General features: G+C 63.2%; 49 protein-coding genes (1 of these 49 running past the window's edge). 29 read left to right on the forward strand and 20 right to left on the reverse strand.

Annotation, left to right across the window (positions count from 1 at the left end):
* Positions 1-79: 79 nt before the first annotated feature.
* Genes QD208_RS13640 through QD208_RS13650 form a run of 3 tightly spaced genes read right to left on the reverse strand, consistent with a single transcriptional unit; the run spans position 80 to position 1,600 of the window.
* Positions 80-715 (reverse strand): hypothetical protein, encoded by a 636-nt coding sequence (locus QD208_RS13640; protein WP_279837129.1) that lies wholly within the window; start codon positions 713-715, stop codon positions 80-82.
* A 26-nt stretch (positions 716-741) separates the two neighbouring features.
* A complete protein-coding gene (locus QD208_RS13645) occupies positions 742-1,110 on the reverse strand; it encodes a hypothetical protein (protein WP_279837168.1) in 369 nt (122 codons plus the stop codon).
* Entirely contained in the window at positions 1,085-1,600 is a 516-nt protein-coding gene (locus QD208_RS13650; RefSeq protein ID WP_279837130.1) for an HIT family protein, read from the reverse strand. The genes QD208_RS13645 and QD208_RS13650 overlap by 26 nt, the downstream gene beginning before the upstream one ends.
* 336 nt (positions 1,601-1,936) lie before the next feature.
* Here QD208_RS13650 and QD208_RS13655 point away from each other — a divergent pair, with 336 nt between their 5' ends.
* Positions 1,937-2,575, forward strand: a complete 639-nt coding sequence (locus tag QD208_RS13655; protein ID WP_279837132.1) for a LysE family transporter — start codon at positions 1,937-1,939, stop codon at positions 2,573-2,575.
* Between the two features lie 108 nt (positions 2,576-2,683).
* Here QD208_RS13655 and QD208_RS13660 read toward each other — a convergent pair whose 3' ends face one another.
* Both QD208_RS13660 and QD208_RS13665 read right to left on the reverse strand, forming a co-directional pair.
* Positions 2,684-3,682: a TRAP transporter substrate-binding protein gene (locus tag QD208_RS13660; RefSeq protein ID WP_279837133.1), complete on the reverse strand. Its 999-nt coding sequence runs from the start codon at positions 3,680-3,682 to the stop codon at positions 2,684-2,686.
* A 168-nt stretch (positions 3,683-3,850) separates the two neighbouring features.
* A complete protein-coding gene (locus QD208_RS13665) occupies positions 3,851-4,864 on the reverse strand; it encodes a TRAP transporter substrate-binding protein (RefSeq protein ID WP_279837134.1) in 1,014 nt (337 codons plus the stop codon).
* A 321-nt stretch (positions 4,865-5,185) separates the two neighbouring features.
* On the opposite strand from QD208_RS13665, the gene QD208_RS13670 reads away from it, so the two are divergent.
* The 10 genes from QD208_RS13670 (at position 5,186) to xylB (ending at position 16,565) form a co-directional block, all read left to right on the forward strand.
* The gene (locus QD208_RS13670) at positions 5,186-5,779 is read left to right on the forward strand and encodes a Yip1 family protein (protein ID WP_082388794.1); all 594 of its coding nucleotides are present in this window, start codon (positions 5,186-5,188) and stop codon (positions 5,777-5,779) included.
* Positions 5,780-5,961: 182 nt separating this feature from the next.
* On the forward strand, positions 5,962-6,918 hold the full coding sequence (locus QD208_RS13675; RefSeq protein ID WP_279837135.1) for a sugar-binding transcriptional regulator: 957 nt from the start codon (positions 5,962-5,964) through the stop codon (positions 6,916-6,918).
* Between the two features lie 875 nt (positions 6,919-7,793).
* Complete coding sequence (locus tag QD208_RS13680; protein WP_279837136.1) at positions 7,794-9,137, forward strand: sugar ABC transporter substrate-binding protein; 1,344 nt, start codon at positions 7,794-7,796, stop codon at positions 9,135-9,137.
* 233 nt (positions 9,138-9,370) lie between these two features.
* Positions 9,371-10,258 (forward strand): sugar ABC transporter permease, encoded by an 888-nt coding sequence (locus QD208_RS13685; protein ID WP_279837137.1) that lies wholly within the window; start codon positions 9,371-9,373, stop codon positions 10,256-10,258.
* A 28-nt stretch (positions 10,259-10,286) separates the two neighbouring features.
* Complete coding sequence (locus tag QD208_RS13690; protein WP_199852368.1) at positions 10,287-11,174, forward strand: carbohydrate ABC transporter permease; 888 nt, start codon at positions 10,287-10,289, stop codon at positions 11,172-11,174.
* A gap of 221 nt (positions 11,175-11,395) precedes the next feature.
* Positions 11,396-12,643, forward strand: a complete 1,248-nt coding sequence (gene ugpC / locus QD208_RS13695) for a sn-glycerol-3-phosphate ABC transporter ATP-binding protein UgpC (protein WP_279837139.1) — start codon at positions 11,396-11,398, stop codon at positions 12,641-12,643.
* Positions 12,644-12,684: 41 nt separating this feature from the next.
* Entirely contained in the window at positions 12,685-13,395 is a 711-nt protein-coding gene (locus tag QD208_RS13700; RefSeq protein ID WP_279837140.1) for an HAD family phosphatase, read from the forward strand.
* A 21-nt stretch (positions 13,396-13,416) separates the two neighbouring features.
* Positions 13,417-14,262, forward strand: coding sequence for an L-iditol 2-dehydrogenase (locus QD208_RS13705; RefSeq protein ID WP_279837142.1), 846 nt, complete (start codon positions 13,417-13,419; stop codon positions 14,260-14,262).
* Positions 14,263-14,321: 59 nt separating this feature from the next.
* Positions 14,322-15,023 carry a nucleoside/nucleotide kinase family protein gene (locus tag QD208_RS13710; protein WP_346428201.1) on the forward strand — a complete coding sequence of 234 codons (702 nt, stop codon included), beginning with the start codon at positions 14,322-14,324 and terminating at the stop codon, positions 15,021-15,023.
* Positions 15,024-15,047: 24 nt separating this feature from the next.
* Entirely contained in the window at positions 15,048-16,565 is a 1,518-nt protein-coding gene (xylB, locus tag QD208_RS13715) for a xylulokinase (RefSeq protein WP_279837143.1), read from the forward strand.
* Positions 16,566-16,676: 111 nt separating this feature from the next.
* Here the strand turns inward: xylB and mgrA are convergent, their stop codons facing one another.
* Positions 16,677-17,705 carry an L-glyceraldehyde 3-phosphate reductase gene (gene mgrA / locus QD208_RS13720; RefSeq protein WP_213114295.1) on the reverse strand — a complete coding sequence of 343 codons (1,029 nt, stop codon included), beginning with the start codon at positions 17,703-17,705 and terminating at the stop codon, positions 16,677-16,679.
* A gap of 194 nt (positions 17,706-17,899) precedes the next feature.
* Between mgrA and QD208_RS13725 the strand changes: the two genes are divergently transcribed.
* Positions 17,900-18,805 (forward strand): LysR family transcriptional regulator, encoded by a 906-nt coding sequence (locus QD208_RS13725; protein ID WP_279837144.1) that lies wholly within the window; start codon positions 17,900-17,902, stop codon positions 18,803-18,805.
* A 126-nt stretch (positions 18,806-18,931) separates the two neighbouring features.
* Here the strand turns inward: QD208_RS13725 and QD208_RS13730 are convergent, their stop codons facing one another.
* The 4 genes from QD208_RS13730 to glcD form a co-directional block, all read right to left on the reverse strand.
* Positions 18,932-19,339, reverse strand: coding sequence for a heme-binding protein (locus tag QD208_RS13730; RefSeq protein ID WP_043334532.1), 408 nt, complete (start codon positions 19,337-19,339; stop codon positions 18,932-18,934).
* A gap of 78 nt (positions 19,340-19,417) precedes the next feature.
* Entirely contained in the window at positions 19,418-20,770 is a 1,353-nt protein-coding gene (glcF, locus tag QD208_RS13735; protein WP_279837146.1) for a glycolate oxidase subunit GlcF, read from the reverse strand.
* Positions 20,771-20,798: 28 nt separating this feature from the next.
* Positions 20,799-22,001 (reverse strand): glycolate oxidase subunit GlcE, encoded by a 1,203-nt coding sequence (glcE, locus tag QD208_RS13740; RefSeq protein WP_279837147.1) that lies wholly within the window; start codon positions 21,999-22,001, stop codon positions 20,799-20,801.
* Between the two features lie 170 nt (positions 22,002-22,171).
* Complete coding sequence (glcD, locus tag QD208_RS13745) at positions 22,172-23,671, reverse strand: glycolate oxidase subunit GlcD (protein ID WP_279837148.1); 1,500 nt, start codon at positions 23,669-23,671, stop codon at positions 22,172-22,174.
* 375 nt (positions 23,672-24,046) lie between these two features.
* Here glcD and glcC point away from each other — a divergent pair, with 375 nt between their 5' ends.
* Both glcC and QD208_RS13755 read left to right on the forward strand, forming a co-directional pair.
* Positions 24,047-24,862 carry a transcriptional regulator GlcC gene (gene glcC / locus QD208_RS13750; RefSeq protein ID WP_279837149.1) on the forward strand — a complete coding sequence of 272 codons (816 nt, stop codon included), beginning with the start codon at positions 24,047-24,049 and terminating at the stop codon, positions 24,860-24,862.
* A gap of 163 nt (positions 24,863-25,025) precedes the next feature.
* The gene (locus QD208_RS13755; RefSeq protein WP_131431669.1) at positions 25,026-25,610 is read left to right on the forward strand and encodes a VTT domain-containing protein; all 585 of its coding nucleotides are present in this window, start codon (positions 25,026-25,028) and stop codon (positions 25,608-25,610) included.
* A gap of 4 nt (positions 25,611-25,614) precedes the next feature.
* Here the strand turns inward: QD208_RS13755 and QD208_RS13760 are convergent, their stop codons facing one another.
* The 4 genes from QD208_RS13760 to QD208_RS13775 form a co-directional block, all read right to left on the reverse strand.
* A complete protein-coding gene (locus QD208_RS13760; protein WP_279837150.1) occupies positions 25,615-27,042 on the reverse strand; it encodes a D-serine ammonia-lyase in 1,428 nt (475 codons plus the stop codon).
* A 616-nt stretch (positions 27,043-27,658) separates the two neighbouring features.
* The gene (locus QD208_RS13765; RefSeq protein ID WP_043334523.1) at positions 27,659-28,078 is read right to left on the reverse strand and encodes a CBS domain-containing protein; all 420 of its coding nucleotides are present in this window, start codon (positions 28,076-28,078) and stop codon (positions 27,659-27,661) included.
* 158 nt (positions 28,079-28,236) lie between these two features.
* Positions 28,237-29,721 carry a dihydrolipoyl dehydrogenase gene (locus QD208_RS13770; protein ID WP_192837919.1) on the reverse strand — a complete coding sequence of 495 codons (1,485 nt, stop codon included), beginning with the start codon at positions 29,719-29,721 and terminating at the stop codon, positions 28,237-28,239.
* Positions 29,722-29,834: 113 nt separating this feature from the next.
* Positions 29,835-30,584: a glutathione peroxidase gene (locus QD208_RS13775; protein ID WP_279837151.1), complete on the reverse strand. Its 750-nt coding sequence runs from the start codon at positions 30,582-30,584 to the stop codon at positions 29,835-29,837.
* Between the two features lie 375 nt (positions 30,585-30,959).
* Between QD208_RS13775 and QD208_RS13780 the strand changes: the two genes are divergently transcribed.
* The 6 genes from QD208_RS13780 to QD208_RS13805 all read left to right on the forward strand — a co-directional run bounded on the left by QD208_RS13780 (position 30,960) and on the right by QD208_RS13805 (position 36,643).
* Positions 30,960-31,238: a hypothetical protein gene (locus tag QD208_RS13780; protein WP_279837152.1), complete on the forward strand. Its 279-nt coding sequence runs from the start codon at positions 30,960-30,962 to the stop codon at positions 31,236-31,238.
* Positions 31,239-31,338: 100 nt separating this feature from the next.
* Positions 31,339-31,500, forward strand: coding sequence for a YqaE/Pmp3 family membrane protein (locus QD208_RS13785; protein ID WP_043334518.1), 162 nt, complete (start codon positions 31,339-31,341; stop codon positions 31,498-31,500).
* A gap of 367 nt (positions 31,501-31,867) precedes the next feature.
* A complete protein-coding gene (locus QD208_RS13790; RefSeq protein WP_175089820.1) occupies positions 31,868-33,016 on the forward strand; it encodes an ABC transporter ATP-binding protein in 1,149 nt (382 codons plus the stop codon).
* 159 nt (positions 33,017-33,175) lie between these two features.
* On the forward strand, positions 33,176-34,312 hold the full coding sequence (locus QD208_RS13795) for an extracellular solute-binding protein (RefSeq protein WP_225347830.1): 1,137 nt from the start codon (positions 33,176-33,178) through the stop codon (positions 34,310-34,312).
* A 174-nt stretch (positions 34,313-34,486) separates the two neighbouring features.
* On the forward strand, positions 34,487-35,788 hold the full coding sequence (locus QD208_RS13800) for an ABC transporter permease (protein WP_054556762.1): 1,302 nt from the start codon (positions 34,487-34,489) through the stop codon (positions 35,786-35,788).
* A gap of 3 nt (positions 35,789-35,791) precedes the next feature.
* Positions 35,792-36,643, forward strand: a complete 852-nt coding sequence (locus QD208_RS13805) for an ABC transporter permease (protein ID WP_192837922.1) — start codon at positions 35,792-35,794, stop codon at positions 36,641-36,643.
* A gap of 184 nt (positions 36,644-36,827) precedes the next feature.
* On the opposite strand, the gene QD208_RS13810 is transcribed toward QD208_RS13805, so the two are convergent.
* Positions 36,828-38,963: a sigma 54-interacting transcriptional regulator gene (locus QD208_RS13810; protein WP_279837153.1), complete on the reverse strand. Its 2,136-nt coding sequence runs from the start codon at positions 38,961-38,963 to the stop codon at positions 36,828-36,830.
* Positions 38,964-39,377: 414 nt separating this feature from the next.
* Here QD208_RS13810 and QD208_RS13815 point away from each other — a divergent pair, with 414 nt between their 5' ends.
* From QD208_RS13815 to QD208_RS13845, 7 genes are all read left to right on the forward strand, one after another.
* Positions 39,378-40,532 (forward strand): ABC transporter ATP-binding protein, encoded by a 1,155-nt coding sequence (locus tag QD208_RS13815; RefSeq protein ID WP_279837154.1) that lies wholly within the window; start codon positions 39,378-39,380, stop codon positions 40,530-40,532.
* Positions 40,532-41,770, forward strand: a complete 1,239-nt coding sequence (locus QD208_RS13820; protein ID WP_279837155.1) for an ABC transporter ATP-binding protein — start codon at positions 40,532-40,534, stop codon at positions 41,768-41,770. The genes QD208_RS13815 and QD208_RS13820 overlap by 1 nt, the downstream gene beginning before the upstream one ends.
* Positions 41,770-42,639: a sugar ABC transporter permease gene (locus tag QD208_RS13825; protein WP_279837156.1), complete on the forward strand. Its 870-nt coding sequence runs from the start codon at positions 41,770-41,772 to the stop codon at positions 42,637-42,639. The genes QD208_RS13820 and QD208_RS13825 overlap by 1 nt, the downstream gene beginning before the upstream one ends.
* Positions 42,640-42,650: 11 nt before the next feature.
* A complete protein-coding gene (locus QD208_RS13830) occupies positions 42,651-43,451 on the forward strand; it encodes a carbohydrate ABC transporter permease (RefSeq protein ID WP_043334505.1) in 801 nt (266 codons plus the stop codon).
* Between the two features lie 73 nt (positions 43,452-43,524).
* Entirely contained in the window at positions 43,525-43,797 is a 273-nt protein-coding gene (locus QD208_RS13835) for a DUF2160 domain-containing protein (RefSeq protein ID WP_043334560.1), read from the forward strand.
* 145 nt (positions 43,798-43,942) lie between these two features.
* Positions 43,943-46,018, forward strand: a complete 2,076-nt coding sequence (locus QD208_RS13840; protein ID WP_279837157.1) for a DUF4955 domain-containing protein — start codon at positions 43,943-43,945, stop codon at positions 46,016-46,018.
* A gap of 329 nt (positions 46,019-46,347) precedes the next feature.
* Positions 46,348-48,000: an ABC transporter substrate-binding protein gene (locus tag QD208_RS13845; protein ID WP_225348116.1), complete on the forward strand. Its 1,653-nt coding sequence runs from the start codon at positions 46,348-46,350 to the stop codon at positions 47,998-48,000.
* 169 nt (positions 48,001-48,169) lie between these two features.
* Here QD208_RS13845 and gcvP read toward each other — a convergent pair whose 3' ends face one another.
* On the reverse strand, positions 48,170-51,064 hold the full coding sequence (gene gcvP / locus QD208_RS13850) for an aminomethyl-transferring glycine dehydrogenase (protein WP_215824173.1): 2,895 nt from the start codon (positions 51,062-51,064) through the stop codon (positions 48,170-48,172).
* 311 nt (positions 51,065-51,375) lie between these two features.
* On the reverse strand, positions 51,376-51,768 hold the full coding sequence (gene gcvH / locus QD208_RS13855; protein ID WP_043334495.1) for a glycine cleavage system protein GcvH: 393 nt from the start codon (positions 51,766-51,768) through the stop codon (positions 51,376-51,378).
* Positions 51,769-52,658: 890 nt separating this feature from the next.
* Here gcvH and QD208_RS13860 point away from each other — a divergent pair.
* Both QD208_RS13860 and gcvT read left to right on the forward strand, forming a co-directional pair.
* The gene (locus QD208_RS13860) at positions 52,659-54,026 is read left to right on the forward strand and encodes a sodium:alanine symporter family protein (RefSeq protein ID WP_043334493.1); all 1,368 of its coding nucleotides are present in this window, start codon (positions 52,659-52,661) and stop codon (positions 54,024-54,026) included.
* A gap of 272 nt (positions 54,027-54,298) precedes the next feature.
* Positions 54,299-55,414, forward strand: a complete 1,116-nt coding sequence (gene gcvT / locus QD208_RS13865) for a glycine cleavage system aminomethyltransferase GcvT (RefSeq protein ID WP_225348117.1) — start codon at positions 54,299-54,301, stop codon at positions 55,412-55,414.
* Between the two features lie 264 nt (positions 55,415-55,678).
* Here the strand turns inward: gcvT and QD208_RS13870 are convergent, their stop codons facing one another.
* From QD208_RS13870 to QD208_RS13880, 3 genes are all read right to left on the reverse strand, one after another.
* Positions 55,679-55,885, reverse strand: a complete 207-nt coding sequence (locus tag QD208_RS13870; protein ID WP_043334489.1) for a cold-shock protein — start codon at positions 55,883-55,885, stop codon at positions 55,679-55,681.
* 636 nt (positions 55,886-56,521) lie between these two features.
* Positions 56,522-57,184, reverse strand: a complete 663-nt coding sequence (locus tag QD208_RS13875) for a 3-oxoacid CoA-transferase subunit B (protein WP_043334487.1) — start codon at positions 57,182-57,184, stop codon at positions 56,522-56,524.
* A 127-nt stretch (positions 57,185-57,311) separates the two neighbouring features.
* Positions 57,312-57,671, reverse strand: partial view of a CoA transferase subunit A gene (locus QD208_RS13880; protein WP_043334485.1) — the 3' portion only. 342 nt of this gene lie beyond the right edge of the window; the window shows 360 of its 702 coding nt (coding positions 343-702); the start codon falls outside the window, past its right edge — the gene reads right to left on this strand; it ends in the stop codon at positions 57,312-57,314.

Here is a 57,671-nt window from a genome sequence, read left to right on the forward strand (position 1 = left end):
CTACCCCGTCGGTGGCGATCAGGCACCAACGGCAGGATTTGTGCAGTGTTTCCCTTACAGGGAAACTCAGGTGTTGCACTCAGAATCTGCAGCCAAGATGTATCTCAGATAAATATTGGTTTTTGCTCTCTAAAGATAAACTCTTGTTCGAGCCATCAATATATTTTTCACAAGCAGATATAAGTAAATCATGTTCTTCTTGATGGTTTTTTATGAGATGTAAATACAAGCTTACTACTGTGCCGTAAGTTGTTTCATCGGAGTATATATATACTTCTTCATTTTTGCGACTCATGTGAGCGATATCATTAATTATCGTTCCCAATTGAGGTTTGGTATATCTCTTTACTTGCGAAGGCACTAGCTCTCTTGTCTCAAAAAATGCGTCTAGGCAATTTAGATATTTTAAGCAGCTTATATAAGTGTTGTTGATATCAAAGATATTTGCTCCATAGTTGTGGCCATGAAATATTATATCACCTGGTATATCCTCTTTTCTCTGAATTCCTAGAAAACTATTTATTTCTATTAACTCACGGATTGCGTTTTGTGTATTTGAAATCCTCTTTGCCTGATCCTTATCATCATGCCTTATCAAGCTGAATAGCTTTTGTAGCTTAGGGGTTTTAATTGGGTCTAATAGTAAGGATAGGTGAGTAACTTTGTTCTCAGGGAAGAATTCGTAATATGTTTTATCTTTGTTGGAGAGAGACATGTTTTTATGAGACGATATAAAATTGTCTATTGCTTCGAAAAAAGAGTTCGATGCTTTATAAGCCTATCAAAGTTGTTAACTTCTTTTTGATCTGATACCTGCTTTAAAAGTATGCTTGCTGTAATGAGGGCGATTATAAAAGTGGCTGCGGCTGATATGCCACCGAGATATGCTCCAAAATTGCTCCACTCTTCCGATTCATATGCTACATGATAGCCATTATACTTTCCATAAATAAGCAGTAGCGTAAGTAAGGTGATAACAGCCAAGCCACCTTTTAGGAAAAGTGTATTTAAAATGAAAGCTGTTGTTCTTCTGGGCAATTTGTTATCTCCTTGTAATTTCTTTAGCTGATCTGTTGCTAACTGTTTAACTTTGCGTGGTAGAGCTCTCATCTAGTAGGTGATTTGTTTTCATGTTTTTACATTGAACTTGCCAAGTTAGTATGTTCTTCGCCAGTGTCGCTAGTTGCGTATCGCCCCCGCGCGGGCCGTCGGCGCTGACGACGTAGCCATCGTATTCGGTCATGTAGTACTTCATCTTCGAGTTTCTGGCCTGCCATTCGCCTGGCTGTGTGCCATGCAACGGGATGAGCTTGGCGTGCAGGTGGTTGACCCCGTAGCCTTCGAAGATGATGGCGGTGCGTGCTATCCCGAAGTAGGCGTCGAGCTTGCGCGCCACGCGGCGCGTGAAGCGCATCAGGCCGAGAATCACCTCATCGTCTTGTTCATACACGCAGCTGCCAAGGTGGCGTTTGGGGATGACGACCGTGTTGCCCGGAGTAGAGGGGAAGATGGAGAGAAAGGCCAGGAAGTGCTCATCTTCGGCCACGACATGGCTTTGACTGTGGCCCGCAACGATCTGACAAAACACGCAGTCACTCATGGTTCTTCCCTGGTAGTTAAGTGTCGCCAGATTCGTCCTGATTCTGGGGCAGAGTTCTGTGATCGGAGCCCTTGTGATCAGAGCTTTTGTGAGCAGGCCCCTTGTGAATAGCGCTCGGCAGTCTCCTTGCATGAGTGAAGTGTGATGGAGGCTGGTTGTCAATGCCAGGCAGCCCCCGCAGAAGTGGTTATCGGCAGCAACAACATGCTCAAGGAGGGGAGCAGATGTCTTGCCGAGTCGATCGGTGCGAAAAGTGTTGCTGACGTGGCGGAGAGCCGCGATATTGGCAGGTCACCTTTCAGCAGTTCGTCACTCGTTGAACGACAAGGAACCCCAGTGGAACTCACCGTCTGGCTGGCATATGTCAGCGTCATCACCGCCTTGATCACCTTTCCCGGACCGTTTGCGTTGCTGTGCATGGATCATGGCCTGCGCCACGGCCGACGCCGCTCGTTCGCGACGGTGGCGGGCGGGGCGGCGGCGTCACTGGTGTTGATGGCCTTGTCGTCGCTGGGCCTCGGCGCGGCATTGGCGGCCTCCGAGACGGGGTTTCTGGTGCTGAAGATCGTCGGGGCGCTCTATCTCATCTATCTGGGCATTCAGGCCTGGCGGGCGCCATCCCAGCCGGTGGTGTTCGACGCCGTGGGGGAAGACGGGCAGATGCGCGCCCGAGCCACGCGTTGGCAACTGTGCCGCAAGGGCTTCGGTATCGGGATCAGCAACCCCAAGGACCTGCTGTTCTTCGGCGCGCTGTTTCCCAACTTCATCGATATGGCCCAGCCGCAGCTGCCCCAGTTCGTGGTACTGGCGCTGACCTGGCTGGTGGTGGACCTGCTGACGATGAGCACCTACGCCCATGCGGGTTCCAGCATCAGTCGCTGGTTTGATAGCCACCGGCGCGTGCAGCTGTTCAATCGCACCACGGGCAGTCTGTTCGTCGTGGCCGGCGCGGGGCTGGCGGCGTCGCATCGCTGAGCCGAGCCCCGCTCTATTGCACAAGACGTGAAGCGCACGAAGACGACAACGGCACCCGAGGGTGCCGTTGTCGTGTCTGGAGCCTGACGATCATCAGTGCTTTCGGGCTCAGCGCTCAGGACGTGATTCGAGATATTGGGTCAGCAGTTCGCGATCCTCACTGGTGACCTTCTGCTTCCAGCTTTCCACCACATGCTGGCTGGCTTCCTCGAGGGCATCCTGCAACTTAGGCGGGGCCGGCGTGATCAGCTTCGCGCCGTTCTCCTGCAGAGTGGCGTAGGCCTCGTCCAGCACGCTGTGGGTGGCCGTCCAGCCGGCAGACTCGGCGGCATGCGCGGCATCGATCAACGCCTGCTGCTGCGCCTCTGTCAGGTCGTCGAAGCTATCGCGATTCATGTGGATGATATTGAGTGGCATCGCGTAGTTGAGCGTGGTGAAGTGGGGCATGTAGCGGTAGAGCTCGGCACTGACACCGCCCATCGCGGAGGTCAGCGCGCCGTGGATGCTGCCACCGGGCAGCAGGGGTTTGAGCTCTCCCCAGCTCATGACTTGAGGCGCCGCGCCTAGGTTGAGCAGCACACGCTGCGTGTTGCGGTCGTAGGTGCGGATCGGCATGTCCTTAAGGTCATCACCGTCAGCGATGGGCGCTTTCGACCACAGGCCGCTGGGCGTCCACGGCAGGGCATACAGCAGGATCTGGTTGTACTCGGCGAGCAGTTCCTCGTAGCGCGGCTTCGCGACCACGTACAGGCGGTGAGCTTCATCGAGGTCGTAGGCGATCGCCGGCAGCGAGGAGATGCCGAAGAAGGGGGCTTCCTCGGCGAGCGCGCCACTGAGTGTCGCGGCGATGTCGATGACACCGCCGGCGGTGGCCTGTAGGTGACTGGCGGAGCGAATGTCCGAGCGCAGCGTCAGCGTCAGGTCGCCTTCGGACTGGCTGGCGACCTGCTGACTGAATTCGGCAGCGCGTTGGCCCATCATCGTGTCGGGCTCGTAATCGCTGCTCATGCTGAGGGTCGTCTGGGCGTGCGCGCTGAGTGCGCTGATCAGGCCTGCCGTGGCCAGGCCAGCGGACAACAGCGCGGAAATGCGTGAGGAAGACGTCATGGGGAATCCTTTCTTTTTGTCATTGACCTTTGCCCGCTAGGGTAGTGCATGCCTGCGTTTATGCTCAGGTGAATCGTGACGTCGCGCATTTTCCCTGCGCTGTCGGGAGAGGTTGCCGCGTGGGGTGGCCGTCATGGCCAAGGTCGGTGACGTGGGCGCGTGCCTGACTCAGAGGGCATCGCGTTGTGCGAGATAGCGATCCAGCAGTTCGCTTTCCTCAAGGTCAACCTTGCTGCGCCAGCTCTCGATCACGCTGACACTGGCGCGTGCCAGTGAGCGCTTGAGTTCGGGCGAGAGCGGATTGCTGACCGTCACGCCGGCCTCTTCCAGCTGGGCATGGGTCTGCTCCAGGACGCTGGCGATGGCGTTCCAGCTGGTGTCTTCGATCTCGGTCGCGGCGCTGAGAAGGGCCTCGCGCTGGGTGTCGTCGAGCGCTTCGAAGCGTGACCGGCTCATGTGAACGATATTGAGCGGCATGGCGTATTGCAGCGCGGTGTAGTGATCCAGCGTGCGGTTGAGCTCCGCCGTCAGGCCGCCCAGGGCCGAGGTCATCACCGCCTCGATACGGCCTTCGGCCAGTTGCTGTTGCATCGGCTCCCAGCCCAGCACGGTGGCGATGGCGCCAAGGTTGAGCAGCACGCGTTGGGTATTGCGGTCGTAGGCCCGCACGGGCACGCCCCGGAGGTCATCGCGTGTGGTGATCGGCTTGCGCGACCACAGCCCGCTGGGCGGCCAGGGCAGGGCGTAGAGCAGAATCTGGTCATGCTCTTCCAGCAGCGCTTCATAGCTGGGGCGCGCCAGGCGGTAGAGCTCGCGCGCCTGATGTGGGTCATCGACCAGGGTCGGCAGCGAGCTGAGGCCGAACAGCGGCATCTCGGCGGCCAGCGCGCCGCTGTGCGAATCGGCCAGCTGGATGATGCCGGCGTTGATGGCCTCAAGGTGATTCACCGAGCGCAGCCGACTCAGCGGGCCTTCTCCGAAGGTGATCGCGAGCTCGCCCCCGCTGAGCGATGCTACCTGATCGACGAACTGCTGGGCGCGCTGGCCCATCATGGTCTGGGGGCCGTATTCGCGGCTCATGGTCAGCTCGACAGGCTCCGCCTGGGCGGGCGTGCCCAGGGCGGAAAGCCCCAGCGCCAAGCCCACGCCGAGCGCTCTCTTGATGCCGAACATTCTCTTCATGTCGTGTACTCCCTGCATGACAAGCACTGCCTTCATGTCGCTACGCTGTCCGATTGGCATTCGTCGTCATCCATCCATAGGGGTAAATCAAGTATCCCTCAAAAGTGCAGGGCGTGCTGTCGCTGTCCCGGTCAACGCTTCCCTCGTTGGCCTGTTTCACGCCTGCACCGGCACGATTCGGGAAGGGCAACGGGCGTTGAACTGCCAGTTGGCGCAATGTGGTCTACGCTCAGAACATGGCTGTGCAACTGCCCTGACACGAACTCCGCGCCGGGACCGCATGGCCGGATTGTCGACGACTGTCAACGGGAGGTAGACCACATGCTGACCCACGTATGGGGCTTGATGGCGCATCCGCAACGGGAATGGCAGACCATCCGCAAGGAACACGAATCCATCACCCACCTCTACGCACATCATGTGCTGCTCATGGCGCTGGTGCCTGTCATCTGTGCCTATATCGGGACCACGCAGTTCGGTTGGAGCCTGACGGAAGGCCACGCCATTCTTCTGGAGCCACTGGATGCCTTCTTCGCCGGTATCGCGTTCTATATCGCCATACTGACAGCGATCGGCTTCATGGGCACTGTCATTCACATGCTCTCGCAGCGTTTCTCGGGGCACCCCAGCCGCCGGCGTTGCATCATCTTCGCGGGCTATGTCGCCACGCCGATGTTCCTCGCGGGGCTGGTCGCGCTCTATCCCGTCATCTGGGTGTGTATCCTCGCGGGCACCATTGGCCTGTGTTACAGCGCATACCTGCTGTATCTGGGCATTCCGCCACTGCTCGACATCTCCAACAAGGAAGGCTTCCTCGTCACCGGGTCGACACTGGGGATCGGGGTGCTGGTTCTCGAGGGCCTGCTGGCGGTCACCGTGCTGCTGTGGGGGTATGGCGCACGCTGGTTCATGTAGTCCTTCGCGACACATCGGCGTCAGTCAGCTGATGCCATCGGCGCGAGAAAAGCGCCTCTGCGACGCCTCGCCTTCATCGGCGGGGCGTTGTCGTTTTGCGCGCGGGTTGGCGCGTGGCACTTGTGCTCGGTGGCGGCGGCGTGGAAAGTGTTGGACTCAATCGACAGTGTGGAAGAAAGCGCATGGACAAGTTTGAACAGCGACTGGAGCAGGCTGCGCGGGCTGCATGGTTGTCATATGTCGGTGGACGGACCCAGGACGACATCGCGGTTCAGCTGGGGGTGTCGCGCCCCGGCGTGCAGCGCCTGCTGTCGTTGGCGCGTCAGGAGCGGCTGGTCAAGATCTCCATCGATCATCCCGTGGCCAGCAGCATGGCGCTGTCGGATACGCTGGTGGAGCACTTCGGGCTGAGCTTCTGCGATGTGGTGCCCTCTGACACCCAGTCACCGGAGAGCATCGCGGAGTATCTGGCGGTGGCGGGTGCCGAACGCTTGGCGTTCTATATCGGTCGCCAGCAGCCACAGACCATCTCGCTGAGCACCGGGCGTGCGGTGCGCGCGGCGGTGGAAGCGCTGAGTCGCAGCGAGCGCCCCCAGCATCGCATCGTGTCGCTGGTCGGCAATGTGGCGCTGGATGGCTCCTCCAACCGCTATGACGGCGTGATGCTGCTGGCGGACAAGATCGGCGCTGATCGCTTCCTGCTGCCGGCGCCCGTGGTGGCGGCCAGCATCGAGGAGAAGGAGTCGCTGCAGGGGCAGAATCTGGTCAAGGCGGTGTTCAAGGTTGCCTGTGAGGCCGATGTAGGCATGATCGGCATCGGGCGTCTCGATGCCCAGGCGACGCTGTTCCAGGATCAGTTCATCAGCGCCGCCGAGCGCGATGAGCTGATGGAAGTCGGTGCCGTGGGCGAGCTGATGGGCTGGCCGCTGGACACCCATGGCCGGCTGATCGATTGCCCGCTGGCGCAGCGCATCACCAGTGTGCCGCTGACCTCGCTCAAGGCGCAGCCGCTGATCGGGCTGGCGGGCGGGCACGACAAGGTGCCGGCCATCCTGAGTGCGTTGCGCGGTGGTTGGCTGCAGGGGCTGATCATCGATGAGGTGGCTGCCCAGCGGGTCTGCGCGGCCCTCAAGGAGTGAGCAGAGAACTGCCGTCTTCGTATGGCTTCATCGAGATGCCTGCAGCCTGATGGTTTTCTGCTGATGGCTTGCGCTTGACGATCGGCTCCCGATGACAGGCTTTTGTGGATACAGTCTGCACAAGGCGCCGTACAAGGCGCCGAGCGAGTCATCGGGAGCAGGGCGGGGCGTATGGCCAGGCCTTGCTCCTGGTGTCGTTCTTGGTGTCGTTCGCGGTGTCGTTATCGTGGTCAGGGTTCAGCATTGTCGTTGCCCGCGCGATGCTCGCGTGAGGCCCAGCCGTCCCGTTACCTTCCCGGTGCTATTGCTCTGCTATTTCTCCGTCACTCCTTCGCCCTTCCTTTGCTATTTCTCCGCGATACCTGCGTTTTTTCTTGCCCTTTGCTCTCTCTTTGCTCTCTCTTGGTTCGCTCTTTGTTCTCTCTTTATTTCCCCTTCGTTCTCCCATCCTCGCGTAGGAGGTACGACTTTCAGGGCGAACACTGACTTCTCTTGTCTGACAATCGAGTGCGTTTGTTCGCCTCAATGATAAATAATCGGGGCGGCAATCGTGGTCTGCGTTGTTTCGTTTAACGCTAATATCTGTCTATGCTGAATTGCACGCAAGCTCAGTGGCCATGCCGCCTTGTGGCCTACACCCAAAGGATCAGATCCCAAGGTTGTATAGCCCAAGGTATAGCGCTTCAGGGTTTGCTTTTTTACAGGTCTGATCCGATCATTTGTTCACTGAATGACGTTTTGATCGAACGTGTTTGCGTCGCGATGTCTCGCTAGGACATCCTTTCACCAAGCCGGTTGATGGGAAGGTATCGGTGCCCAAGGCGCCGCTGCCCTCGAAAAGAACAATGCCAATAACGCCCCGATGGAGTGCCCTCATGCGCCTACCTCACATCACCAAGCCCCGCCGTCATCTGCTCTCGCTCGCCAGTGTCGCTGCCCTGGCGCCGCTCAGCGCTCAGGTCAGCGCCGAGACCATCACCGTCGCGACCGTCAACAACGCCGACATGGTGGTCATGCAGAGCCTGACCAGCGAATTCGAGAAGGCGCATCCGGACATCACCCTCGACTGGGTGGTTCTGGAAGAGAACGTGCTGCGCCAGCGTCTGACCACCGATGTGGCGACCCAGGGTGGCCAGTTCGACGTCATGACCATCGGCACCTATGAAGTGCCCATCTGGGCCAAGCATGGCTGGCTGACCAAGCTCGACAACCTGCCGGAGGACTATCAGGTCGATGACCTGATCAAGCCGGTGCGTGATGGTCTGAGCGTGACCGAAGGCGAGAAGAAAGGCCTCTACGCGCTGCCGTTCTATGGCGAAAGCTCCATGCTCTACTACCGCAAGGACCTCTTCGAGCAGGCCGGTATCGAGATGCCGGAGCAGCCGACCTGGAGCCAGGTCAACGACTGGGCCGCCAAGCTCAACTCCGCGGATGAAGGCGTCTATGGCATCTGCCTGCGCGGCAAGCCGGGCTGGGGCGAGAACATGGCGGTGCTGGGCACCATGGTCAACAGCTTCGGCGGTCGCTGGTTCAATGAGGAGTGGGAGCCGCAGCTGGATTCCCCGGCCTGGAGCGAGGCCATCAACTTCTACGTCGACATGATGGGCAAGTACGGCCCGCCGGGGGCGACTTCCAACGGCTTCAACGAGAACCTGGCACTGTTCTCCAGCGGCAAGTGCGGCATGTGGGTCGACGCCACCTCGGCGGCCGGCAAGCTCTACAACCCGAAGGAATCTTCCGTGGCCGACAAGCTGGGCTTCGCGCCGGCACCGATCGCCAAGACGGAGAAGGGTTCGCATTGGCTGTGGTCCTGGGCGCTTGCGATTCCGGAATCCTCCAAGTCCAAGGATGCCGCCCAGACCTTCATCACCTGGGCCACTTCCCAGGAATACGTGAACCTGGTCGGCGAGCGTGAAGGCTGGGCCAGCATCCCGCCGGGCACCCGTGTCTCCACCTACGAGAACCAGTCCTACAAGGACGCCGCACCCTTCGCCGGCTTCGTGATGGACGCCATTACCAGTGCCGACCCGACTGACCCGACGCTTGAGCCGGTGCCCTATGTCGGCGTGCAGATGGTGACCATTCCGGAATTCCAGTCCATCGGTACCCAGGTGGGTCAGATGATCGCCGCGGCGCTGGCCGGCCAGATGTCGGTCGAGCAGGCACTGTCCTCCGCCCAGCGTTCCACCGAGCGCACCATGCGCCAGTCGGGCTACTGATCTGATTCAGCCGGTCTGATCCCAACCGATCTGATCTGAACGTTGCAACGGCCTCCCGCCTTGCCTTGAGCCTCAATCGTAATTGACTCGAAGCACGGCGGGAGCCCCGTCCGGCACCCGCGGTACCCCCTTCCTCTCGAGACTCCTGCAACGCCCTCGCGGCGTGGCACGGGGAGCCTCGGCCTGAAGCCCACCGCATTGCCTGACTTCCTCACCGTATCGAAGGACTCACCATGCGCACGAGAGCATCCGGACGCACCGTCGGGGGATTGCGAACCCTGTCGCTGCAAGCCCCAGCCGTAAGCCTGTTGTTGATGTGGATGCTGGTACCACTGGTCATGACCCTGTGGTTCTCCTTCCAGCGTTACAACCTGATGATGCCGTCGGTGTCCGGCTTCGCCGGCGTCGACAACTATTACTACCTGCTGACCGACCCGTCCCTGTGGACCGCCATGGGCAACACCTTGCTGCTGGTGGGCTGGGTGCTGGTCGCCACCGTGGTCGGCGGCACGCTGCTGGCGGTATTGCTGCAGCAGGAATTCTTCGGCCGCGGCGTCGCGCGCCTGTTCGTGATCGCGCCGTTCTTCATCATGCCCACCGTGAGTGCCCTGGTGTGGAAGAACATGATTATGCATCCGGTCAACGGCATTCTCGCCTGGGTCGCCGGGCTGTTCGGTCTGCCGGCCATCGACTGGTTCGCCAGCCTGCCGCTGACCTCCATCGTGATCATCGTCACCTGGCAGTGGCTGCCGTTCGCGGTGTTGATCCTGCTGACCGCCATCCAGTCACTCGATGACGACCAGGTCGAGGCGGCGCGCATGGACGGGGCAGGGCCGGTGGCGATCTTCTTCTACATCACCCTGCCGCACCTCAAGCGTGCCATCAGCGTCGTGGTGATGATCGAGATGATCTTCCTGCTGACCATCTTCGCCGAGATCTTCGTCACCACCTCCGGTGGTCCGGGGCTTGCCTCGACCAACCTGGCGTACCTGATCTACATCCGCGCCCTGCTGGACTTCGATGTGGGTGGTGCCTCCGCCGGTGGCGTGATTGCCATCATCCTGGCCAATATCGTGGCCTTCTTCCTGGTGCGTACCGTCGCCAAGAATCTCGAGAACTGATGACAAGCGCTCAGCACAGGGAGACTCAATGATGTCGACTTCAACTTCCAATTCCGTGGCCGCCGCCAGCGCTGCCGTCAGCGCCAGTCGCGCGCGCCGCAGCGTGATCAACAAGAAGCTTGTCCTGACCCTGGTGGCCTGGACCATCGCGCTGGTGATGTTCTTCCCGATCTTCTGGATGATCCTCACCAGCTTCAAGACCGAGGCCGAGGCGATCGCCACGCCGCCGAGCCTGTTCTTCACGCCCAGCGTCGAGGGCTATATCGAGATCCAGGCACGTGCGGACTACTTCAAGTACGCCCTCAACAGTGTGGTGATCTCGCTCGGGGCAACGCTGCTGGCGCTGCTGATCGCGATTCCGTCCGCCTACTCGATGGCCTTCCTGCCCACCAAGCGTACTCAGGGGACATTGCTGTGGATGCTGTCGACCAAGATGCTGCCGTCCGTGGGCGTGCTGCTGCCGGTCTACCTGATCTTCCGCGATCTGGGCCTGCTGGATAGCCGTACCGGCCTGATCATCATCTACATGCTGATGAATCTGCCGATCGTGGTCTGGATGCTCTACACCTTCTTCAAGGACATCCCCAAGGACATCCTCGAAGCCGGTCGCATGGATGGTGCCAGCACCCTGCAGGAAATCTTCCACCTGCTGTTGCCGCTGACCCTGCCGGGCATCGCCTCCACCGGGCTGCTGTGCGTGATCCTGAGCTGGAACGAGGCGTTCTGGAGCCTGAACCTGACCACCTCCAACGCCGCGCCGTTGACCGCCTACATCGCCTCCTTCTCCAGTCCTGAAGGACTGTTCTGGGCCAAGCTGTCCGCGGCTTCGACGCTTGCCATCGCGCCGATCCTGATCTTCGGCTGGATGACCCAGAAGCAGATGGTACGCGGCCTGACCTTCGGCGCCGTCAAGTAATCCGCGCCAGTCAGAGACATGCAGGACGCACACGCAAGACGCAAAAGCCACAGAGAGGTACGCCGCCTGCGCCACATTGGCTGATGAACATTGCCTGATGAACATTGACTGATAGCAGATCAGCGCAGGCGGCCGAGAGCCACACGCATGTTGCACCCTTGCCATGCCACCCAAATTTGCCATCACCTGCCCTCGGGCAGGTGCGGATAAGGAAACTTCCCATGTCCACACTCACGCTCAAGAACATCGTCAAGGAATTCACCTCCGGCAGCGGCGCCAGCGCCTCCACCACCCAGGTCATCAAGGGAGTCGATCTGGAAGTGAAGGACCAGGAATTCGTGGTCTTCGTCGGCCCGTCCGGTTGCGGCAAGTCCACGCTGATGCGCATGATCGCCGGTCTCGAGAACGCGACCTCCGGTGACATCCTGATCGATGGCCAGCGCATGAACGACATCGGCCCGGCCGAACGCGGTCTGGCGATGGTATTCCAGAGCTACGCGCTCTACCCGCACATGACAGTGGGCGAGAACATGGGCTTCAGCCTCAAGCTCGCAGGCGTCTCCAAGGAAGAGCGCGCCGAGAAGGTCAACGCCGCCGCCGAGGTGCTGCAGCTCGGGCCGCTGCTGGACCGCAAGCCCAAGGCGCTCTCCGGTGGCCAGCGTCAGCGTGTCGCCATCGGCCGCGCCATCGTGCGCAACCCGAGCATCTTCCTGTTCGATGAGCCGCTCTCCAACCTGGACGCCGCGCTGCGTGTACAGATGCGCATCGAGCTGGCGCGCCTGCATGCCGAGCTCAAGGCGACCATGATCTACGTGACCCACGACCAGGTCGAAGCCATGACCATGGCCGACAAGATCGTCGTGCTGCAGGGCGGCGTGGTCGAGCAGGTCGGCTCGCCGATGGAGCTCTACCATCACCCGCGCAACCGTTTCGTGGCCGGTTTCATCGGCTCGCCGAAGATGAACTTCCTCGACATCACCGTCACTGGTGTGGCCGGCGAGGGCGTCACGGTGCGCCTGCCCGATGGCAGCGAACGCCTGATTCCGGTGGCGAGCCAGACCGAGGATGGTGCCTCGGTCATCGTCGGCGACAGCCTGACGCTGGGCGTGCGCCCCGAGCACCTGATGCTCGACGAGCAAGGCCCGTTCAGCGGCCAGGTTCAGGTCATCGAGCGTCTGGGCGGGGTGACCTCCCTGTACCTGGCGACTCCGGATGGTTCCGGCGACACGCCGATCGGCGGCCTCAAGTCCGACGAGCAGTCCGACAGCGGCTGGATCCTGATGGCGGATGGCGACGTCAACAGCCGCGTGGGTGACAGCATCCGCTACGGCTTCGATACCGAGCGTGCGCACCTCTTCACCCGTGAAGGGCTGGCGCTGCAGAATCTCAACCGTCACCCGCTGACCAGCCTGACGCGTCAGGACAATTCCCTGTCCAGTGCCAGCGCCGCACAGGAAGCCCGCGCATGAATCGGGCAGCCGCGAATCGGGAAGCCAGAGAGGATGATGAGATGAGTACACCCTTGCAGCAGGTGATCTTCGATTGTGACGGCGTGCTGGTGGACAGCGAAGTGCTGGCCGAGGAGGAGCTGTCGCGTCAGCTGGGTGAGTGGCTGCCGGACCTCGACACCGAGGCTGAGCTGCGCGCGGCGCTGGGCATGACCACCGAGGCCATCCTTGGCCATCTGGAGGCCATGAGCGCTCACACCCTGCCGCCGCAGGCGATGGAGCGCATCGACCACGCCATCGAGTCACGTCTGGCGAAGGAACTTGCGCCCATCACCGGCATGGCGGAACTGCTTGGCGGACTGTTGGCGAATGGCGTGGCCGTGGCGATCGTCTCCAACAGTGCCGAGCGGCGGGTGCGCGCCTCGCTGGCCGCCACCGGTCTGGATCGTTGGCTCGGCTCGGTGCCGCTCTTCACGGCCGAGCAGGTCGCGCGACCCAAGCCCGCGCCGGACGTCTATCAGCTGGCGCTGCGTCAGCTGGGGCGCGATGTCCAGCAGTGCGTGGTGATCGAGGATAGCCTCGCCGGCGTCAGCGCGGCGGTCGCGGCCGGTCTGCGCGTGATCGGCTTCACCGGCGCCGGGCATATTCCGCCGGACCACGCCCAGCGTCAGCTGGAGGCGGGTGCCTGGCAGAGCCGTGCGAGCATGGAGGAGGTCAGCGCTCTGATCAGTCAGCTGCGTATCGGTCAGGCCAGCGACCTGAGCGCCACATGAGCACCGTCAGGGGGTGACAGCATGCAGACGCTATCCGAGTCGGCCAATAATAGTGAGCCGCTGACCTCGCCGCGCAGCGCCCGACTCGCCGGCAAGGTGGCGGTGGTCACCGGCGCTGCGGGCGGTATCGGCCTGGCCATCGCCACCCGCTATGTCGCCGAAGGCGCCTATGTGGCGCTGGCGGACATCAACGGTGAGGCGGCGGAGCGCGCCGCCCAGCAGCTGCGCGAGCAGGCCGGGCCGCAGGCGCGCGTCCTGGCGGTGACGCTGGACGTGACGTCGAGCGTCTCGCGTCAGAGCATGCTGGAATGCGTGCAGGCACAATTGGGGCCGATCGATATCCTGGTCAACAATGCCGCCGTCTTCGCCATGGCGCCGGTGCTGGAGGTCAGCGAGGGCATGCTGCGCCACCAGCTGGCGGTCAATGTCGAAGGGCTGTTCTTCACCCTGCAGGTGGTGGCCAGAACGATGGTCGAGCGCGGGCAGGGCGGCAAGATCATCAACATGGCCTCGCAGGCCGGACGACGCGGCGAGGCGCTGGTCAGCGCCTATTGTGCCTCCAAGGCCGCCGTGATCAGCCTGACCCAGTCCTGCGGGCTTGATCTCATCCGCCATGGCATCAATGTCAATGGCATCGCGCCGGGCGTGGTCGACACGCCGATGTGGGATCAGGTCGATGCGCTGTTCGCCCATCATGAACAGCGCCCGCTGGGCGAGAAGAAACGTCTGGTCGGTGAGGCGGTACCCTATGGACGCATGGGGCTGCCGGATGACCACGCCGGCGCCGCGGTATTTCTGGCCTGTGAAGACAGCGATTTCGTCGTCGCCCAGACACTCAATGTCGACGGTGGCAACTGGATGAGCTAAGGATGAGAGACACCTTCCGTCCCGCTGCAAGGGTGCGCATCCATGAATGAGGTAGTCACGTGACATCTTTACCCGATTCTCGCCTGGCCCACATGTCGCCCTCGTTGGACGACATGGCCAGCCGTGTGCTGGCGGAACACGCCTCCAGTCAGCGCACACGTACCATCGTGGCCCTCGCCGGCCCGCCGGCGGCGGGCAAGTCGACGTTGTCGGAATCCCTGTGCGAGACCCTCAATGCGCTGGAATCAGGCATCGCCGTGGTGGTGCCGATGGATGGCTATCACTACGACAACGCCGTGCTGGCGCCGCAGGGCCTGCTCTACGTCAAGGGCGCACCGGAGACCTTCGATGCGCGCGGGCTCTATCATGATCTCGTCAGGGTGCGCGCCGATGATGGCCCGGTCGCCGTGCCGGTCTTCGATCGCCCGCTGGACCTGGCACGTGCCGGTGGCCGCGTGGTCGAGACCCACCATCGCATCGTGCTGGTCGAGGGCAACTATCTGCTGCTGCGCCACGCGCCCTGGGACGCGCTGCTCGGCTTGTTCGACATCAGCATCTTTCTGGATATCGAGGATGAGGTGCTGGTGCCGCGTCTGTTGCATCGCTGGCGCGAGATGGGCCAGGATGCCCGCGGTGCCCACGAGCGCACCCATCACAAGGACATGCTCAACGCGCACCTGATCAAGCAGGACTCGCTCAACGCCGACTGGCGTTGGCGCCTCGCGAATGCCCCCATCGGCCCCGATGGGGAAGACAGCTGAATGACGGATGGCAGGGAGAGCCCCATGTGGGTAGGCGTTGATTGTGGGACTCAGAGTACCAAGGTGGTGATCGTCGATCCGGCCTGCGGCAGCATCGTGGCCCAGGGCCAGCGCAGTCATGCGCTGCAGGAAGGTGCCAACGGACGCCGCGAGCAGGACCCGCAGGACTGGGTGGCGGCGCTTGAGGGCGCCTTCGCTGATGCACTGGCCGCCTCGCGGCTGGACCCGCAGCGCATCACGGCGATCGGAGTGTCCGGTCAGCAGCATGGCATGGTGGTGCTGGATGAGGCCGGTGTGCCGCTCCATCCGGCCAAGCTGTGGTGTGACACCGAGACCAGCGAGCACAATGCCGCACTGATCGCGGCGCTGGGAGGTGAGGCGGGCTGTCTGGAGACGCTCGGCCTGGTGCTGCAGACCGGTTACACCGCCTCCAAGCTCGCCTGGCTGCGTGAGCAGCATCCCGAGCGCTACCAGCGCATCGCCAGCATCCTGCTGCCGCATGACTATCTCAACTTCTGGCTGACCGGCGAGCGCGTCGCCGAATACGGCGATGCCTCGGGCACCGGCTATTTCGATACGCGGCGGCGCTGCTGGCATCAGGATGTCTTCGCGCAGATCGCCCCGGAGCTTGACGCCCGGCGCGTGCTGCCCCGATTGATCGAATCCCACGAGCCGGCCGGGCGCATTCGCCCCGAGATCGCCGCGCGCTTCGGGCTGCGTGACGACGTCATCGTCTCCAGCGGCGGCGGCGACAACATGATGAGTGCCATCGGTACCGGCAACATCGCGCCGGGGCGGGTGACGCTCAGCATGGGCACCTCCGGCACGGTGTGCGCCTGGTCGGCGGACTATCCAGCCGGCTGCGATCCTCAGGTGGCCAGTTTCAGCGCCAGCAACGGTGGCTGGCTGCCGCTGGTGTGCACCATGAATGTGACATCGGCGACCACGCGGGTACGCGAGATGTTCGGCTTCGATATCGCCACCTTCTCCGCCCAGGTGGCAAGCGCCCCGCGCGGGGCCGAGGGCGTGCAGGTGCTGCCGTTCTTCAATGGCGAACGCGTACCGATGCTGCCGCGTGCCCAGGCCAGTTTCCATGGGCTGGACAGTCGCAATGCCACCTCGGCCAACCTGTGTCGCGCGACCATGGAAGGCGCAAGTTACGGCCTGCGCTACGCACTCGAGTGCATGGGGCCGCTGGGCAATGAGGCGCGCCAGATCCGCCTGGTGGGCGGTGGCGCCAAAAGTCCGCTGTGGCGTCAGATGCTGGCGGACATTCTCGGCCTCGAGGTGGTCTGCCCGCAGGTGACCGAGGCCGCCGCCCTGGGCGCCGCGATTCAGGCGGGCTGGTGTCTGGGCCAGTCAGGCAATGAGGGGCAAGGCCGCCACGGCGAGACGCTTGAGCAACTCTGCGAGCGGCTGGTCGCGCTGGATCACGCGACACTCGCCCGGCCCCAGACCGAAGGAGTGGCCGCCTACCGCAAGGGCTACGCCGATTACCGCGCGCTGCTGGCCAGCGAGCACGGCATTGCCGCCGGCGGCTGAGCTCAATACATCAGCATGTCACGCCAAACACATCGCCCCCGTCGAGTCTCACTCGGCGGGGGCGATGTGTTTCACGCGCTTCATTGCATCAGTCGCGGCTCAGGCACGAGCTCAGGCATTGGACGAGCGCGCCCATAGATTGACGCCGCCATCGATGGCGTAGCGGTCGATCTCGTCGAGCTCGGCCTGGGTGAAGTCGAGGTGATCCAGCGCCTTGACGCAATCGCTGACCTGCTCCGGACGGCTGGCACCGATCAGTGCGGTGGTGACGCGGTTGCCACGCAGCGCCCAGGCGAGGGCCATCTGGGCCAGCGACTGGCCACGGCGCTCGGCGATGGCGTTGAGGGCGCGCACCCGCTCCAGATTGTCCTCGGTGAGGTGGTCTTCCTTGATCGCTCCGCCGCGTGCCAGACGGCTATCCTGTGGCACGCCGCCCAGATACTTGTTGGTCAGCACGCCTTGGGCCAGCGGCGAGAACACGATGGAGCCGATGCCCTCGTCATCGAGGGTGTCGAGCAGGCCGTCTTCCTCGATCCAGCGATTGATCATCGAATAGCTGGGCTGATGGATGATGCACGGCGTGCCCAGCTCGCGCAGGATGGCGGCGGCTTCGCGGGTGCGCTGGGCATTGTAGGAGGAGATGCCCGCATAGAGCGCCTTGCCGGAGCGCACGGCGCTGTCCAGCGCCCCCATCGTCTCTTCCAGCGGCGTGTCGGGATCGAAGCGGTGCGAATAGAAGATGTCGACGTAATCGAGATCCATGCGCTTGAGGCTCTGATCCAGGCTCGAGAGCAGGTACTTGCGGCTGCCCCATTCGCCGTAGGGGCCAGGCCACATGTGATAGCCCGCCTTGGTGGAGATCACCATCTCATCGCGGTAGCCGGCGAAGTCGCGCTTGAGCATGCGACCGAACATTTCCTCGGCGCTGCCCGGCGGCGGCCCGTAGTTGTTGGCCAGGTCGAAGTGGGTGATGCCCAGATCGAAGGCGGTCTGGCAGATGGCGCGCGCATTGTCTTCGTGGGCGTTGTTGCCGAAGTTGTGCCAGAGCCCCAGTGACAGGCGGGGCAGTTTGAGGCCGCTCTTGCCGCAGCGCTGGTAGTGCATGCGTTCGTAGCGATCTTCAGCCGGGGTATAGCGCATGGCGGAGTCCTTTCGCGAGTGGAGGCGTCGATGTCTCACAGAGGTGAGGTGACATCGGATGACGCCTTCAGTCTAGGTCGCGTCTGCAGGTCTGATAAGCACATGCGAACGAATAGATTGTTCGCCAGAACGGACAATGCTGTGGCAGGCTCGATCACTGAAATTTCGGGTGACTGACACGAGGAGCAGGCAGGATGCGGCATCACAAGCAGGTGGAGCGACTGATGTTGTTCGCTCAGGTGGCGGAAGCCCTCAGCTTCACCCGGGCGGCCAAGGCGCTGGGCGTGTCGCGTGCTCATCTTTCCGAGCAGGTGCGGCGGCTGGAGCAGGACATCGGGGCGCCCTTGCTGATCCGCACCACGCGGGCGGTACGTCTCACGGAGGAGGGCGAGCGCATTCGCCAGCGCATGCAGTCGGTGCATGGCGAGTTGCTGGCACTGGAGCGCGAGCTTGAACACGACCTGGAGCAGACGAGTGAGCCTGAGCGTCAGGGCTACAGCGGGGTGTTGCGCATCACGGCGCCGGTGCTGTTCGCCGAGCGTTATCTGGTCGAGGTCTGCAATGCCTTTCAGGCGCGCCATCCGGCGGTCGAGCTGCGTCTGGACGTCAGTTACGAGAGCCATGACCTGACCCGTGAGCCATTTGATGTGGCATTTCGCGCCACGCGCACGCCACCGGACAACATGATCGCGCGTCGCCTGCTCGATTACGTCCACTGCTGCTGCGCCTCGCCCGAGTATCTTGCCGCGCATGGCACGCCGCACACGGCCGCGGCGCTTGGCGATCATCGCTGCCACGTCTGGTCGGGGCAGTCCGGCTGGCCGCTGGCCAGTGGTGAGGTCAGTCTCGCGGGGGGATTGGCCATCAATGATCACCGCCTGCTCAAGCAGCAGGCGCTGGGTCATGCCGGCATCATCCGGGTCGCCCATTACCTGGTCGACCGTGAGCTGGCCGAGGGCCGTCTGGTGCGTCTGCTGGCGCATGAGGAAGGTGAACCCAACAGCATCTACATGCTCTATCCCCAGCGCCTGCCGCAGTCGGGCAAGCTGCGCGCCTTCATGGCCGCGGTGGAAGCCGCCATGCCGCCTCGCGGTGCGTGACGGAAAGACACAGACGCGAGAGTGGTGTATGCAAAAAGACCGCCGTGCCCTGATGGGCGCGGCGGTCTTTTCATTCGCCTCTTTTATCCAGGCTGGCGGGGCCTCTTTATCCAGGCTGGCGGCGCCTCAGAGGCCCAGCGCGGCGACCCCGGCCTTGGCGATCTGGGCATCCTGCTCCGGCTTGACGCCGGACACGCCGATGCTGCCGGCGATCTGGCCTTCGACCATCACCGGCACGCCGCCGCCCAGCATGCCTTCAAGCTGCGGCGCTGACAGGAAGGCGGTGCGTCCGCCGTTGATGGAGTCCTCGAACAGCTGGGTCTCGCGGCGACCCAGGGCAGCGCTCTTGGCCTTCTCCTGGGCGAAGTAGCCGGTCATCGCCGGGGTGTCGTCGAGGCGACGCAGGCCCAGCGGGTGGCCGCCATCGTCGGCAACGGCGATGGAGACGGCCCAGCCATTGGCCTCGGCTTCCTTCTGGGCGGCGTCCAGCATCTGATTGACGTCAGCGAGGGTCAGTACGTGGCGAGTGATCATCGGGCTTCCTTGGCAGTGGTGAGGGAAAAGGACAGTGAAAGAGATAGTGAAACAGATACTGAAACAGATAGTGACGCTTCATTTCTGCGGGAGCGTCTCGGGCAGGGCATCATCCACCAGTTCGATCCAGTGACTCACCGGCGTGCGTCCGGCGCTCGAGAGATGCGTCTGACAGCCGATGTTGGCGGTGGCGATACGCGCAGGCCCGTTGGCCTCCAGCGCCTCAAGCTTGCGGTCTCGCAGCTGGCGTGACAACTCCGGTTGCGTGATCGAGTAGGTGCCGGCGGACCCGCAGCACAGATGGCCCTCCATGACAGGGGCCAGCGTGAAGCCCAGTTGCGACAGAATCTTCTCTACCTCGCCGCCCAGCCCCTGGGCATGTTGCAGGGTGCAGGGGCAATGGAAGGCCAGCGGCTGTTGGTCGGGCGTGGCCGCGAGACTCTGTCGATCATCGCGGGCGATCTCCTCGCCCAGCACCTCGACGATATCGCGGGCCAGGGCGCTTACGCGTGCAGCGCGCTCAGCATAGTCCGGGTCATCGGCCAGCATCTCGCCATATTCCTTGACGAAGGCCCCGCAGCCACTGGCGGTCTGCACGATCGCTTCCGCACCGGCTTCGATGGCCGGCCACCAGGCATCGATGTTGGCACGCATGCGCGCGCGACCGGCCTGCTGGGCGTTGAGGTGATAGTCGATGGCGCCGCAGCAGCCTGCCTCCTGAATGGGCGTGACGCCGATGCCGAAGCGCGCCAGCACGCGGGCAGTGGCGGCATTGATGTTGGGGGCCAGGCCCGGTTGCACGCAGCCCTCCAGCATCAGCACCTGGCGCGAAAGCCCTTGCTGAGAAAGCCCTTGGCGAGAAAGCGCCTGATCAGAAGGCGTCGCGGTGACGGGGACGGCCGGGTGTTTGGCTTGATGGTCGCGCTCGCGGGCCAGCGGGATCTTGTCGGCCAGCGCGCCAGGCGCGAGGGGACGAAAGCGCACGCCAAGTGCCAGCAAGGCCTTGAAGCGTGCGGGTTCGACCAGCGCATGGCGCAGGCCGCTGCGCAGCAGGCGCTCTCGCCACGGGCGACCGACGCGGCGCTCCAGCTCCTGACGCCCGATATCGAGCAGGGTGTGATACTGCACGCCCGACGGGCAGGTAGTCTCGCAGCTGCGACAGCTCAGGCAGCGGTCCAGATGCCGCTGGGTCTCGCGGGTGATCTCGCTGGCCTGCTGGCGGGTGCTTGAGTCCTGGCTCTCGGGGTCGCTTTCCAGCAGCTGCTTGATCAGATAGATGCGCCCGCGCGGCCCGTCGCGCTCATCGCCCAGCAGCTGATAGGTAGGGCAGGTGGCATTGCAGAAGCCGCAATGCACGCAGCTGCGCAGGACCTTGTCGGCCCGCTGGATATGCGGTCTGGCAAGCGCGGCGTCACTGAAGTGGGTCTGCATTCAGGTGCGTCTCCTGTCGTGGCGTAAGTCACATCTCGGCATACAGGCGACCGGGATTGAGGATGCCGTGGGGGTCCAGCTGCTGCTTGAGCTGAAGGTGATAGCGGGCATTGGGGGCGGCCAGCGGCATCAGCGGGCTGTCCTCGGCGGCGACGGTGCCCGGCGTGTAGCAGATGGCATGGCCGCCCAGCCGACTGGCCAGCGCGCGGATGCGCTGGGCCGGGGCATCGCTTGCAAGCCAGCGCTGGGCACCCGCCCAGTCACACAGCAGGTCGGCATCCTCCAGAGGGCCCAGCAGTTCGCTGACGGCGGCTTGCCACTCGAGGTGATCCAGCGCCAACGGCAGCGACAGTCGCCACAGTGCCCGATGCGGTGCGCGCGCGCTGAAGAAGGGCAGGCGGTGTTCACGCAGCTCAGTCCAGTGCGCCGCCGCCTGATCCGTCGTCAGGGCCTCACCGCCCAGCTGCTCGCACCCGGCCTGGACCGACCGCTCGCCCCCTTCCAGGCGCAGGGTGAGGCGGCCGTCATGCCAGCTGGTCGCCGTGATCGGCAGCGGCGTGCGGCCCCAGGCATTCAGGTGAGACAGCGCCTCGGCGAGGCTGATTTCCAGACACAGCGATTCGCTTTCCACCGGGCGCGGCATCACCTTGAGCGAGACTTCACTGATCACGCCCAGCGTGCCCTGAGCGCCGCACATCAGGCGCGACAGGTCATAGCCCGCCACGTTCTTCATCACTTCCCCGCCGAAACGTAGCGCCTTGCCGTCGGCGCTGATGATGCGCGTGCCCAGCACCAGGTCGCGCAGGCTGCCGCTCCAGGGGCGGCGTGGGCCGCTGAGCCCCGAGGCGAGAGTGCCGCCGACGGTCGCCGCGGGGCCGAAGTGGGGCGGCTCGCAGCTCAGGTGCTGGCCTTGCTCGGCGAGTACGGCCTCGAGCGTCGCCAGCGGCGTGCCGGCGCGCACCGAGACCATCAGCTCCACCGGGTCGTAGTGGGTGATGCCATGATGCGCGCGCATGTCGAGCACTTCTTCGACGGCCACTTCACGGCCTAGAAAGGCCTTGCTGCCACTGCCGGCGATGCGCAACGGGCGTCTCGCCTCATGGGCGGCGCGGACCTGTGCGCGGAGTGCCTCGCTGGCATCGTGCTGCTGCGGGGGCTGGCTGGCGGCAGGCGTAACGCACTCGGCATGGCTTGGCACCTGATCCTGGAGCGAATCATCTGGCTCTGGCATGGCATATCTCTATTAAAGTGGCGATGAAGTGGCGAACGTCAGGTAGCGAAAGGTCCGGCAGCGAACGCTCAGGCGGCAGCGGATTCGAGAGCTGTCCATGACAGAGAAACCGTCCAGTCACGCGGCAGCTGTCTAGAAACGTGGCAGCTGTCTAGAAACGTGGCAGCTGTCTAGAAACGTGGCAGATCGGGATGCGGCATCTGGTTGTCATGCACATGCATCGCACCGAATTCGGCGCAGCGCGCCAGCGTCGGGATGTTCTTGCCGGGGTTGAGCAGGCCAGCGGGGTCGAAGGCGGCCTTCACGGCATGGAAGACGCTGATCTCCTCGTGGTTGAACTGGGCACACATCTGATTGATCTTCTCGCGGCCCACGCCATGTTCGCCGGTGATGCTGCCGCCGGCGGCCACGCACAGTTCGAGAATCTTGCCGCCGACCTCCTCGGCCAGTTCCAGCTCGCCGGGCTGGTTGGCATCGAACAGGATCAGCGGGTGCATGTTGCCGTCACCGGCATGGAAGACATTGGCCACCGCGAGCCCCGATTGGCGCGAGAGCTCCGCGATGCCGTTCAGCACGGCGGGCAGCTCACGGCGCGGAATGGTGCCATCCATGCAGTAATAGTCCGGCGACATGCGACCCACGGCGGGGAAGGCATTCTTGCGCCCGGCCCAGAAGCGCGCGCGTTGGGCCTCGTCCTGTGCCTGACGGATCTCGGTGGCGCCGGCGCGCTTTAGCACCTCACGGACTCGCGCGCAGTCATCGACGACATCGGCCTCGGCGCCGTCCAGCTCGCAGAGCAGAATGGCGGCGGCCTCGACCGGATAGCCCGCGTGGATGAAGTCCTCGGCGGCGCGAATGGCGAGGTTGTCCATCATCTCGAGCCCGCCGGGGATGATGCCGCAGGCGATGATGTCGCCCACCGCGCGGCCGGCCTTGTCGATATCGGCGAAGCTCGCCATCAGCACCTTGGCGGTCTCGGGTCTGGGCAGCAGGCGCACCGTGACTTCCGTGACCACCCCCAGCATGCCTTCGGAGCCGGTCATCAGCGCCAGCATGTCCAGGCCGGGCGAGTCGAGGCTGTCGGCGCCGATCGTCATCGCCTCGCCTTCGATGGTCAGCATCTCGAGCTTGAGCAGGTTGTGCACGGTGAGGCCGTACTTGAGGCAGTGCACGCCACCGGCATTCTCGGCCACGTTGCCGCCGATGGAGCAGGCGATCTGCGAGGAGGGGTCCGGTGCGTAGTAGAGCCCGAAGGGCGCAGCGGCCTCGGAAATGGCGAGATTGCGCACTCCGGGCTGCAGGCGCGCGGTGCGGGCGTCAGGGTCGATCTCGAGAATCCGCGCCATGCGCGACATCACCAGCAGCACGCCTTGTGCCAGCGGCAAGGCGCCGCCGGACAGCCCGGTGCCGGCGCCACGTGTCACCACCGGCACGCCCAGCGCATGACATTCACGCAGCAGGGCGGCAACCTGCTCGACCCGCTCCGGCAGGGCGACCAGCATCGGCATGACGCGATAGGCGGACAGGCCATCACATTCGAAGGGATGCAGGTCCTCCTCGCGGTGCAGCAGCGTCAGGTCCGGCAGCAGGGTGGTGAGATGTGCCAGCACCTGGCCCTTGTCGTGCTGGGCCAGCGGTCCATCCAGCGTCGGGTCATAGAGGATATTCATGCACTGCCTCCCGGAGGTTGGGGTCTGCGCGGCTGCTGTCTGCTGGTGCTGTCTGTCGTTACTGTCGGCTGGTGCGGGGTTCGAGCGAGTCGCCTGTCGATTCCGCCGCACCTGATCTGCACACAATCTGGCCTGCCTCCCCGGCCTTGTCCATGCTTCACATCAGTGGTCTGACCAGACATTCGTCTAGTGTTTGTGCAAGGAAAACCACGCTTTACTGGCCACATGTCTGCTGCCATCAGGCGGCTTTGCGCCCGCTGATCGACAGGTCTGACCAGTCGAGAATCGGCAGGCGCCGCCAGCGGGTTGATCAAGCGCCACGAGCGGGTTGATCAAGGCGAGCACACAAAGGTCGAGCAAAAGGGGAGGGGCAGGATGCTGCGAACCATCGCCGAGTCAGGAGCTGACCCCCGCGCCGCGGATCAGGCGGCGGCGCGTCTGGAGCAATTGATTCTGGACGGCGTGCTCAAGCCCGGGCAGATGATCCCCTCGGAGCGCCGGCTATGTGAGCGGCTGGGCATCTCGCGGGCCTCGCTGCGTGAAGGGCTCAGGCTGTTGCGTGGCAAGGGCATCATCGAGACGCGTCATGGCAAGGGCTCGAGCGTCGCGTCGCTGTTGCCGAGCGGCGATATCAGCCCGCTGATGCACCTGTTTCGGGATCAGCCGCGCACCCTGTATGACCTGCTGGAAGTACGGGCTCTGCTGGAAGGGCAGTCGGCGCGACTGGCCGCCCAGCGCGGCACGCCGGCGGATAGAGTGCTGATCCGGCGTCATTACGAGGCGATGGCGGCCTGCGTGCGCGAGTATCCGCCTGATTTTGAGTCCTCAGCGCCGGGCGATGAGGCGCTGCCGGATGCCCAGCAGCTGGCGCGTCACGACCACGCCTTCCACCACGCCATCTGTGAGGCGTCCCACAATCCGGTGCTGGTGCATACGCTCAAGGGCATCAATGATCTGCTGCTCAGCTCGGTGTTCGCCTCGCTGCGCAATCTCTACCATCGCCCGATTCCCCGCAGCCAGATCAATGCCCAGCACACGGCCATCTACCGCGCGGTGATGGACCAGCAGCCGGAGGCGGCGGAGAAGGCGGCGCTGGAGCATCTGCACAGCATTCGCGACAACCTGCGCGAGCTGGAGGCGGAGGACGAGCGGCTGGTGCGCTCGGCCATGCGCCTGGAAGGCTTCGAGTAGCGCGTCTGGGTTTTTGGCTCAGGCTCAGGCGTGTGCGCTGGCTGGCATGGGGGCTGGCATGGGGGCTGGACTGGAGTGCGCGCTGGCGGACAAGCAGGCTGGCAAGCGGGGCGGACTCAAGGCAAAGTGGGCAGCTCATCGCCCAAGACAACGTGCTGCCTTCATGTGGAAACTCTCTTCCGCGAGTGATTGGCTCGACCGCCTCAATCACTCCCGCCACGCCATGCTGTGGCTGTTCATCGCCTCGATGCTGGAAACCCTGCTGATCCCGATTCCCATCGAGGTCGTTCTGATCCCGTGGATGCTGCGCCACCCCGAACGCCGCTGGCGCGTGGCCGCGGTGGCACTCGCCGGCAACCTGACCGCGGCATTGCTGGGCTTCTATCTGGGGGCCTACGCGCTGGCGACGTGGGGCGATGGGCTGATCGGCTTCTTCGGCGGGCAGCAGGCCTTCGAATCCTTCCAGCAGCGCTTCAGCGAGCAGGGCTTCCTTGCCATCATGCTGATCGGCATCGTGCCGATTCCCTTCCAGAGCGCCATGCTGGTCGCCGGTGCCAGCGGCTATCCGGTCGCGTTGTTCCTGCTGGCGGCGTTGGTCGGGCGCGGGGTGCGCTATTTCGGACTGGCAGCCCTGGTGGCCCTGGTCGAGGATCAGGCGCTGGCGCTCTGGCAGCGCTACTCGCGCCCGCTGGGAGTGATCGGGCTGGCGCTGACCGGCGTGTGGCTGTGGCAGGCCTTCATCGCCTGATCGCTCACTCTTGCCGGCTTGCGCTGACCTGGGAGAGCAACGCCTTGCCGCGCTGATAGTCGGCCTGCCAGATCGCCTCGGGCACCATGCTGCCGCCGGTGGCCCAGACGACATGGGTGGTATTGGCCTGCACCTCGCCGTCATCCAGCCCGTTGGCCGCCCGCCAGGCGTGCCACTCGGGGGCGTCATTGCACAGTACGTGGCGAATACCGGGTACGCCGGCCAGCGCGGACGGCTCAAGCATGAGTCCTTCGCTGTCATATACCAGCGCGAGCAGTTCGAGCAGATGCTCGTCACGCACGGTATGGATTCCGCTGAGCAAGGGCGCCATCACGCGCCCGACGAAGGCCGAGGCGCGACCCACCGCCAGGCCATCGGCGCAGGTGCGATTGTCCAGCCCGATATCTTCGACCGCGATGCCGTCATGCTCGCCGGTCAACATGCCCAGCAGCATGCAGGGTGAGTTGACCGGCTCGGCGAAGAAGCAGTGCACGGCGTCACCGAAGACCTGCTTGAGGCCGTAGGCCACGCCACCCGGACCGCCGCCGACGCCACAGGGCAGATAGACGCAGAGCGGATGGCGGGCATCCACCGGGATGCCCTGCGCCGAGAGCTGCTCCGCGAGGCGGCTGGCCGCCGTGGCATAGCCCACGAACAGGTCCCGCGAGCTTTCGTCATCGATGAAGTGGGCGTCGGGCTGCTGCGCTTCCTGGCGCCCAGCGGCGACGGCCTTGCCGTAATCCCCGCTGTGCTCCACGACCTCCGCGCCCCGCGCGCGCAGCAGGTCCTTCTTCCATTGCTTGGCATCCGCCGACATGTGCACGGTGACGCGAAAGCCGAGCCGCGCGCTCATGATGCCGATGCTGAGCCCCAGATTGCCGGTGGAGCCCACCACGACCTGTTGGCCGGCCAGCAGGTCACGTATCTCATCACGCTGGAAGGCGCGGTAGTCGTCTTCCTGATGCAGCAGCCCTGCGTCAATGGCGAGACGCTCGGCATGCTTGAGCACCTCATGGATGCCGCCGCGCGCCTTGATCGAACCCGAGATGGGCAGGGCGTTGTCACACTTGATCATCAGGCGGCCTGGCAGCGGGGATTCGGTTGCGCTGAGAGGAGATGCGGTCGAGGCTATGCCGCTCAGCGCCTGCTGCAAGCCGGGCGCTGCCACCAGCGGCGATTCGATGCGCCCTGACGCGGCGGCGGTCTCGGGGAAGGCTTCGGCAATCCAGGGAGCGAAACGCATCAGGCGTGTGTCGGCGTCCTCGATGTCCTGGGCTCCCACGCCACTCGCCTGCAGCGCCGGTGAGGCGAGCGCCTTGGCGGTCGCGACGCGTTCAGGATTGAGCCAGCCGATTTCGCGGCCGGCCATCAGGCTGGCGATTTCCGGGTGACGCAGCGTCAGGGCGTGGAGGTCATGGGGCGTGGCAGACATGCGGTGTCCTTGTGGGGGGCTCGATCCAGCGATCAGGTCAGATCACAGGTTAGCGCGTCTTCCACTGGCAACGCACGTAGCCCAGCTTTCACATTCCGTAAAGGTCAGTGACAAAAAAGACCGAATTTTTTGGCAACCGTCGGGATAGAAATGCAAAAGGTGCAGTCATAGTAAGCAAGGACATGATGTTATCGCGATGTTATGTCTGGCTTTAACTGTTCTTTGGTCCGCCACGGTTTTCCTGGCGGATTTTTTTATGCCTGAAATACGCGGGCTTTGGCAGGTTTTCGCCTGGGGCGTTTGGATTCTCCCAAGGTTTCAGCGACTTTCACTGTGGCCAGAGGCCTTGGTGGCAGGGCGCGACACAGCGCTTTACAGCGACTGTCACCGCCTCGGGTTGCGGCGCGTAAATTGATGGGCGTCAGGCTGGCGGCAGAGATTGATTAGCCATTGGGTAATCTTCGAGGCGTTGGCCTGCTGGTGCAAGCATGCTGAAGGCGCTCTCGGTGCACTCGGTTTTCTCAGCGATCACGTACAGAGCCCCCAGCGGTGATGACCGCTGGGGGCTCTGTACGTTTGGTCTGGCTCTAAGCAGTTTCTTGATGGGTGAACTGTCTCAACAGCCGTTCTGCATCACCAGCAGCGCACTCAGGACATCGCGGCGGGTGACCATGCCGATCAGGCGGCCCTGCTCGACCACCGGATAGACCTTGGGACGCTGGCCATTCATGTGCTGCGCCAGATCCGTGATGCTGTCATTCGGGCCGACGCTGAGGACTTCGTGACGCATCAGGTCGCCGACCTGGGCATGCTGGCCGCAGTGATAGGCACTGTCGAGCAGCTTGCCGAGGATGTCCTGTTCGGAGATGAAGCCGATCAGGCGGTCCAGGTCATCCACGACCGGCACGCCGGGCAGACGGTGGTGGGTCAGGCCCTGGGCGAGTTCGAGAATGCTGGTGCGCGCCTTTACGCGATAACAGTCGCGGGACATGATGTCGCGAAGGGTCGATGGCACCTTGAGCTGGGTGGCTTTCATGGGCAGGTCTCCTGCGTCACTGCTCTTCGACTCTCCGGTGAGGGAGCCGTGAGATGAATGCCGGCAGCCACTTTCGTGACTGCCGGCGACATTCAACATCTGTTCAGAGCATAGGGCATCACTGCGTGAGCTGCGCGTCCCGTTGCCTTGAGGGGGTATCAGTCACCCGGACCGCATTCCATGCAGCGCTCGACGATGGCCGGGCCCAGCTGCAGGTTTGCGTTGAGGTCACGCAGCGCGGTGCGCAGGCCTTCCTCGATCACCGGGTGATAGAAGGGCATTTCCAGCATCTGCTCGATGGTCATGCGTTGCTGATGGGACCAGGCCAGCAGGTGGGCGAGGTGCTCTGCACGCGGACCGAAGATCTCGGCGCCCAGCAGCAGGCCGGTGCCTTGCTCGCCATAGACGCGCAGCATGCCCTTGTTCATGCGCATCACGCGGGAGCGACCCTGGCCGGTGAAGTCGACTTCGCCCACCGCGTAGCAGTCGCAGGCACCGTAGCGCTGTTCGATCTCGGCGGTCGAGAGGCCGATGGTGGCCATCTGCGGATCACTGAACACGACGGCGATGGTGCTCTTGCGCTGACCGGCACGCACGTCGGGGAAGCGACCGGCGTTGTCACCGGCGATACGGCCCTCATCGGAGGCTTCGTGCAACAGCGGCAGGTCGTTGTTGGCGTCACCGGCGATGAAGACATGGCTCGGCGTGTCGTCGCTCAGACGAGTCTGCAGGGTGTGACGATTGAAGATCGGCACGCCGCGCTCGTCCAGCTTCAGACCCAGCGCCTCGATATTGAGGCGATCGACGTTCGGGCGACGGCCGGTGGCCGCGAGCAGGTAGTCGAAACGCTCGGTGAGACGTGCTTCGCTGCCACGCTCGATGAAGGTGATCTCGACACCGGCGCCGTTCTCGTCCTCGACGCGTTCGATCTTCTCGACCTTGGCGTCCGGGTCGAGATAGAACTCCTCGTTGAAGACGCGATCGGCATTGGCACGCAGCTTCTCGTCACGCAGCGGGCCGATGGCGCCGCCGACACCGAACATGCGGATGCGCACGCCGAGACGCGTGAGCGCCTGGCCCAGCTCCAGCCCGATGACGCCCGGGCCGAAGACGGCGACGGATTCCGGCAGGTCGTCCCAGTCGAAGACGCTGTCGTTGATGATCAGGCGGTCACCGGCATTCTCGAAGAAGCCCGGGTAGCTGGGGCGTGAGCCGGTGGCGATCACGACACGCTCGAAGGTGACGCGGGTCTCATTGTCGCCGATGATCAGGCTGTTGGCGGTCTCGAAACGCGCATTGCCGCGCAGCTTGTCGTGGGAGGGGATGCCTTCCACGGACTCGACCACGAAGCCGACGAAGCGGTCGCGCTCACGCTTGACGCGGTCCATCACGGCGCGGCCATCCACCTTGACCTCGCCTTCGATATTGATGCCGAACGGTGCGGTATCACGGGCGTGATGCGCGGCTTCGGCCGCACTGATCAGCAGCTTGGACGGCATGCAGCCGACACGGGCACAGGTGGTGCCGTAGGGGCCGCCTTCGATCATGACCACGGAATCGGTGTGTGCCTTGGCGGCGCGATAGGCACCCAGACCGGCACTGCCTGCACCGATGATGGCGACTTCAACCTGGCGTTCGTTCACGTCGTACTCCTCAAGGCGCGCCAGCGGCGCACCTGACAATGGGGTCTCAAGCGCGAGCGTGGCCCGCGCGTGATGAAAAGAGAAAGTTATCGGGGCCTGTCAGCGTGATGCGTTCAAGCGCTGGTCAGGCTGCCGAAGTAGCGGGCGACTTCATCGCTGCCGCCGACATGCTCGCCGTCGATCCAGACCTGCGGCACGGTGGCCTGACCGGTCATGGCGCGCAGGGTGCGTGAGGTCACGCCGCGGGTGCCGACTTCGATGACTTCGTAGCTGATGCGTGCTTCGTCGAGCATCTGCTTCGCACGTGCGCAGTACGGGCAGCCCGGCTTGCTGAACAGGGTAGCGAAGCTGGGACGGCCGGCGTCCGGGGCCAGATAGTCGAGCATGGTATCGGCGTCGGAGACTTCAAAGGGGTCGCCCGGCTTCTGCGGCTCGATGAACTGCTTCTCGACCACGCCGTTGCGTACCAGCATGGAATAGCGCCAGCTGCGCTTGCCGAAACCGATGTCGCTCTTGTCGACCAGCATGCCCATGCCGGCGGCGAAGTCACCGTTGCCATCGGCGATCAGGCTCAGGTTCTCGGCTTCCTGATGCTCGCCCCAGGATTCCATGACGAAGGCGTCATTGACGGACAGGCAGACGATCTCGTCGACGCCGACAGCATAGAAGCGATCGGCCAGCTCGTTGTAGCGCGGCAGGTGAGTGGAGGAACAGGTCGGGGTGAAGGCGCCCGGCAGGGCGAAGACCACCACGTTGCGGCCCGAGAAGATCTCCTCGCTGGTGCGCTCGACCAGACGGCCGTCGCGACGGATCTTGAAGCTGACGTTCGGGACCTGCTGGCCTTCGTGTGATTCGAGTTGCATGAAATTGGCTCCGGTCTCGATGAGACGTATCTAAAGGGGATGGCAGGCGACTGAGGCTCGATGACAATGTCGAGTGCATGAGAAATCAGTGCCTTGCGAAACTGGAGCCAGTCTAGGGGCAAGCCTCTCGTGGGTGAATTTGATTGCATCAAGCGAGGCGATAGCTTTTCTTGATGATGGTGCTGACATTCAGGCGTGGGCTGGCTCATGGCCTTGTTCTCGGCAGGAACGTGCTGGCCGGCAAGCGGCTTTTCTGCCGGAAATAGTTATACAGACTTGATATTTACCTCTGTCAGCCATAGGTAGTGGGTACGTCACAGCATCGTCAGGCGTCGAGTCTGGCAAGCGAGGCAATAGATGAACGCACGAGAGTACATGGCGAAGCACGGCCTGGACGGCGACAAGGACAAGGAGGAGGACAAGCCTCAGAGTCTGGAAGAACATGCCTGGGCACGTGCACGTGAGTCCGGCAGCCATCGGCCACGCACCGGGACGCCGCATGACTGGGAAGACTGGGAGCGCTACCACGAGCAGCTGGCCGCGGACTCCGAGAAGCTGTCCCAGAAGATCGATCGTCAGGCCCGCGCCGGCGGATCCGCCTCAGCGCACGACGATGACGTCGACAAGGCCGACGCTGATCAAGACGGGCAGTAATCAAGAAGGACAGTGATCAAGAAGGACACTGATCAACACGAGTACCGAACATTCATGACCTCCGTGGAGTCACGGTTGTCACAATCGCAAGGAGCAACTCATGGATATCATTCGCATCATTCTGGCCATCATCCTGCCGCCGCTGGGCGTTCTCATGCAGGTGGGTGTCGCCAACAAGCATTTCTGGATCAACATCATCCTGACCTGCTTCGGTTTCCTGCCGGGGATCATCCACGCGGTGTGGGTCATTACCAAGTTCTGACCGCCGCTGAGCCCCAGAGGCTCTGATATGGCTGCCCACCTCGGGCAACCCAGAGTTGAAAGACCCGAAGCCCCCGCTGCCTTGTGTGCAGCGGGGGCTTTTCAGTGGGCGCTCACCGGGGAAGCGCCATGTGGCGTCGGTGATTCAGCGGCGGTGGATGCCGAGGGCCCTGGCGAATGGCAGGCGACGGTAGTTCAACATGTAGACTTTCGCATAGCCTGATTTCAACGCTTTTCAGCGAGCGTGGCGCTTGTCGCCTCTCGCTTGCCCCCGTAGGGTCAAATGGGACTGAGGGCAGCGATCAGGGCCGGTGAAGCCTGTTCGATCACATGCTCCACGATAACAACAACACGTATGGATACCACGCATGGTCACGACTGCTGAGCCCGACGCGCCGCAGGAGACCAGCTCCTGCTTCGCGATCTTCAATGATGTGCAAAAGAGCTATGACGGCGAAACGCTGGTGGTCAAGGGCTTCAATCTTGAAGTCCAGCGCGGCGAGTTCGTCACCCTGCTGGGGCCGTCCGGTTCCGGCAAGACCACCTGCCTGATGATGATGGCAGGCTTCGAAACGCCGACCCACGGCGACATCCTCCTCGACGGTACCCCCATCAATGACTTGCCACCGCACAAGCGCGGTATCGGCATGGTCTTCCAGAACTATGCGCTGTTTCCGCACATGAGCGTGGCCGAGAATCTGGCCTTCCCGCTGGAAGTGCGCGGCATGAGCAAGGAGGAAATCTCGACCAAGGTGGCCAACGCGCTGGACATGGTGCGACTCGGCGAATTCGGCGATCGCCGTCCGGGGCAGCTCTCCGGCGGGCAGCAGCAGCGGGTCGCTCTGGCCCGTGCGCTGGTCTTCGAGCCGGAGCTGGTGCTGATGGATGAACCGCTGGGGGCGCTGGACAAGAACCTGCGCGAAGAGATGCAGTTCGAGATCAAGCGCATCCACCAGCGCCTCGGCGTCACCATGCTCTACGTGACCCATGATCAGACGGAAGCGCTGACCATGTCGGACCGCATCGCGGTCTTCAATGACGGCATCGTCCAGCAGCTGGCAACCCCCGAGGCGCTGTATGAAGCGCCGGAGAATGCCTTCGTCGCCTATTTCATCGGCGAGAACAATCGCCTCAACGGCCAGGTATCGCAGCTCGACGCTCAGGGTGAACATTGCACGGTGACCCTCGACAGTGGCGAGCAGGTACGAGCGCTCAAGGTGGCCGTCAATGAGGTCGGCGAGCGCACCCAGCTGTCACTGCGCCCGGAGCGGGTGCGCCTGCTGTCGGCGGAAGAGCCAGGCGCCGCGGGCACGCCAAGCCCTCCCGACAATGTCTTCTCCGCCGAGGTGCTCGAGGTGATCTATCTTGGAGATCATCTGCGCACGCGCGTGGCGGTGTGTGGCAGTGACGAATTCATCATCAAGACACCCAACGCCGAGGGTTATCCGCCCTTGCGGCCCGGGCAGACCCTGCAGGTGGGATGGGACGCCTGCGACTGCCGGGCACTGGATGCCTGAGGCCAGCAAGGGTCAGAGCAGACCAGAAGAACAGGCGAGAAAAGGACAGGCGAGAAAGGAAAAGCAGCAAGGGAGGTGAAGCACGCTTCCTCAGCAGAGCAAGAGCAGATTTCGCGACAAGAGTGCAGCACAACAACAAGAAATCAGGGAGATTCATCCATGTCAGTCATCAATCAGTTCACCGCGTCATTCACTACCTCGCGCCCGGGCATGCCGCTGCGCAGCCTGCTGGCGGTCGCCGTGGCAGCGGCCGGCATGAGCGCCGGAGCGGCCCAGGCCGAGACGCTCAATATCGTCTCGTGGGGCGGCGCCTATACCGACAGCCAGAACAAGGCCTATCACGAGCCCTGGGAGGAGAAGAGCGGCGACACCGTCGTCAATATCGACAAGTCATCCAATGCGCTGTCCGGTCTGCGCGCACAGGTCCAGGCCGGCAACGTCACCTGGGACCTGGTCGACATGCTCCCCAGTGATGCCTTGATCGCCTGTTCGGAAGGCCTGATCGAGCCGCTGGACCCGGACACCCTGTTCGCGGCAGCGCCGGATGGCACGCCGGCCAGCGAGGACTTCATCGAGAATTCGCTCAGCGAGTGCTTCGTGCCGCAGATCGTCTACTCCAACATCGTGGCCTTCAATACCGAGATGTTCCCCGAGGACAAGCAGCCGGATTCCATCGATGACGTCTTCAATCTCGAGGAATTCCCCGGCAAGCGTGCGCTGCAGAAGAAGCCGATCAACAACATGGAGTGGGCGCTGGTAGCCGATGGCGTGGCCCCGGAAGATGTCTACGAGATGCTGGATTCCGAGGAAGGCATCGAACGTGCCTTCGCCAAGCTCGATACCATCAAGGACAGCGTGATCTGGTGGGAAGAGGGCGCACAGCCGCCGCAGCTGCTGGCGGACAAGGAAGTGGCCTTCGCCTCGGCCTACAACGGACGCATCTTCGATGCCGAGGTCAACGAGAAGCAGCCATTCTCCATCGTCTGGGATGCCCAGGTCTTCGAGCTGGATGGCTGGGTCGTCCCGACCGGCAAGCTCGACAAGGTCAAGGATTACCTGATGTTCGCCACCGATACCCAGCGTCTGGCGGATCAGGCGAAGTACATCTCCTACGGGCCGGCGCGTACCTCCTCCGCGGCACTGGTCTCGACCCATGCGGACACCGGCATCGACATGAAGCCGCACATGCCCACCTATGGCCCCAACTTCGAGACCGCCATCCCCAAGGATGACGAATTCTGGGCCGACAACCTCGATGAGCTGAGCCAGCGCTTCAACGCCTGGCTGGCACGCTGACCCCTGCACTGACCCGCTGGCCCCGGTGGCGCACACCTGCGCGCCGGGGCCTTTTTGATCATGCCTGATGGCCCGTCGGCCATGCTCGATTCCGCCAGGTTGGCTTCCGTCACTGTCACGCGGAAGCCGGCTGGCGGCCTAGGCATCCTCGGATAGCCGATCAAGGAGTGCAGGATGAGCGATTCCTCCGCCCCGGCCACGTCCGGAAGCGCAGCACATGACCCCAATGGTGCCCCCGGCGCGGCGCTGACCACCGCCGATGGCGTACCGCTGAAACAGAGCCTCAATCGCGCCATCCGCCGCAGCCGCATCAAGGCGTTGCTGCTGGTGGCACCGTTGCTGGTCTTCATCGGGCTGGCATTCGTCATGCCCATCTTCGACATGCTGTCACGCAGTGTCGACAACCCGGAAGTCTCCACCTATCTGCCGCGCACCAGCGAGGTGCTGGTCGACTGGGACGGCGAAGGGTTGCCGGAAGAGGCCGCCTACGCCGCCCTGGCGCAGGATCTGGCCGCGGGACTCAAGGCGCGCAATCTCGGGCGCGTCGCCTCGCGTCTCAACTACGAAAAGTCCGGCATGCGGTCGCTGTTCATGAAGAGCGCCCGCCGTGCCGGTCGCATGGAGGCCCCTTACAAGGCCGCGCTGATCAAGGCCGATGAGGATTGGGAGGACCCGGATATCTGGCGTCTGATCAAGCGCGAATCGTCGCCTCTCACCGCTTCCTACTATCTGGCGGCGGTGGATCGTCAGTTCTCACCGACAGGGGAGATCGTCGAGAAACCGGAGTATCTGCAGATCCACGTCTCGCTGTTCATCCGCACCTTCTGGATGAGCGCGGCGATCACCGGGCTGTGTCTGTTGCTGGCCTATCCGGTGGCCTGGCTGCTGGCGACCCTGCCGGCCAGTCGCGGCAATCTGCTGATGATTCTGGTGCTGCTGCCGTTCTGGACCTCGCTGCTGGTGCGAACCACCACCTGGATCGCGATCCTGCAGCAGCAGGGGGTGCTCAATGACATGCTGGTGGGCGTCGGGATACTCGCCGAGGAGGCGCGTATCCAGATGATCTACAACAAGACCGGCACCATCATCGCGATGACCCACATCCTGCTGCCGTTCATGATCCTGCCGCTGTACTCGGTGATGAAGACCATCCCGCCCAGCTACATGCACGCGGCGCGCTCGCTGGGCGCCGGGCCGATCACCGCCTTCCGGCGCGTCTACTTCCCGCAGACCCTGCCGGGCATCGGGGCGGGCTCGATTCTGGTCTTCATCCTCTCCATCGGCTACTACATCACGCCGGCACTGGTGGGCGGGCAGTCGGGCCGCTTCATCACCAACTTCATCGCCTATCACATGCAGACCTCGCTCAACTGGGGGCTGGCAGCGGCCATTGGCTCGATTCTGCTGGTCGTGGTGATCCTCTTCTATCTCGTCTACAACCGTCTGATCGGTGTGGACAAGGTCAAACTGGGGTGACAGATGGCCATACCTTCCTATGCAACTCGTGGTGAGCGGATCTGGCATTGGGTGTTCTGCGTGCTGTGCGCGCTGATCTTCCTGTTCCTGATCGGGCCGATCCTGGTGATCATTCCGCTCTCGTTCAATGCCGAACCCTACTTCACCTTCTCGGAGAAGATGCTGTCGCTGGACCCCGATGGCTACTCGCTGCGCTGGTATCAGGAGTTCTTCACCTCGGATGAGTGGATGCGCTCGATCAAGAACAGCATCATCGTGGCGGTGTGCGCGACGGTGCTGGCCACGGTACTGGGCACACTTGCCGCACTGGGGCTTTCCAGCCGTTTCATGCCGTTTCGCAATACCATCATGGCGATCCTGATCTCGCCGATGATCGTGCCGCTGATCATCAGCGCCGCGGCGATGTTCTTCTTCTTCTCGAAACTGGGGCTGACCCAGACCTACCTGGGCGTGATTCTGGCGCACACGGCGCTGGGCATTCCCTTCGTGGTGATCACGGTGACGGCGACGCTGTCCGGCTTCGATCATTCTCTGACGCGTGCGGCGCACTCGCTGGGGGCCAGTCCGAGTCGCACCTTCTTCCGCATCATCCTGCCGCTGGTGACGCCGGGAGTGGTGTCCGGTGCGCTGTTCGCCTTCATCACCTCGTTCGATGAAGTCGTGGTGGTGCTGTTCATCGCCGGGCCGGCGCAGACCACCATTCCGATCCAGATGTGGTCCGGTATCCGCGAGGAGATCAGCCCGACGATCCTGGCGGTGGCCACGCTGCTGGTACTGGTCTCGATCCTGCTGCTGACGACACTGGAGCTGATTCGCCGTCGCAATGAACGTCTGCGCGGCCTGACGCCGAGCTGATCTTTGTCCTCTACCCTCTGCTCTTGAGTGCTGAGCGCTTGATAGCGGTGAGAAACAGGAGTCGCAAGAAACGCCCGCGCCCCCGCAGAGTCTGTCTGCGGGGGCGCGGGCGTTTCAGGGCCAGGGCTTGAAGATAGGTTGGAGACAGGGCTTGGAGACAGGGCTTGAGGAGAAGCCTGCTGCGTCAGGCCGCGCCGAGTCGCTTGTAGAGCGTGGTGCGACTGATGCCCAGCTCCCGCGCGAGACGCGAGACGTTGCCGCCCAGCGCGTCCAGCGCACTTTGCAGCTCCTCGGCGCTGGAGAGATCATGCAACGAGGGCAGGCCGCTGGGTTGCGAGGGCTGGCGGGCAAGCTCGCCCTCTGCTGCGGGACAGTCGCCTTCTACCGCGAGGCAGTCGCCCTGTGATGCGAGACAGTCGCCCGCCAGCATCACATGGCACGGCTCCAGGGCCGGCCCGTCGCACAGTGCCAGCGCCAGACGCAGCACGTTGTCCAGCTCGCGCACGTTGCCGGGCCAGTCATGCTGGGTGAGGCGATCGAGGAAGGCGGGCGTGATGCGCGGCAGCTCACGTTGCTGCTCCCCGCACAGCCTGGTCAGCAGGGCACGACTCAGGCCGGCGATGTCGTGACGCTCCCTCAGCGGCGGCAGGGCAATGGTGGCGCCGCACAGGCGATAGTAGAGATCTGCCCGGAAGCGTCCCGCATTGACCAGCTCGCTGAGGGGCTGATGGGTGGCGGCCACCAGTTCGAAATCGACCCGCTGCGGCTTGCCGCCGCCCAGCGGGGTGACTTCACGCTCCTGCAGCACGCGCAGCAGACGCGCCTGCACATGCAGTGGCATGTCGCCGATCTCATCCAGAAACAGGCGCCCGCCATTGGCCTCGAGCAGGCGGCCTTCGCGTCCGGCGGGGTCGGCACCGGTAAAGGCGCCGCGCCGATAGCCGAACAGTTCGGCCTCGACCAGCTCATCAGGCAAGGCGGCGCAGTTGATGGCGACCAGCGGCTGATGGGCGCGATGACTGGCCTGATGCAGCGCCTTGACCACTTCCTCCTTGCCGACGCCGGTCTCGCCCTGCAGCAGCAGTGGCAGGCGGGCGTTCACCAGCCGCGCCAGCAGTTCGCAGACCCTGGCCCAGCCGGCATCGCCATGATGCAGGCGCGCAAGGCTCGGGTGGCACGCAGTCTCTCGAGTGGCGGTCTCGGTCGGTGGCTGGCTTGCGGAGCGCTCGGCCGGCGCACGGGCCACGACCCGTGGCCTGGGCGGGGCTGCGCACAGGGTGTAGCCCGTTAAGCGCGGGTGCTGTGTGAGCGTCAGGCACTGCGCCTCGGCAAGCTGGGCCAGCGGCGCCCAGTCCAGCTGCCAGCGTGCCAGCGGCTGGCCCAGCAGCAGGTGGATGTCATCGCGGGTGGCGCAGCTGTCGCTGTCCGCTGCATGGGCTGTGCTGTTCGATGCATTGGCCGCGCTGTTCGATGCGTTGTCTGCGCTGTCGGAGGCGGGCGTGAGTTCAATGTGAGCCGCCAGCAGCTGCAGTCCCCGGCGACTGGCAGCCGCGACCTGACCTTGCGGTGTGATGGCCAGCAGGGCCGCGCTGGGCGAGTCCAGCTGCGAGCGGTTGAGATGCAGGCGCAACAGGTGATGGTCGTGCCCATGCGCCTCGCCCAGACGGCGTTGCTCGATGTCATCCGCCAGTACCCCGAGCATGCCGAGGCTGTACTGGCGCACACGGTAGGGATCGCAGATCAGTCCCAGGCACCCCTCGCAGGCGCCGGGTGTCAGGCCGCGACTGGCACTCCAGCTGGCGGGGGCTAGCAGTGCGGCACTGGCGCTGGCCAGCCCCTTGAGGCATTCGGCGTCATGCGCCTCGAGGGCGATGCGTGCCAGGCGATTGGCGCGCGGCGCATTCAGGGTCTCGGCGATGGCGTTGTGACCCAGCGACTCCTCACGCCAGCGCGCGCCGGGGTGCAACAGGGCGGCGTCATTGCCCAGCAGCTGTTGATGGCCGTAGCTTGCCAGCACCACGCCGTCGCGGTCGGTCAGTACCAGACACGCCTGCCAGTGATCGAGCAGGTTGAGGGTATGGCCGGCCACCGCTGACGCCACCGTCGCCATCAGGCTGGCGGCCTGACGCTGCCGCCAGACGAGCTCCTCCGGCGGACACCTGAGGGTTGAGGGCGGCAGCGCCGAGGGGAAAGAAGAGGGAACAGAAGAGGAGGAAGCAGGGGGAAGCGCCGCCGCAGACGTTGCGCAGGCGGCGCCTGGATCGAGTGCCTGATCTTCTGCGTGGCGGGCTGAGTGCTTGGCGGCGTGGGGTAGTGGCATGCGACGTCCCTTGTGCGGCGGGCCTTTCAGGCCTCTGTTGTTATTGGTGCTGTTATCGATGCTGTTTTCGGTCTGGGGGAGTGTTCACGGCAATGTTCACTTGTGCGTGGTGAGTGTTCAGTTCCGAGAACTCCAGTGTTCAGACACTGTTCATCAGAGTAGCGGCAGACGCGGCGGATGACGGGCTAGACCATGGTCTGCCCCTGCCTTGGTCGCATCTGGCAAGTGGCTGAATGATCGACAGAAGAGCGGAATCCGGCGCCCTTCGAGGGCTGATGGAGGGTGTCTGTGGGCACAGGTTTGCGCGCGGCTGGCACAGGGTTCGCTTGAGGATAGTCACCAGGTGGGTGTGAACACTCGGCAGTGGTTGGCCGTGTCCTTGCCCCGATGACTTTCACCAGACGAGACAGCGCCATGTCCTTGAGCCTTGAGGCGGTCACCCGCCGGGTTGGCCGCGAGACCCATATCGACAGGGTGGACCTGACCTTCGAGCCCGGCTCCTTCAATGTGCTGCTGGGACGCACCCTGTCCGGCAAGACGTCGCTGATGCGCCTGATGGCGGGTCTCGATGTGCCCAGTGACGGGCGCATCGTGATGAACGGCGAGGACGTGACCGGTCGTCCGGTGCGCGAGCGCAACATCTCGATGGTCTATCAGCAGTTCATCAACTACCCGAGCCTGAGCGTCTACGACAATATCGCCTCGCCGCTGAAGCTGGCGCGCATGGCGCCGGAGGAAATCCGTCGCCGCGTGCACGAGATCGCCGAGATGCTGCACATCGAGCAGTTTCTTGCGCGTCAGCCGGCGGAGCTGTCCGGTGGCCAGCAGCAGCGCACGGCCATGGCGCGGGCGCTGGTCAAGGACGCCGACCTGGTGCTGTTCGATGAGCCGCTGGTCAATCTCGACTACAAGCTGCGCGAAGAGCTGCGCCACGAGATGCGCAGCCTGTTCGCGACCCGCAACACCATTGCCGTCTACGCCACTACCGAGCCCGGCGAGGCGCTGGCACTCGGCGGCACCACCACCCTGATGCATGAAGGGCGGGTGCTGCAGTCCGGGCTTACCGAAGCCGTCTACCATCATCCGCTGAGTGTCGAGGCGGCGAAGCTTTACTCCGAGCCGCAGATCAATCTGTTCGAGGCCGAGGTGCGCGGACGTGAGCTGGCGTTCTCCGGCGCGGCCAGTGCCGGCGAGCAGGGCAGTCGTTTCGTGCTGCCCACGCCACTGGCGGGGATCGAGAGCGGGGCCTACCGCTTCGGCATCCGCCCCAGCCATCTGGGGCTGGCACCACTGGCCGATGATGATCTGGAGTTCGCCGTCACGGTGGATATCGCCGAGATCTCCGGCTCCGAGACCTTCCTGCATGTCAGCAATGCCGATCACTCGCTGGTCCTGCATCTGGCCGGCATCCACGACTTCGCCGTGGATGATGCCATCCGCGTCTATGCCCCCGCCCACAAGCTGTTCGTCTATGCCGCCGATGGCGGTGACGGGGCGGAACAGCATGGCGATGGGGCACTGATCCGCTCGCCCGAGCGACCCACCACGACTGGCGGAGGGCTGGCCTGATGGCGGAAATACACCTCAATGATCTGGCGCACAGCTACCTGGCGGCGCCCACCGCGGACAGTGATTACGCCATCCGGCGCATGAATCATGTCTGGCAGCAGGGCGGCGCCTATGCACTGCTCGGCCCGTCGGGGTGTGGCAAGAGCACGCTGCTCAACATCATCTCCGGTCTGCTGGCCCCCTCCGAGGGCGAGGTGCGCTTCGATGATCGCGTGGTCAATCGGCTGCCGCCGGAAGAGCGCAACATCGCCCAGGTTTTCCAGTTCCCGGTGGTCTACGACACCATGACGGTCTTCGACAATCTGGCCTTCCCGCTGCGCAATCAGCGCCAGCCGGAGCACAAGGTGCAGTCCCGGGTGCGTGAGATCGCCCAGGTGCTGGAGCTGGAAGACCTACTGACGCGGCGTGCCAGCAACCTGACGGCCGACGAGAAGCAGAAGGTCTCGATGGGCCGTGGCCTGGTGCGCGATGACGTGGCCGCCATCCTGTTCGATGAACCACTGACGGTCATCGACCCCCACCTCAAGTGGAAGCTGCGCCGCAAGCTCAAGCAGATCCATGAGCAGTTCAACATCACCATGGTCTACGTCACCCATGATCAGCTGGAGGCCTCGACCTTCGCCGACAAGATCGCGGTGATGTACGAGGGCCGCATCGTGCAGTTCGGCACCCCGCGCGAGCTGTTCGAGGACCCCGCGCACACCTTCGTGGGCTACTTCATCGGCTCGCCAGGCATGAACCTGGCCAGCATCACGCTGGAATCACAGGGCGTGCGGCTCGGCACGGGGGAGGATGCGCCCTTGCTGCATCTCCCACCGGCGCTGCTGGCGACACTGGCGGAGCGCAAGGGCGAGTTGAAGCTGGGCATCCGGCCGGAATTCGTCGAGCTCGAGGCCAGCGACAGTTCACCAGCGGCGGCGGTTCCCGACACCCGCGAGCATTGGCTGAGTGGTCAGGTCACGCTGGTGCAGGATCTTGGCACCTACAAGGTGGTGGATCTCGACATCGGCGGCGGCTGCCTGTTCAAGGCGCGTATCGAGGAAGATGCGCCGATTCCAGCAGGCCGCGTGCGCCTGCGTCTGCCGGCCCGCTGGCAGCGCTTCTATCTCGATGAGCATCTGCTGGACCTGTCACAGGCTGGCGCACACGACAGTGGCGAGGCGGACAGCCTTGCCAGAGGTGAGAGTAGCGGCCCTGTCAGAGGGGAAGATGACCAGCGGCCGGGAGGAAACGCCTGATGCAACGCACACACAACAATCGCGCCTGGTGGCTGGTGCTGCCGGTGGTCATCGTGGTGGCGTTCTCGGCCATCATCCCGATGATGACGGTGGTCAACTACTCAGTGCAGGACATCTTCGATCCCTCCACGCGCTTCTTCGTCGGCACCGAATGGTATCGCGAGATCCTGCGTGACGAGCGCCTGCACGACTCGCTGATCCGTCAGTTCGTCTATTCCTTCGCGGTGCTGGCCATCGAGATTCCACTGGGGGTCGCCGTGGCGCTCTCGATGCCGCGCAAGGGCTTCATGGTCTCGCTGTGCATGATTCTGCTGGCCTTGCCGCTGCTGATTCCCTGGAACGTGGTCGGCACCATCTGGCAGATCATCGGTCGTGAGGACATCGGTCTCTACGGCTGGGCGCTGGGCCAGCTGGGCATCGACTACAACTACGCCTCCAATCCGGCTGACGCCTGGGTGACGGTGCTGGTGATGGATGTCTGGCACTGGACGTCGCTGGTGGCGCTGCTGTGCTATTCGGGGCTGCGTGCCATTCCCGATGTCTATTACCAGGCCGCGCGCATCGACCGAGCCTCGCCCTGGGCCGTGTTCCGCTACATCCAGCTGCCCAAGCTCAAGAGCGTGCTGTTGATCGGCATCATGCTGCGCTTCATGGACAGCTTCATGATCTACACCGAGCCCTTCGTGCTCACCGGTGGCGGGCCGGGTACCACCACCACCTTCCTGTCCCAGACCTTGACCCAGATGGCGATCGGCCAGTTCGATCTCGGACGTGCCGCTGCCTTCTCGCTGATCTACTTCCTCATCATCCTGCTGGTCTCGTGGCTGTTCTATACCGCCATGACCCATCAGGACAGTGACGACGCCTGAGGAGACGAGTGATGACCACACGCAAGCGTCTGGTAATGACGATCTATCTGCTGTTCCTGCTGGTGCCGATCTACTGGCTGCTGATCATGTCCTTCAAGTCGAATCAGGAGATTCTCGGCGGCCTGACCCTGTGGCCCGAGAACTTCACCTTCGACAACTATCGGGTGATCTTCACCGACCCCAGCTGGTACATGGGCTACCTCAACTCGATGAGCTACGTGGTGCTCAACATGCTCATCTCGCTGGCGGTGGCGCTGCCGGCGGCCTATGCCTTCTCGCGCTATCGCTTCCTGGGCGACAAGCACCTGTTCTTCTGGCTGCTGACCAATCGCATGGCGCCGCCGGCGGTCTTCCTGCTGCCGTTCTTCCAGCTCTATTCCTCGGTGGGACTGTTCGATACTCCGCTGGCGGTGGCACTCGCGCACTGTCTGTTCAACGTGCCGCTGGCGGTCTGGATTCTGGAAGGCTTCATGTCCGGCGTGCCCAAGGAGATCGATGAGACGGCCTATATCGACGGCTACAGCTTCCCGCGTTTCTTCCTGACGCTGTTCATTCCGATGATTCGCCCGGGCATCGGGGTGACCGCCTTCTTCTGCTTCATGTTCTCGTGGGTGGAGCTGTTGCTGGCGCGAACCTTGACCTCGACGGAGGCGAAACCGATAGCGGCGGTGATGACGCGAACGGTCTCGGCCTCGGGCATCGACTGGGGCGTGCTGGCCGCCGCCGGTGCCCTGACGCTGATTCCCGGCATTCTGGTGATCTACTTCGTGCGCAACCATGTCGCCAAGGGCTTCGCCCTGGGCCGGGTGTGATCGGCACCAGGCCGAGCGCCGCTGTCATTGCCGTCAGCAAGTCTCTGCTGGCGGCCCACAAGAGGACATGATGATGGAATGGATGGCCTGGACACTGCCCACGTCACTCTTCTTTGCCGGTATCGGCACCCTGCTGCTGGGCATGACTGCCTGGCAGTTCGTGACCCCGACGCTGAGTCGGCAGGGATTTCTGCCCATCGCGACCACGCGGGGCGACAGACTGTTCATCGGGCTGCTCTCCAGCGGCTGGCTGCATCTGCTGTGGTTGGGCTTTACCGATCAGGTGCTGTGGATGATCAGCATCGTGTGTGTCGTCTGGATGCTGGTGTTGATGAAGTGGGGATGAAATGCGGGGAGATGTGGAGAGGACAGAGCGCTGACGACAGGCAGCGTCGCCCGGTGGCAACACGGAACCGGACAGCCTGAGGGGAGTCCCAAGCGGTTCTGACTGGCATCCGCCAGTGACATTCGCCGCTCTGGAATCTCGTTGCATGTCGTCATCTAGCTCACCGCATCGCTCGTCTACAGGTAGTGCTTCAAAGGGTGCTTTACATGGCGCTTCACGTGGCGACTCTCCCTCGCCGGGCCGCAAGAACCGCCGTCGTCTCTGGGCGGGCGTGACAGGGCTGAGCATTGCCTGCGTTGTCGCCCTCGGTTGGTGGGCTGGTACACCGCTCGAAAGCCCGGGCACCGCGACGCCTGATCAGCAGGTCGGGGATGTCGAGACGGAAGATGCAGGGCAATCAACATTGTGGCAGCAGTATCAGCGCGTGTGGCAGGCCAATCAGACCCGCTCACCCGAGGCGCGCAAGCCACTGCCACTGCCAGACGTTTACCGCGCTGGCTACCACCAGGGCGAGGCACTGCCGGCACTTGAGCTTGAGCCACATGATGCTGGTGAAGCGCCAGGAAAGGGCGAGGCAGAAAAGGGCACAGCAGGTGAGAGCGAAAAGGGCGCGCTGCGCCGGTTCGATGTCACGGCCTACGGCGCGGATGGCAGTGACACCCTGAGCGATCGCCGCGCGATCCTCAAGGCGCATGCCGCCATGCGTGACTGGCAACGTCAGGGCAGTGATGACGCTGACCGCGCGGCGCGGCGCGGCGTGCTGTATTTCCCGGCGGGGGATTACGTGGTGTATGGGGCGGCCGAGCGCGACTGGTTTCACTCCCGCCTGGTGGCACTGAAAGCCGCGGTGGCGGATGCAGAACGCCAGCAGGCGCTGCGCGAGGCATTGCTCAAGATGCAGGGCTTGAGTCTGGCAGGCAGTCATTGGACCTTGATGGGCGCGGGCAGTGATGTCACGCACCTCAAGCAGACCCGGCCGATGCTGCCGTTGCACGCCAGCTGGTACTGGAGCACTCCCTGGCTGCTGCATCTGGGTAATCTGGCCGAGGGTGGCAAGCAGGAAGAATGGCAAGCCATCACGGCGACGAGCCACCGGCAGCCGGCGGATACGCAGGACACGATCACGCTGGCCGATGAGGCGGGTGAGGCGGGTGAGGCGGATGAGACAGATGGCGCAGCGCTCGCGCCAGGCGACGAGGTGTTGCTGGAGAGCATCGACAAGCGGCCTGAGGCAGTGGCGCGTGCCCTGGCACCCTATCAGATGGAAAAGGACGCCAGCACCGGCGAGTCACGCTGGTTGATCGAGCGTGACGGAGTGATCAAGCGGGCGCGCTACCGCGTGGTGGCACGTGACGGCAAGCGCCTCACGCTCTCGCTGCCGGTGGTGCATGAGCGCTTTCCCGGTGAGCAGTGGCGCATCGCACGCCTGCACCCGGCGCGGGAAGTCGGGGTGCAGGGCATCACGCTCAAGGGCAACTGGCGGGGGCACTTCAAGCATCACCGCAGCGCCGAGGATGACAGCGGCTTCGGTCTTCTGGACCTGGATGGCATCACGGATGGCTGGGTACGTGACGTACGGCTCGACAGTTTCAATCAGGGGGTGAAGGTGCGCCACAGTTCACAGCTGACACTCGAAGACGTGACGATGACCGGCAAGCCCGGGCATATCGCGATGACGATCAGTGACAGCAATCAGGTACTGGCCCGCCAGGTAGTCGACCAAAGTCATGCCTGGCATGCGCCCGGGGTGGCCCGCTACGCGACCCATAACGTCTACCTTGAACTGGAGCACGCCGGTGACAGTGGTATCGAGCTGCATGGTCAGCAATCGCGCGACAACGTGTTCGATCGCAAGCGCGGCGGTCATGTGCGCGACCGCTGGGGCGCCAGTGTCGGCCATCAGCCCAATCATCTGCGCGGGCTGGTGCTGTGGAACCCGGTCAATACCGGCAAGCCGCATGCTGCCTGGCCCTTCATGCGCGCCGACTCCCACTTCGGCAAGGTGATCATGCCGACGGTCGTCGGGGCGACCGGGCATGCGCTGGGCATCGCCAATCGCCATGACTATGCCCGGGTGATGAATGCCAAGGGCGTGACCGAGTATGACCCCTTGCCGCCGATGGATGCCTTGCAGGCCCGCGTCGAGTCACCGGGCGAGGCCGTGAAGCCCGCCTCGCTCTACCGCGCCCAGCGCGAGCTGCTGCAGGAGACGCGAGAGTGACAGCAAGCCGCTGAGCATCAGGGCGTCAGTGCATCAGCGCAGCAGAGCAAGCAGGTCAGCAAGGACAACAGGGCAGCAAGGACAACAGGGCAGCAGCCAACGACAGCCGATCACAACGGCAGGAGGACGAGCAGCACCGAGAGCAAGCAAGGCGGCGAATCGCGCCGCGCGACACGTGATTGACGGAAGTGGTTGTTGGAAGACGCGACACAACAATAACGCCAATGAAGGGACATCCCATGAGTCAGCACATCATTCGACCCGCACGCCTGCGTTACGCCATCGCCTTCGCCACGGCGGCAGGGCTAGCCGGCCTTTCCAGTCAGGCCATGGCCGATCAGTATCAGGATGCGGCAAGGAAGTGGATCGATCAGGAGTTCTCACCCTCCACGCTGAGCAAGGACGAGCAGATGTCCGAGCTCGAATGGTTCATCAAGGCCGCTGAACCGCTGCGCGGCATGGAAATCAAGGTGGCCTCGGAAACCCTGACCACCCATGAATACGAGTCCAAGGTGCTGGCCAAGGCCTTCAGCGAGATCACCGGCATCAAGCTGACCCACGACTTGATTCAGGAAGGCGACGTCATCGAGAAACTGCAGACCCAGATGCAGTCCGGGCGCAATATCTACGATGGCTACGTCAACGACTCCGACCTGATCGGCACGCACTTCCGCTATGGCAAGGTCGTGCCGATCAGCGACATGATGGAAGGCGACGGCAAGGCCTTCACCTCGCCGACGCTGGATCTGGACGACTTCATCGGACTGGATTTCACCACCGGCCCGGATGACAAGCTCTATCAGCTGCCGGACCAGCAGTTCGCCAACCTCTATTGGTTCCGTGCCGACTGGTTCGAGCGCGAAGATTTGAAGAAGCAATTCAAGGACAAGTACGGCTACGAGCTGGGGGTGCCGGTCAACTGGTCGGCCTATGAGGACATCGCCGACTTCTTCACCAATGACGTCAAGGAAATCGATGGTGAGCGGGTCTATGGCCACATGGATTACGGCAAGAAGGACCCGTCACTCGGCTGGCGCTTCACCGATGCCTGGTTCTCGATGGCGGGTGCCGGTGACAAGGGCCTGCCCAATGGCCTGCCGGTAGATGAGTGGGGTATTCGTGTCGAGGAATGTCAGCCGGTGGGCTCCTCGGTGACGCGTGGCGGCGCGGCCAACGGCCCGGCGGCCGTCTATGCCACCACCAAGTATGTCGACTGGCTGGGCAAGTACGCACCACCGGAAGCCCAGGGAATGACCTTCTCCGAGTCCGGTCCGGTGCCGTCCCAGGGCAACATCGCCCAGCAGATCTTCTGGTACACCGCCTTTACCGCCGACATGACGCGGGATGGCCTGCCGGTGGTCAACGACGATGGCACCCCGAAGTGGCGCATGGCGCCGTCGCCGCATGGCCCGTACTGGGAAGAGGGCATGAAGCTTGGCTATCAGGACGTGGGCGCCTGGACCTTCTTCGATTCCACCCCGGAGAAGAATCGTCACGCGGCCTGGCTGTACGCGCAGTTCGTCACCGCCAAGACCGTCTCGCTCAAGAAGACGCTGGAAGGGCTGACGCCGATCCGCGAGTCGGATATCCAGTCCCAGGCGATGACCGATGCCGCGCCGAAGCTGGGCGGTCTGGTCGAGTTCTATCGCAGCCCGGCGCGGGTGCAGTGGTCGCCGACCGGCACCAACGTGCCGGATTATCCCAAGCTTGCCCAGCTGTGGTGGCAGTACATCTCCCAGGCCGCCAGTGGTGAAGCCACGCCGCAGGAAGCCCTCGATGGCCTGGCCAAGGCGCAGGACCGCATTCTCGAGCGTCTCGAGCGCGCCAAGGTGATGGACAACTGTGGGCCGAAGCTCAACGAGGAGCGTGATGCGGAGTACTGGTTCGCCCAGCCGGGTGCGCCGAAGGCCAAGCTGGACAACGAGAAGCCCAAGGGCGAGACCATCGCCTACGACGAGCTGCTCAAGAGCTGGAAGGAGTAATCGCGACTGGCGCGACAGTGCGCCATCGAACAGCCTGCTGAAAGGCTGCAGCAACGACAACGCCCCTGCCGGTTTCCCGGCAGGGGCGTTTTTGTGCCAGAGCGATCAGCGACAGTGTTTCATCACCGCCTCATTGCTGGCTCTCAATCGCGGCTTTCAATCATGGCTCTCAATCACGGTAGAGATCGATGCTCGGGCACGAGCAGATCAACTGACGATCGCCGTGCACGTTGTCGACCCGGTTGACCGCCGGCCATTGCTTGGCGGCCTTGACGTGCTCGCTGGGGAAGGCACCGATCTCGCGGGAGTAGCTGCGCGTCCACTCGGCGTCCATCAGGTCGGCCTGGGTGTGCGGCGCGTGCACCAGCGGGTTGTCTTCCAGTGTCCACTCGCCTTGCTCGACACGGGTGATCTCGGCGCGAATCGCGATCATCGCTTCACAGAAACGGTCGATCTCGTAGAGCGATTCGGACTCGGTGGGCTCGACCATCAGGGTGCCCGCCACCGGGAACGACATGGTCGGCGCGTGGAAGCCGTAGTCGATCAGGCGCTTGGCGATGTCTTCCTCGCTGATGCCGGAAGCGGCCTTCAACGGGCGGATATCGATGATGCACTCATGCGCCACGGTGCCGTTCTTGCCGCGATAGAGCACCGGATAGTGCCCATCGAGACGCGTGGCGATGTAGTTGGCGTTGAGGATCGCAAGCTCGGTGGCTTCACGCAGCCCCTGCGCGCCCATCATCTTGATGTAGGCCCAGGAGATCGGCAGGATCGCCGCGGAACCGAAGGCGGCGGCCGAGACGGCGGTGCATTCCGGCTTCACGCCTTCCAGCGGGGTGACCACGTGGTTGGAGACGAACGGCGCCAGGTGGGCCTTGATGCCGATCGGGCCCATGCCCGGGCCGCCGCCACCGTGGGGAATGCAGAAGGTCTTGTGCAGGTTGAGGTGCGAGACATCGCCGCCGAAGTCACCCGGGCGGCAGATGCCGACCTGGGCGTTCATGTTGGCGCCGTCGATATAGACCTGGCCGCCGTGATCGTGAACGACCTGACAGGCCTCGCGCACGGTTTCCTCGAACACGCCGTGGGTGGACGGGTAGGTGATCATGATCGCGGACAGCTTGTCGCTGTGCTGTTCAGCCTTGGCGCGCAGGTCGGCGATGTCGATGTTGCCGTTGGCGTCACACTCGACCACCACCACCTTCATGGCGGCCATCGCGGCCGAGGCCGGGTTGGTGCCGTGGGCGGAGCTGGGGATCAGGCAGATGTCGCGCGCGCCTTCGCCGATGGAGGCCTGATAGCGACGGATCGCAACCAGCCCCGCGTATTCCCCCTGCGCGCCGGAGTTCGGCTGCATGGAGATGGCGTCGTAGCCGGTGATCTCGACCAGGAAAGCGGACAGCTCATCGATCATCTGCTTGTAGCCCACTACCTGATCCGACGGTGCGAAGGGATGGACGTTGGCGAATTCGGGCCAGGTGACCGGGATCATCTCGGTGGTGGCGTTCAGCTTCATGGTGCAGCTGCCCAGCGGAATCATCGCGTGGGTCAGCGACAGGTCCTTGTTCTCCAGACGCTTCAGGTAGCGCAGCATCTCGGTTTCCGAGTGGTAGCGGCTGAAGGTCGGGTGGGTCAGGAAGTCGCTGTCACGCTGGCAGGCCGCCGGAATCGCGCTTGCGCCCTTGGCCAGCAGGTCCTGGTCCAGCGCGGCGACGGACAGGCCGTGCTCCTCGCCGAGCAGCACGTCGAACAGCACGCCGACGTCAGCGGCGGTGGTGGTCTCGTCGAGGTTGATGGTGATGCGGCCGTCGCCGTGGTGGCGCAGGTTGATCTCGTGGGTCAGCTCGCGACCGTGGATCTTGCCCTCATCCACGCCGGTCACGGTGATGGCATCGAACCAGCTGTCGTGGGCCAGTGCCATGCCGCAACGGCTGACGCCCTCGGCGAGAATGCTGGTCAGGCGATGCACGCGGGTGGCGATGCGCTTGAGGCCCTCGGCACCGTGATAGACGGCGTAGAAGCCGGCGATGTTGGCCAGCAGTGCCTGGGCGGTACAGATGTTGGAGGTCGCCTTCTCGCGGCGGATGTGCTGCTCGCGGGTCTGCATCGCCATGCGTAGTGCCGGGTTGCCGCGTGAGTCCTTGGAGACGCCGATGATGCGGCCCGGGATGGAGCGCTTGAGCTTGTCGGTGGTGGCGAAGAAGGCCGCGTGCGGGCCGCCGAAGCCCATCGGCACGCCGAAGCGCTGGGAGGTACCGACGACGATGTCGGCGCCGAGGCTGCCCGGCGACTTGAGCAGCACCAGGCTCAGCAGGTCGGCGGCCACCACGCTCATCGCGCCATTGGCGCGCGCGGCGTCCAGCAGCGGCGCGAGGTCGCGCACCTGACCGGTGTTGCCCGGATACTGGAAGAGGGCGCCGAAGATGTCGTGCTCGCCGACGTTCTCGGCGGCATCGATGATCAGCTCGAAGCCGAAGTAGTCGGCGCGGGTGCGCATGACGTCCAGGGTCTGCGGCAGCACGTCATCGGCGATGAAGAAGCGCTTGCTCTTGCTCTTCTTGTTGCCGCGCTGGCACAGCGCCATGGCCTCGGCAGCGGCGGTGGCTTCGTCCAGCAGGCTGGCGTTGGCCAGCTCCATGCCGGTCAGGTCCATCACCGCCTGCTGGAAGTTGAGCAGCCCTTCGAGACGACCCTGGGCAATTTCCGGCTGATAGGGCGTATAGGCGGTGTACCAGCCCGGGTTTTCCAGCACGTTGCGCTGGATGACCGCCGGCAGGTGGGTGTTGTGGTAACCCTGGCCGATATAGGTCTTGAACACCTTGTTCTGACGCGCGAGGCGCTTCAGGTAGTCCAGTGCTTCGGATTCCGTGCGTGGCCCTTCGAGATCCAGCTCACGGCCCAGACGAATGGCGGTGGGCACCGTGCGGTCGATGAGCGTGGCGATGCTCTCTTCGCCCAGCGTCGCCAACATGCGCGTCACATTGGCATCGGTCGGCCCATTGTGGCGGGAGATGAAATCGTCGTGTCCGGCCAGCTGGGCCAGGGTAAGCGTCTCGTGAGCCATGCAAGAAATCCTGTGCTGCAACGGGGACTGCAGAGGGCAGTCCGCGGGAGGAACATCACCGTGCCAGCGAGGAAGCTGCGGGCAGGGCGTCGGGAATCATGGGGGCATCGACATCACTGCCGAGCATGCTGCAGTTGCTTCACTCCCCGCGCGACCTGCAAGGGCGGTCGTGTCAGGGGCGTCGTGCCATCGAAACGGGGTGGCGCAGTCACGAGGGTGGCTGTGCGCGAGTGCGGCTGTATGCGAGCTCGGAAAGGCGCTGAAACCTCCTGCCCTGAGCGTCTGCGGCATGGACAGGAGGTTGACGGCGATCAGGCTTCGCTTTCGACCAGCTGAGAATAGGCATCAGCGTCGAGCAGCTTGTCGAGTTCGGCGCTGTCAGCGACCTTCATCTTCAGAATCCAGGCATCGTCATAGGGGCTTTCGTTGACGGATTCCGGCGCGTCTTCGAGGCTCTCGTTGACGGCGATGACTTCACCGGCCAGCGGCGCGTAAAGATCAGAGGCCGCCTTGACGGACTCGATGACCCCGAACTCTTCTTCCAGCGCCAGCTCACGGCCGACTTCCGGCAGTTCGACGAAGACGACATCGCCCAGCGCTTCCTGGGCGTGGTCGGTGATCCCGATGGTCACGGTGCCATCACCGTTGTCCTGAACCCACTCGTGACTCTCGGTGTACTTCAGCGTGGCGGGAATATTGCTCATGAGTGTTTTCCTATGTGAAAAGATTTTCTGATTCAGGGAATCGGTACGTCATTATGCCCCAAGGTCCCGGCGTGTGGCAGTGGCAGACTGCCGCGTGATGCTACGACTTTGGGCGTGTATTGCTGACGGCCGTACCTCTATCGTGGTCTGTCACTCTTCGGGCGTCCAGTGTCTTGCGTGGTTCACTCATGAAGCCCGCCATCACGGGCCTGCCTGGCCCATGGCTGTGCATCGCTGGCCAGGCCGCCCGGCGCTTTGCCTGCGCGCCGTGACACCTCGTGAGAGGTTGAGTGCATTGCAGCAGCGCGGGAGATCGGTCGCGCCAGTGGGCGAGGATGTCCGAGTCACTGTTGCGAGCCGCTCAAACTCGCGTTATGGTGCCGGCAGTTTCTTATCGGAAACTTGTTTCCATGTTGTGTCGTGAAGACCCTGCTGTCAATGCCTGATGCGTTCAAGCAAAGCGAACCTGATGAGAGCGCATGAGAGCGCTGGTGGCGCTGAGCGAGTTTCACCTGAGCGTGACCGCGCCGGGCATGCGGCTCGGCTTTCGGTTCGACATTTGTCTCGACATCCGGCTTGGCTTGTTGTGAGATTTTTTTCGCCAGTCTCGAGATCACCTGGCGCAGGATCTGCTGCCAGAAGACACGATGAGGCGATGAAACATGCGAGTTGGCGCAGTCTCATCGTACTTTTTACGCAATGATTGCCTCACCTGCCAGCGTAAAGCCCTGTTGGGCTAGTGAAGTGAGATAGCTTCCGCTAATGTGAGCTGTCCCAACGGTGAAAATGCCGTGGGAGGCTCGTCGCGGGTCGATCACCCGCCTGGGGATGGCACCGCCACGAGTCACTGCGCATCGTGTGATAACAACAATTCAGCGGAGGAAATCTGCGTGGAAATGATCAGTTCCGTCTTTAGTGCCATCAATGGCGTCGTCTGGGGCCCATTGATGCTGATCCTGTTGCTCGGGGTCGGCTTCTATCTTCAGGCAGGCCTCAAGGGCATGCCGCTTCGCAAGTTGGGTACCGGCTTCAAGCTGTTGTGGAATGGTCGTGCGCCGGGCAAGGATGGCGACGGCGAGATTTCTCCTTTCAATGCCCTGATGACGTCGCTGTCGGCGACCATCGGTACCGGTAACATCGCGGGCGTGGCAACCGCCATCGCGCTGGGTGGCCCGGGGGCGATCTTCTGGATGTGGATCACCGCGCTGGTCGGCATGGCGACCAAGTACGCCGAGGCCGTGTGTGCCGTGCGTTATCGTGAAGTCGATGACACCGGCAACCATGTCGGTGGCCCGATGTACTACATCCGCAACGGTCTGGGCGCCAAGTGGGGCTGGCTGGGCGGTGCCTTCGCCTTCTTCGGTTGCTTCGCGGCCTTCGGCATCGGCAACACCGTGCAGTCCAACTCGGTCGCGGATGCGCTGGAAACGTCCTTCGCCATCCCGCACTGGGTCTCAGGTGTGGTGATGATGGTGCTGGCCGGCGCCGTGATTCTCGGTGGTATCAAGCGTATCTCCAGTGTGGCGGGCAAGCTGGTGCCGTTCATGGCCATCGCCTACTTCCTGGCCGGCATCATCATCCTGGTGATCAACGCCGACCAGATCGGCCATGCCTTCGGTCTCATCTTCACCTATGCCTTCAATCCGGTCGCGGCTACCGGCGGCTTTGCCGGGGCAGCGGTGATGGCCGCCATCCGTTTCGGTGTGGCGCGCGGTATCTTCTCCAATGAAGCGGGCCTGGGCAGTGCGCCCATCGCCCACGCGGCGGCGCAGACCAAGAACCCGGTCCGTCAGGGGCTGGTCGCGATGCTGGGGACCTTCATCGACACCATCATCATCTGCACCATCACGGCGCTGGCGATCATCACTTCCGGCCTGTGGTCTTCCGGGGAAACCGGCGCGGCCCTGACCTCGATGTCCTTCGATCAGGCGCTGCCGGGCGTGGGCAACCACCTGGTGGCCATCGCGCTGGCGGTCTTCGCCTTCACCACCATTCTTGGCTGGTCCTTCTATGGTGAGAAGTGCTTCCAGTACCTGTTCGGTACGCGTGCCATCATGCTGTATCGCATCGTGTTCGTGATCGCGATTCCGCTGGGCGCGATGGCCAAGCTCGACCTGATCTGGCTGATGGCGGACACCTTCAATGCGCTGATGGCGATTCCGAACCTGATCGGTCTGGCGCTGCTGTCGCCGGTGGTCTTCAAGCTGACGCGTGATTATTTTGATGGCAAGGAAGTGCTGGCTGGCGAAGATCGCTGAACGACGCTGATGACTCGCCTGGCCCTACCGTGCCACTGACTGCCTTCTGCATCGCTCGGGTCACCTGATCTGGGCGGTGCAGGCGCAGGGTGCCCTGTTCAAGTCGGCAGTGCTCTTGAGAGCAGTGCCCATGCCGGCAGGGCTCCTGACAGCGGTGCCCTGACAGCAGTGCCCATGACAACAAGCCTCTAGAGAGCGTGTGCCGTTCGGGTGCCATCTCTGAGAGTCATCGCAAGCCAACCTGGAGAATGACGATGTCCGATTCCGCCGCAGTGACGGGTCTCAAGCAGACCGCCCTTCATGACCTGCATGTCGAGCAGGGGGCCAGGATGGTCGAGTTCGCCGGCTATTCCATGCCCGTGCAGTACCCGCTTGGCGTCAAGAAGGAGCATGAACACACGCGCGCCAAGGCAGGGCTGTTCGATGTCTCGCACATGGGGCAGTTGATCCTGCGTGGCGAGAATGTGCAGGCGGCGCTGGAGGCCCTGGTGCCGACGGATATCATCGACCTGCCGGTGGGCATGCAGCGCTATGGCCTGCTGACCTCCGACACTGGCGGTATCCTGGATGACTTGATGATCGTCAATGGCGGTGATCACCTCTACGTGGTGGTGAACGCTGCCTGCAAGGATCAGGACATCGCGCACCTGCGGGTCGGCCTGCCGATGGATATCGAGCTTGAGGTGCTGGATGATCGGGCACTGCTCGCACTGCAGGGGCCGATGGCTCACGCGGTGATGCAGCGTCTGTCGCCCGAGGCCTGCGAGCTGACCTTCATGCACCATGCCCACGTCACCATCGAGGGCATCGAGTGTTGGGTCAGCCGCAGTGGCTATACCGGCGAGGATGGCTTCGAGATCTCCGTGCCCGATGCCGACGCAGAGCGTTTCGCGCGTCTGTTGCTGGCGATTGAGGAGGTGGAGTTCATCGGTCTTGGCGCGCGGGACTCGCTGCGTCTCGAGGCGGGGCTGTGCCTGTACGGTCACGATCTCGATACCACCACCTCGCCGGTGGAAGGCAGCCTGATCTGGGCGTTGGGCAAGGTGCGTCGTCAGGGCGGCGAGCGTGAAGGCGGCTTCCCGGGGGCCGATGTCATCCTGACCCAGATCGCCAACAAGGATCACACCCGCAAGCGGGTGGGGCTGGTTGCCCAGGGGCGTGCGCCTATCCGCGAAGGGGCTGAGCTCTATGATGCCCAGGACAATCGTATCGGTGTGGTGACCTCCGGCAGCTTCGGGCCGACCTATGGCAAGCCGGTGGCGATGGGCTACGTGAGCATCGCTCACAGCGCACTCGAGACCGAAGTGTTTGCCGATGTGCGTGGCAAGCGTCTGCCGATGACGGTGACGAAGATGCCGTTCGTCGAGCAGCGCTACTATCGGGGGTAAGCGCACCGTGGTCAGGTGAGCCACAGTCAGGCTCGCTGCGAGGCGTGACGACCCGTCGCGGGTAGCAGCGCCTTGAAGAGATACGAAAAGGAAGGGAAACGAAAAAGGGACTGCCCAGGCAGTCCCTTTTTTCATGTCTGGCACTCGGGCATGCGGAGGGATGCGATACCCCGCGGCGTGCGCGAACGCCAGACGCAGAAAAGCCCGCCGAAGCGGGCTTTTCTGTCGGAGGAGGGGTTAGCCTCTTCCAGCTAAAATCAAAGCTTAGTCGATCAGCTTGATGTTAGCGGCCTGGAGGCCTTTCTTGCCCTGGGTGACGTCGAAGGAGACCTTCTGACCGTCTTGCAGAGACTTGAAGCCTTCAGCCTGGATTTCGGAGAAGTGTGCGAACAGGTCGTCACCGTTGTCGTCCGGAGAAATGAAGCCGAAACCTTTGGTGTCGTTGAACCACTTGACTGTGCCAGTTGCCATGATCGTAATTCCTTACTGATGATATTGCCGGGAGTTACCCGATAAACGTGGGTAAAACAAGGAGGATATACACCAGGTACCGAAGTGCTTCGATCACGACTGACGATATTCGACTTGCTAACCAACGAGAGCAATACTGCGCTGCTCGGGCGGTAAGGTCAAATGAAATATCAAAAACTTATCCTTTTGCCTAATAATCGTGCGCAGAATTCGCCCGCAAAGCCGTGCCAATAGTGCTGAGAATTTCGCCACACCGAGGGCAAGGAGTCCGCTTGTTTTTTATCCCGTTATCTTGGTGTGAGCGATGACACCTGTAGGTAAAAGACCATAGTGCGGCTTTGCTTGTATAGGGGGTTGAATGGCGCAAAGCCCCGTATGGCGGGCGATGGACACAAAAAAGCCGGCAGCGATGGCAGCGCTGCCGGCGGATGGCGTCGAAGCCATCAAGGCTCTCGGAGAGAGGATGTGATGCGCCCATCACATCATGAGAGATTTTCCTCAAAAGAGTCGGCAAAAATCCGTGGGATGCCGGGGCCGTGTTTTGCCACCCTCGAGCGAAATTGTTTCATGAGTCAAAAGTGGCTCGAAGGTCAAAAGCGGCGCGAGGGTGGCCAGTGCCCGGGGGCAGAAGGTGCCTCAGGCGTCCAGCTGCATTTCCGGCACGTGTTCGGGGACGACCAGTTTGCCTGCGGTCAGGCGCTCGATTTCCTCGACGCTCACGCCTGGCGCGCGCTCCAGCAGGTGGAAGGCACCATCCTTGATCTCGAGGAAGGCGAGGTCCGTCAGCACGCGACGGATGCAGCCGGCACCGGTCAGCGGCAGTTCGCACTGGCTGAGCAGCTTGGATTCGCCGTGCTTGGAGGCGTGGGTCATGGTGCAGATGATGTTCTCGGCACCGGCGACCAGGTCCATGGCGCCGCCCATGCCCTTGACCAGCTTGTTGGGGATCATCCAGCTGGCGATGTTGCCGTTCACGTCGACCTCGAAGGCGCCGAGCACCGTGAGGTCGACGTGGCCGCCACGGATCATGGCGAAGGATTCGGCCGAATCGAAGATGGCGGCGCCATCGATGGCGGTCACGGTTTCCTTGCCGGCGTTGATCATGTCGGCGTCGACTTCGTCTTCATAGGGGTAGCGACCCATGCCGAGCAGGCCATTTTCGGACTGCAGCATCACCTCGATACCGTCGGGGATATAGTTGGCCACCAGTGTCGGGATGCCGATTCCCAGATTGACGTAGGAGCCGTCCTGGATTTCCTGAGCCACTCGCTGGGCCATCTGTTCGCGTGTCAAAGCCATGATTGTTTCCTTGTCTTGGGTGCCATCAACCATGAGGCACTGTGCCGTGTCGTGAAGGCGGTCGAGAAAGTTCGCCGTGGGGCCTGTCGCCCTGATGGCGGCGATTCATGCCGGCGGAGCCCTGGGCTCAACGCGAGCGGACGGTGCGTTTCTCGATGCGCTTCTCGAAGTTGCCCTTGATGACGCGATCCACATAGATGCCGGGCGTGTGGATGTCGGCGGGGTCCAGTTCCCCCGGCTCGACCAGCTCTTCGACTTCGACCACGGTGATCTTGCCGGCGGTGGCGGCCAGCGGGTTGAAGTTGCGCGCGGTATGGCGGTAGACGACGTTGCCGTAGCGGTCCGCTTTCCAGGCCTTGACGATGGCGAAGTCGCCCTTGATGGACTCTTCCAGAATGTAGGGGCGGCCATCGAACTCGCGCACTTCCTTGCCTTCGCCGATCGGTGTGCCGTAACCGGTGGCGGTAAAGAAGGCGGGGATACCGGC

The organism is Cobetia sp. 29-18-1 (assembly GCF_029846405.1).
Classification (GTDB): Bacteria; Pseudomonadota; Gammaproteobacteria; order Pseudomonadales; family Halomonadaceae; genus Cobetia; species Cobetia amphilecti.

Excerpts from the sequence above, each read along its gene's own strand:
- QD208_RS13780 (WP_279837152.1), top strand. The coding sequence starts at position 30,960 with ATGGCGAAGCACGGCCTGGACGGCGACAAGGACAAGGAGGAGGACAAG.
- glcD (WP_279837148.1), bottom strand. The coding sequence starts at position 23,671 with ATGAATATCCTCTATGACCCGACGCTGGATGGACCGCTGGCCCAGCAC.
- QD208_RS13835 (WP_043334560.1), top strand. The coding sequence starts at position 43,525 with ATGGAATGGATGGCCTGGACACTGCCCACGTCACTCTTCTTTGCCGGT.
- QD208_RS13665 (WP_279837134.1), bottom strand. The coding sequence starts at position 4,864 with ATGAAGAGAATGTTCGGCATCAAGAGAGCGCTCGGCGTGGGCTTGGCG.
- gcvP (WP_215824173.1), bottom strand. The coding sequence starts at position 51,064 with ATGGCTCACGAGACGCTTACCCTGGCCCAGCTGGCCGGACACGACGAT.
- QD208_RS13725 (WP_279837144.1), top strand. The coding sequence starts at position 17,900 with ATGCGGCATCACAAGCAGGTGGAGCGACTGATGTTGTTCGCTCAGGTG.
- QD208_RS13830 (WP_043334505.1), top strand. The coding sequence starts at position 42,651 with ATGACCACACGCAAGCGTCTGGTAATGACGATCTATCTGCTGTTCCTG.
- QD208_RS13645 (WP_279837168.1), bottom strand. The coding sequence starts at position 1,110 with ATGAGAGCTCTACCACGCAAAGTTAAACAGTTAGCAACAGATCAGCTA.
- QD208_RS13705 (WP_279837142.1), top strand. The coding sequence starts at position 13,417 with ATGCAGACGCTATCCGAGTCGGCCAATAATAGTGAGCCGCTGACCTCG.
- xylB (WP_279837143.1), top strand. The coding sequence starts at position 15,048 with ATGTGGGTAGGCGTTGATTGTGGGACTCAGAGTACCAAGGTGGTGATC.
- ugpC (WP_279837139.1), top strand. The coding sequence starts at position 11,396 with ATGTCCACACTCACGCTCAAGAACATCGTCAAGGAATTCACCTCCGGC.
- QD208_RS13690 (WP_199852368.1), top strand. The coding sequence starts at position 10,287 with ATGATGTCGACTTCAACTTCCAATTCCGTGGCCGCCGCCAGCGCTGCC.
- QD208_RS13660 (WP_279837133.1), bottom strand. The coding sequence starts at position 3,682 with ATGACGTCTTCCTCACGCATTTCCGCGCTGTTGTCCGCTGGCCTGGCC.
- QD208_RS13790 (WP_175089820.1), top strand. The coding sequence starts at position 31,868 with ATGGTCACGACTGCTGAGCCCGACGCGCCGCAGGAGACCAGCTCCTGC.
- gcvH (WP_043334495.1), bottom strand. The coding sequence starts at position 51,768 with ATGAGCAATATTCCCGCCACGCTGAAGTACACCGAGAGTCACGAGTGG.
- QD208_RS13820 (WP_279837155.1), top strand. The coding sequence starts at position 40,532 with ATGGCGGAAATACACCTCAATGATCTGGCGCACAGCTACCTGGCGGCG.
- QD208_RS13765 (WP_043334523.1), bottom strand. The coding sequence starts at position 28,078 with ATGAAAGCCACCCAGCTCAAGGTGCCATCGACCCTTCGCGACATCATG.
- QD208_RS13775 (WP_279837151.1), bottom strand. The coding sequence starts at position 30,584 with ATGCAACTCGAATCACACGAAGGCCAGCAGGTCCCGAACGTCAGCTTC.
- QD208_RS13845 (WP_225348116.1), top strand. The coding sequence starts at position 46,348 with ATGGCCGATCAGTATCAGGATGCGGCAAGGAAGTGGATCGATCAGGAG.
- QD208_RS13815 (WP_279837154.1), top strand. The coding sequence starts at position 39,378 with ATGTCCTTGAGCCTTGAGGCGGTCACCCGCCGGGTTGGCCGCGAGACC.
- QD208_RS13760 (WP_279837150.1), bottom strand. The coding sequence starts at position 27,042 with ATGTCTGCCACGCCCCATGACCTCCACGCCCTGACGCTGCGTCACCCG.
- QD208_RS13795 (WP_225347830.1), top strand. The coding sequence starts at position 33,176 with ATGTCAGTCATCAATCAGTTCACCGCGTCATTCACTACCTCGCGCCCG.
- QD208_RS13805 (WP_192837922.1), top strand. The coding sequence starts at position 35,792 with ATGGCCATACCTTCCTATGCAACTCGTGGTGAGCGGATCTGGCATTGG.
- QD208_RS13800 (WP_054556762.1), top strand. The coding sequence starts at position 34,487 with ATGAGCGATTCCTCCGCCCCGGCCACGTCCGGAAGCGCAGCACATGAC.
- QD208_RS13680 (WP_279837136.1), top strand. The coding sequence starts at position 7,794 with ATGCGCCTACCTCACATCACCAAGCCCCGCCGTCATCTGCTCTCGCTC.
- glcE (WP_279837147.1), bottom strand. The coding sequence starts at position 22,001 with ATGCCAGAGCCAGATGATTCGCTCCAGGATCAGGTGCCAAGCCATGCC.
- QD208_RS13650 (WP_279837130.1), bottom strand. The coding sequence starts at position 1,600 with ATGAGTGACTGCGTGTTTTGTCAGATCGTTGCGGGCCACAGTCAAAGC.
- QD208_RS13810 (WP_279837153.1), bottom strand. The coding sequence starts at position 38,963 with ATGCCACTACCCCACGCCGCCAAGCACTCAGCCCGCCACGCAGAAGAT.
- QD208_RS13700 (WP_279837140.1), top strand. The coding sequence starts at position 12,685 with ATGAGTACACCCTTGCAGCAGGTGATCTTCGATTGTGACGGCGTGCTG.
- QD208_RS13640 (WP_279837129.1), bottom strand. The coding sequence starts at position 715 with ATGTCTCTCTCCAACAAAGATAAAACATATTACGAATTCTTCCCTGAG.
- QD208_RS13840 (WP_279837157.1), top strand. The coding sequence starts at position 43,943 with ATGTCGTCATCTAGCTCACCGCATCGCTCGTCTACAGGTAGTGCTTCA.
- QD208_RS13670 (WP_082388794.1), top strand. The coding sequence starts at position 5,186 with ATGCTGACCCACGTATGGGGCTTGATGGCGCATCCGCAACGGGAATGG.
- QD208_RS13870 (WP_043334489.1), bottom strand. The coding sequence starts at position 55,885 with ATGGCAACTGGCACAGTCAAGTGGTTCAACGACACCAAAGGTTTCGGC.
- QD208_RS13755 (WP_131431669.1), top strand. The coding sequence starts at position 25,026 with ATGTGGAAACTCTCTTCCGCGAGTGATTGGCTCGACCGCCTCAATCAC.
- QD208_RS13675 (WP_279837135.1), top strand. The coding sequence starts at position 5,962 with ATGGACAAGTTTGAACAGCGACTGGAGCAGGCTGCGCGGGCTGCATGG.
- glcC (WP_279837149.1), top strand. The coding sequence starts at position 24,047 with ATGCTGCGAACCATCGCCGAGTCAGGAGCTGACCCCCGCGCCGCGGAT.
- QD208_RS13785 (WP_043334518.1), top strand. The coding sequence starts at position 31,339 with ATGGATATCATTCGCATCATTCTGGCCATCATCCTGCCGCCGCTGGGC.
- QD208_RS13825 (WP_279837156.1), top strand. The coding sequence starts at position 41,770 with ATGCAACGCACACACAACAATCGCGCCTGGTGGCTGGTGCTGCCGGTG.
- QD208_RS13875 (WP_043334487.1), bottom strand. The coding sequence starts at position 57,184 with ATGGCTTTGACACGCGAACAGATGGCCCAGCGAGTGGCTCAGGAAATC.
- glcF (WP_279837146.1), bottom strand. The coding sequence starts at position 20,770 with ATGCAGACCCACTTCAGTGACGCCGCGCTTGCCAGACCGCATATCCAG.
- mgrA (WP_213114295.1), bottom strand. The coding sequence starts at position 17,705 with ATGCGCTATACCCCGGCTGAAGATCGCTACGAACGCATGCACTACCAG.
- QD208_RS13685 (WP_279837137.1), top strand. The coding sequence starts at position 9,371 with ATGCGCACGAGAGCATCCGGACGCACCGTCGGGGGATTGCGAACCCTG.
- QD208_RS13730 (WP_043334532.1), bottom strand. The coding sequence starts at position 19,339 with ATGATCACTCGCCACGTACTGACCCTCGCTGACGTCAATCAGATGCTG.